This window comes from Streptomyces sp. S4.7 (assembly GCF_010384365.1).
In the GTDB taxonomy this organism is placed as follows: Bacteria; Actinomycetota; Actinomycetes; order Streptomycetales; family Streptomycetaceae; genus Streptomyces.
In genome coordinates, this window is sequence record NZ_CP048397.1 from 7090535 (window position 1) to 7145591 (window position 55057).

Here is a 55057-nt window from a genome sequence, read left to right on the forward strand (position 1 = left end):
ACCTCGTCGAGCCCGGTCTGGTGCCCATGGGGAACTGGCGGCCCGAGAGCCCCGAGGGCCCGGAGGACCCGTACGCGTCGTCCGGGTTCGCCGGCGTGGGACGCAAGGCGTGATGATACCGGCGGAGGTCCCCGACGAAGCGGCGGAACCGGACGGACTGGAGGACCGGCTCAGGCGGTTCGCGACGATCTGGAGCCGGGCGATCTTCCCGGCGACGGCCACGTCGCTGACCCGGCCCGAGTTCGAACAGCATCTGCTGCCCCTGGCACGCCGGTTGAGGGACGCTCTGCACGACAAGATCTTCGACGCCGCGCCCGCGCACGGCGTCGGTGCCGCGCTGGTGGCCGTGCACTGCACGGACCCCGAGACGCTCGCCGGCTCCCTGGGCGTCGTCGACGCCTATCTGGTGCTCTACTGCGGAGCGTCGGCCGACCCGGCCGACGAACTGGCCGCAGAGGAGTTGCGGGCACGCTGCGCCCGGCTCCAGCACGCGCTCGCCGCCGGGTTCGCCCTGGCGCTGCGCGAACGCACCCTCACCGAGCAGGAGGCCATCGCACGCTCCGCGCTCACGGCGCGCGGCGTCGCCGAGGACGCGCTGCACGCCACGGAGGCCCGGTTCCGCGCGGTGTTCGAGGGCGCGGCGATCGGCATCGGCATCGCCGACCTCGACGGCCATGTGCTGGAGGTCAACAACACCCTCACGCAGATGCTCGGCGGCCTCGAACACCATGTCCGCAGCAGGAACGTCAGCGAGTGGGTGCACCCCGACGACGGACCGCAGGTCTGGCGGATGCACGGCGAGCTGGTTCGCGGTGAACGCGAGAGCTTCCGGACGGAGAAACCGTTCTTCCGTAACGACGGCACCGTCCTGTGGACCAACCTGACGGTCTCGCTGCTCCGGGACGTCGACGGGGAACCGCAGTACCAGCTGGCGCTCCTGGAGGACACCACCGAGCGGCGGCTGCTCAATCTGCGGCTGCGCTACGAGGCGACCCACGACGCCCTCACCGGACTGCCCAACAGGACGCTGTTCTTCGAGCGTCTGGAGAAGGCGCTGACCCCCGCCAGGGAGACGCCGAAGGAGCCGGTGGGAGAGACGGTGAAGGCCACCCCGACGCCGACCCGCTTCGGCCTCTGCTACCTCGATCTCGACGGCTTCAAGGCGATCAACGACAGCCTCGGCCACTCCGCCGGGGACCGTATGCTCGTCGAGGTCGCCGACCGGCTCCAGAGCTGCGCCACGGCGCCCGGCGAGATGGTCGCCAGGCTCGGCGGCGACGAGTTCGTGGCCCTGACCACGGGACCCGACTCCGTACGCGAGGTGAACGACCTCGCGTCACGCATCCTCGGCGCGCTCGCCACCCCGATCAGCCTGGACGGCCGGGAGTTCACCGTCCGGGGCAGCATCGGCATCGTCGAGGGCGAGTCGGGGGAGTTCACCGCGGCCGAGGTGCTGCGCAGCGCCGACATCACGATGTACCGGGCCAAGTCGGCGGGCGGCAACCGGTTCGAGCACGCCGACGCCGAGGCCGACGCCCGCGCCATCACCCGGCACGGCCTCACCACGGCGCTGCCGACCGCGCTGGAGCGCGGCGAGTTCTTCATCGAGTACCAGCCACTGGTGCATCTCGCCGACGGCAAGGTGCACGGCGCCGAGGCGCTGGTGCGCTGGAGGCACCCGACCCACGGGGTGCTCAGCCCCGACCGGTTCATCCCGCTCGCCGAGCACACCGGGCTGATCGTGCCGCTCGGGCGCTGGGTGCTGGAACAGTCCGTACGACAGGCCAGGGCGTGGCAGGAGGAGCTGGCGGCCGGCGCGTTCGCGGGTCCGGTGCGGATCAACGTCAACCTCTCACCGGCCCAGCTGCACCACCCCGGCCTCGTCGCCGACACGGTGGAGGTGCTGGAGCGGGTCGGGCTCGCGCCGGGCTCGCTCTGCCTGGAGGTCACCGAGTCCGCGCTGATCGGCGCGGACGAGGATCTGCTCAAACCGCTGCGGCAGCTCGCCGAGATGGGCGTCGACATCGCGCTCGACGACTTCGGCACCGGCTACTCCAACCTCGCCAATCTGCGCAGGCTGCCGGTGAGCGTGCTCAAGCTGGACCGCTCCTTCACCCAGGGAATGCAGCAGCACCCGGCCGACGCGGTCGACATCAAGATCGTCGAGGGGATCGTCTCGCTCGCGCACAGTCTGGAACTGACCGTGACGGTGGAGGGCGTGGAGACCGGGACGCAGGCCGACCACCTGCGAAGGCTGGGCTGCGACACGGCCCAGGGCTGGTACTACGCGCGTCCGGGCCCGCCCGAGATGCTGCACACCCTGTCGCTGGCCGACGCGGTCTGACACCGTTCGGAGCAGGTGGCCGACCGGCTGCCCGCTCCGCTACGCGCGTCGCGTACCCGGCTACGCGGCAGGGCCGCCGCCGCTCGTATCGCTCCGCTCCCGCGTGCTGAACAGCACTTTCTGGAGTTCGCGGGCCGCGCGCGGGGGCGCGACATCGCTGCGGTGCGCGAGCGCGATCGTACGGCGCAGCCCCGGCGGCGCCAGCGGTGTCACCCGCAGATCGCGTCCCGCCTGCCGCGCCACCATGCTCGGCACCACCGCCACCCCGAGACCGGCGCGCACGAAGCCGAGTACGGCGTCCATCTCACCGCCCTCGACGGTGAACGTCGGCTCGAACCCCTCGGCCCGGCAGGCGGCCACGGTCAGTTCCCGCAGGTCGTAACCGTGCCGGAACATCACCAGCTGCTCACTGCGCAGATCGGAGATCCGCACGGGCCGGCGCGGGCCGGGCGCCGCCGCCGACGAGACCACGACCAGGTCCTCGTGCAGCAGCTCGACCGTCGTCAGAGCCGGTGACGGGGTCGGCAGCGGGAGCACCACCAGGGCGAAGTCCAGGGCGCCGCGCGCCAGTTCGCGTACGAGGTCGTGCGAACCGCTCTCCTCGATGAGCAGCTCGATGCCGGGGTGCCGGTCGTGGAACTCGCGCAGCACCCCGGGCAGCAGCCCCGTACAGAGGCTCGGCGGTGCCCCGAGCCGTACCCGGCCGCGCCGCAGCTGGACCAGCTCCTGGACCTCGTGGCGCGCGGTCTCCGCGTCGGCGAGGATCCGCCGGGCCGTCGGCAGCAGGGCCTCGCCCGCGTCGGTGAGCGCGACATTGCCCCGCGCCCGGCCGAACAGCTCGGCACCCAGCTCCTTCTCCAGGGCCCTGATCTGCTGGGAGAGCGAGGGCTGGGAGACATGCACCCGCTCGGCGGCCCTGGTGAAGTGCAGGGTCTCCGCGACGGCGACGAAGTAGACGAGCTGCTGGAACTGCATCCGGCCATCATAGGCACCACGATAGGCACAGCCTATGGATATGAGCCGAACCATGTCTTGGACCTCTCGGTGCCCCCGCCCCTACCGTGCGTGTCATGGCACTGGCAACGCGTACGGACAAACGGGCGGACCGGAAGGCGGGCGGCGGACCGGCCGGCGGGCCCCCCGGCAAGCGGCCCTCGGTGCTCGGCACCCTCTGGGGCTCCACGGTCGGCAAGAAGGCCGTCATGGCCGTCAGCGGCCTGATCCTGCTCGGCTACCTCGTCGCGCATCTGCTGGGCAACCTGAAGATCTTCTTCGGCCCCGGTGAGTTCAACGCGTACGGACACTGGCTGCGGACCATGGGCGCGCCCGTCCTGCACCACGAATGGGCCCTGTGGATCGTGCGCGTCGTGCTGCTCGCCGCCGTCGTCCTGCACGGCGTCTGCGCGTACCAGCTCAGCCGCCGCGACATCGCCGCCCGCCCCACCGCCTACGTGCACAAGCGCCGCCGCGCCAGCTACGCCACGCGCACCATGCGCTGGGGCGGGATCATCCTGGCGCTGTTCATCGTCTGGCACCTGCTGGACCTCACGACGCTCACCGTCAACGAGAACGCCCAGCCGGGCCACCCGTACGAGAACGTCGTCGCCACCTTCTCCACCTGGTACGGCAACGTCATCTACATCACCGCGATGCTCGCCGTCGGCATGCACGTCCGGCACGGCTTCTGGAGCGCCGCACAGACCCTCGGCATGGGCAGCGCCACCCGTGACCGCGTACTGAAGATCATGGCCAACGGCCTCGCGCTGGTGCTGACCGTCGGCTTCATCTCCCTGCCCGTAGGCGTCATGACCGGAGTGGTGAGCTGACATGGACGACCTCCTCCCGTCCACGTACACCGACTACACGACCGGCGAACCCCTCGCCGACACCAAGGCCCCGGACGGGCCCGTCGCCGAACGCTGGGACACCCGGCGCTTCGAGGCCAAACTGGTCAACCCGGCCAACCGCCGCAAGCACACCGTCATCGTCGTCGGTACGGGACTCGCAGGCGGCGCCGCCGGCGCGACGCTCGCCGAACAGGGCTACCACGTCGTCCAGTTCTGCTACCAGGACTCCCCGCGCCGCGCCCACTCCATCGCCGCCCAGGGCGGCATCAACGCCGCCAAGAACTACCGCAACGACGGCGACTCCATCCACCGCCTCTTCTACGACACCGTCAAGGGCGGCGACTTCAGGGCCCGCGAGTCCAACGTCCACCGGCTCGCCCAGATCTCCGTCGAGATCATCGACCAGTGCGTCGCCCAGGGCGTGCCCTTCGCCCGCGAGTACGGCGGCCTCCTCGACACCCGTTCCTTCGGCGGCGTCCAGGTCTCCCGCACCTTCTACGCCCGCGGCCAGACCGGTCAGCAACTGCTGCTCGGCGCCTACCAGGCACTGTCCCGGCAGATCGCCGCGGGCACCGTCGAGATGCACCCGCGGACCGAGATGCTCGACCTGATCGTCGTCGACGGCCGGGCCCGCGGCATCGTCGCCCGCGACCTGATCTCCGGCAAGGTCTCGACCTACTTCGCCGACGCCGTCGTCCTCGCGTCCGGCGGCTACGGCAACGTCTTCTACCTGTCGACCAACGCCAAGAACAGCAACGCCACCGCCGTCTGGCGCGCCCACCGGCGCGGCGCGCACTTCGCCAACCCCTGCTTCACCCAGATCCACCCCACCTGCATCCCGCGCTCCGGCGACCACCAGTCCAAGCTCACCCTCATGAGCGAGTCGCTGCGCAACGACGGCCGCATCTGGGTACCGAAGGCACACGGCGACACCCGCCCGCCCGCCGAGATCCCCGAGGACGAGCGCGACTACTACCTGGAGCGGATCTACCCCTCCTTCGGCAACCTCGTCCCGCGCGACATCGCCTCCCGCGCCGCGAAGAACGTGTGCGACGAGGGCCGTGGCGTCGGCCCCGGCGGCCAGGGCGTCTACCTCGACTTCGCCGACGCGATCCGCCGGCTCGGCCGCAAGGCGGTCGAGGAGAAGTACGGCAACCTCTTCGAGATGTACGAGCGCATCACCGCCGAGGACCCGTACCAGGTGCCGATGCGCATCTACCCCGCGATCCACTACACGATGGGCGGACTCTGGGTCGACTACGACCTCCAGACCACCGTGCCCGGACTGTTCGCGATCGGCGAGGCCAACTTCTCCGACCACGGCGCCAACCGGCTCGGCGCGTCCGCCCTGATGCAGGGCCTCGCCGACGGTTACTTCGTGCTGCCCTCGACCATCAACGACTACCTGGCCCGCAACCCGCACCAGGACGAGATCGGCGACGCACACCCGGTGGTCGCCGAGGCCGTCGCCGAGACCGAGGACCGGCTGCGGCTGCTGCTCGCCGTCGACGGCGACCGCACCCCCGACTCATTCCACCGCGAGATCGGCGAACTGCTCTGGGAACACTGCGGAATGGCCCGCAGCGAGATCGGACTGCGCAAGGCGCTCGACCGCATCCCGCAGATCCGCGAGGAGTTCTGGCGCCGCATCAAGGTGCCGGGCACCGGCGAGGAGCTCAACCAGTCGCTGGAGAAGGCCAACCGCATCGTCGACTACCTGGAACTCGCCGAGCTGATGTGCCTCGACGCGCTGCACCGCGCCGAGTCCTGCGGCGGCCACTTCCGCGAGGAGTCCCAGACCGACGGCGGCGAGGCCGAACGGCACGACGACGCCTTCTCGTACGCGGCGGCCTGGGAGTTCACCGCCACCGGCGCCGCGCCCGTTTTGCACAAGGAAGACCTCGTCTTCGAGTACGTCCACCCCACCCAGCGGAGCTACGCATGAGGCTCACCCTGCGCGTCTGGCGGCAGAGCGCCGCCGACGCCACCGGCGCCATGGTCACGTACGACATCGACGGCATCTCCGAGGACATGTCGTTCCTGGAGATGCTCGACACGCTCAACGAGCGGCTGATCCTCGAAGGCGACGACCCCGTCGCCTTCGACCACGACTGCCGCGAAGGCATCTGCGGCGCCTGCGGCGTCGTCATCAACGGCGACGCCCACGGCCCGGAACGCACCACCACCTGCCAGCTCCACATGCGCCACTTCACCGACGGCGACACGATCGACGTCGAGCCGTGGCGGGCCGGGGCGTTCCCCGTCGTCAAGGACCTGGTCGTGGACCGGTCGGCCTTCGACCGGATCATCGGCGCCGGTGGCTACATCAGCGCCCCCACCGGCTCGGCCCCCGAGGCCCACGCCACCCCCGTGCCCAAGGCGGACGCCGACTTCGCGTTCGAGCACGCCGAGTGCATCGGCTGCGGCGCGTGCGTGGCCGCGTGCCCCAACGGCTCGGCGATGCTCTTCACCTCGGCCAAGGTGAATCACCTCAACGTGCTGCCCCAGGGCGCGCCGGAGCGCGAGAGCCGCGTCCTGGACATGGTCGCGACCATGGACGAGGAGGGCTTCGGCGGCTGCACCCTGGCCGGCGAGTGTGCGACGGCCTGCCCCAAGGGCATCCCGCTCCCGTCGATCACGGCGATGAACAAGGAGTGGCTGCGGGCGACCCGCAAGGTCGCGCGGTAGGCCGAGCCCTTCGGGGCGTACGCACTGCGCCGGGCACGCCTCAACTCCCGGTGCCCGCACCGAGACCCGCGATCCGTGCCAGGCGGGTGAACGAGTTCAGGAGGGCGTCGCGGTCGTACGTACTGGTCGTCACCAGTACCTCGTCGGCGGCGCTCTCCCTGATCACCGACTCCAGGGCCTCGGCGACCTGTTCCTCGGTGCCCTGGACATGGCCGCGCAGCCCCGACTCGTAGAACTCCCGCTCCTTCGCGGTCATCGTCAGCGACTCGATCCGCTCGGCCGGCGCGAGGGGCGGGAAGACACCACCGGCGCGGGAGTGGGCCATCGACCACGCTTCGGGTATCAGCAGCCGCCGCGCCTCGTCCTCGCTCGCGGCGACCGCCACCGTTCCCGCGACGACCACGTGCGGCCGGTCCGACCAGACGGACGGGCGGAAGCCGTCCCGGTAGCGCTCCACGGCCCGCAGCATGCGCTCGCGGCCGCGCAGGTCGCCCACGACCATGGGCAGGCCGGCCGCCGCCGCGACGTCCGCGCCCTCGCCCACGGCCAGGACGAACGGCTCGGGCCGCAGGCCCTCGGCGGGCAGGGCGTGGACCTGCGGGTAGAGCCCCTGGTCGCCGGTGAACCAGCCGAGCAGTTCCTCGATCTGTCCGGCGAAGTCCTCGGGGTTCCGGACGGCTCGCTTGTCCTTGCCGAGCGCCCGGCGGATGCCGTCCGTGAAGCCGACCGAGCGGCCGATGCCCATGTCGATCCGGCCGGGGAACAGCGACTCCAGCACCCCGAACTGCTCGGCCACGACGAACGGCCGGTGGTTGGGCAGCATCACCCCGCCCGTACCGACGCGGATCGTGGAGGTCGCGGCGGCGACGGCCGCCGCGAGGACCGTGGGCGCCGAGCCCGCGACACCGGGCACGCTGTGGTGCTCGGAGACCCAGAACCGGTGGTAGCCGAGCGCTTCCAGCCGCCGCGCGAGACGCACGGTGTCACGCAGTGCCTCAGGGGCGTCCCGGCCCTCACGGGTGCGGGAGCGGTCGAGTACGGAGAACGGGGTGTTCGCGATCACTGAGCTCACGTCTGGTTCAACAGCGGCGCGGCGCCAGGATTCCCAGGCCCTTCTCTAGGCTGGGCGTGTGACGGAGAACAGGCGTGTGACGGGCGACAGGCGTACGGCGGACAACAGGCGTGTGACGGGCGACAGCAGGCCACTGGCCGTATTCGATCTGGACGGGACGCTCGCCGAGACCGCGCACCGCCAGCACTTCCTGGAGCGCAGGCCGAAGGACTGGAACGGCTTCTTCGACGCGGCGGGTCAGGACACGCCGCTGTCCGAGGGGGTGGCACTGGCCCTCAGGAGCGCAGAGGAGTGCGAGGTGGTGTATCTGACCGGCCGCCCCGAGCGCTGCCGCGCCGACACGCTGACCTGGCTGCGGGCGAACGGACTGCCGGACGGCCGGGTGTTCATGCGCCGCAACGACGACCGGAGGCCCGCCCGCACCACCAAGGTGCAACGGTTGCGCGCGCTGGCCGCGAAGCGCGAGATCCGGGTCCTCGTGGACGACGACGAACTGGTGTGCGACGCCGTGGAGCGTGCCGGGTTCCGGGTCGTACGTGCCCGCTGGGCGAGCACGTCACAGGCCATGAAGGACGGGCAGGAGCGCGAGGGGCGCACCTGAGACGCCCCCGTCGCCGGGAAGCGCGGACGACTCACTGTCGGGGCGGTACGGCGCCCGGCTCAGCCCGCCGTGTCGCCGTCCTCCAGGCGGAAGCCGACCTTGAGCCCGACCTGGTAGTGCTCGATCCGACCGTCGACGATATGGCCGCGGACCTGCGTCACCTCGAACCAGTCCAGCCCGCGGAGGGTCTGGGACGCCCGGCCGATTCCGTTGCGGATCGCCTCGTCGACGCCCGCCTCGGAGGTGCCGTAGATCTCGGTGACCCGGTAGGTGTGGTTGGTCATGGGGTCGATCTCCTCTCCGCGCCGGTCGCGGTGTCACTCCACCGTGCCCCACCACGCGGCGGCGCGCGCGGCAGGAGAGGGCGCCGCGGAGAACGCACCGATGCCCCGGGCGCGGGCACGGGGGCTTGACCGGTCACCTGGTCCATACCAAAATCGCGCCAATGCCCGTGCGAGCACCAGTTGCTCCCCCCACGTCGGGTTTCACTCTTATCTGCCGCATGCCAGAAGGTGACCTACGTGAAAAACCGCTTCCTTGTCGGTTCCGCCGTGTTCGCGTCCTCCGTAGCACTCGTGGGATGCGGGATGCTCCCCGGCGGCGACGACAAGGTCATCACCATCTGGCTCATGAAGGACAGCGTCTCCGCCGCGTACCTGGACCGGTTCACCGAGGCGTACGAGAAGGAGAACCCCTCGGTCGAGCTGGAGGTCCAGATCCAGGAGTGGACCGGGATCGGCAAGAAGGTGATGGCCGCGCTGGAGTCCGACGACTCGCCGGACATCATCGAGGTCGGCAACACCCAGGTCGCGCAGTACGCGGAGAGCAACGGCCTGCGGGACCTCACGCTGGAGTCCGTACGGGACCTGGGGAGCGAGGACTGGCTGCCGGGCCTCGCCGAGCCGGGAAGCATCAACGGCTCGCAGTTCGGCATACCTTGGTACGCGGCCAACCGCGTCGTCATCTACAACAAGGACCTCTTCGCGGAGGCAGGCATCGAGGAACTGCCCAAGACCCGCGCCGAGTGGCTGGACATCACGGCCCAGCTCGACCAGGGGGACCAGCAGGGCATCTATCTGGCCGGTCAGGACTGGTACACCCTCTCCGGCTTCATCTGGGACGAGAACGGTGAACTGGCGGTCGAGTCGGGCGGTGAGTGGGAAGGCAGGCTCGACACCCCCGAGGCGATCAGGGGCATGAAGTTCTACAAGGAGCTACAGGCGCTCGGCGACGGCCCGAAGGACTCCGACGAGGTCAAGCCGGAGCAGGAGGGCGAGTTCGCGAAGGGCGACATCGCGCAGATCATCGACACCCCCAACTCCGCGGTCCAGATCGAGGAGAAGAACCCGGACCTCAAGGGCAAGCTCGGCTTCTTCCCGGTCCCCGGCAAGAGCGCCGAGGCACCCGGCGCCGTCTTCACCGGCGGCTCCGACCTCATCGTCCCCAAGAACTCCTCGCACCGGTCGGCGGCGGTCGAGGTGGTCAAGGCGCTCGCGGGCGAGAAGTGGCAGACGGATCTCGCCAAGACGATGAGCTACGTGCCGAACAAGACGACGCTCGCGGACGTCATCGAGGGCCAGGAGGCCACGGCCGCGATGGCGGTCGGCGCGGCCGAGGGCCGCGCGACGCCCAACTCGCCGAAGTGGGCCAACGTCGAGCTGGACAATCCGATCAAGCCGTACATGACGGCCGTTCTCCAGGGTGAGGACCCGAAGACCGCCGCGGCGGCGGCGGACGCGAGGATCTCGGCGGCGCTGCGGTAGCGCGCGCGGCGGCGGCCGGGGACGAACAGGATCGGCGGGCCGGAACTGCGGATCGGCGGGCCACCGGTCTGCGGGGGCAGGCGCTTTACCAACGTCTTACCCGCCGGTTCCGGCCATTCAGCCGTCCCACATCCCCGCTCCGCCGGGCTGTCATGTCGAATCCAGCCGGACACGGAAGAAACAAGGTGCCGGGTCGCCCGGGTCCTGTCCGGTGGACAGGACCGAGCGGCGTCCCCCGTACCGCTCGTTCCTCCGTCCGGCACAGGAGACAGTCATGTCCGCCTCACCCGCCGTCGTCCCCGCCACCCTTCCCACCCAGCTCCCTCTCCCCGCGGCCGTCCCCGACCAGCGCTACCTCGTCTCCCTCGCCCGTGACCAGGAGGACGTACGCGCCGCCCAGCGCCTGCGCCACACGGTCTTCGCCGGTGAGATGGGCGCCCTGCTCGACGGACCCGAACCCGGCCTCGACGGCGACGACTTCGACGCCCACTGCGACCACCTGCTGGTGCGCGACGCCGCGACCGGCGAGGTCGTGGGCACGTACCGGCTGCTGCCGCCGCAGGGCGCCCGTGCCGCCGGACGGCTCTACTCCGAGAGCGAGTTCGACCTCCGGCGGCTCGACCACATACGCGACGACCTCGTGGAGGTCGGCCGCTCCTGCGTCCACCCCCTGCACCGCAACGGCGCCGTCATCGCCCTGATCTGGGCCGGGCTCGCCCGCTACATGACCCGCACCGGCCACAACTGGATGGCCGGCTGCTGCTCCCTCCCGCTGGGCGACGGCGGCTCCCTCGCCTCGGCGACCTGGAACACCGTCAGGGACCGCAACCTCGCACCGGAGGAGTACTGGGTCACCCCGCACCGCCTCTGGACCCCGGACAGCGCCACCGTCCCGGCCGCACGCGCCGAACTCCCCGCGCTGCTCCGCGGCTATCTGCGGCTCGGTGCCTGGGTCTGCGGCGCGCCCGCGCACGATCCGGAGTTCGGCGTCGCCGACCTGTACGTCCTGCTGTCGCTGCGCCGCACCAACCCCCGCTATCTGCGGCACTTCCTCTCGCTCGCCCCGGCGCGATGAGCGCCTGGCTGCCCACGGCGCCCTGCACGCCGCAGCTCTGCGGCCCCCGGGCGGACGCCCCGCGCCGGGGCACGTTCGCCGCGTCCGCGCGGCTGCTGGCCGGTCTCGTCGCCGTGGCCGTCGGGATCCTGCTCGTCCCGCCGGTCGCCCTGCTCGGTGCCGGGCGACGCGACCGGCTGACCAGGGGGTGGACGCGTACGGTGATCCGGGCCTTCGGGCTGCGCATCCGGACCGGCGGCGAATCTCCCGCGCCGATGTCCGGCACGCCGCTGCCTGACGTGCGGGTGTCCGGTGCGCCGGTGTCCGGCACGCAGGTCTGCGCTGCGCCGTTGCCGGACACGCCGGGCGGGGTGCTCGTCGTCGCCAACCACATCTCCTGGCTGGACATCCCGCTCGTCGCGACCCTGTTCCCGGGGCGGGTGCTGGCCAAGAGCGACATCCGGCGCTGGCCCGTCCTCGGCGCCGTCGCGGCGCGCGGCGGCACGCTCTTCGTGGAGCGCGACCGGCTCCGCGCGCTGCCGGACACCGTACGAGACGTCCGTGACGCCCTGCGCGCCGGATCCCGCGTGATCGTCTTCCCCGAGGGCAGCACCTGGTGCGGCAGGGACCAGGGACGTTTCACCGCGGCCATGTTCCAGGCCGCGCTGGACGCCGGGGTACCCGTGCGTCCCGTACGGATCGGCTACCGCCCGCTGGGTCCCGCCGCCTTCGTCGGCGACGACCCGCTCGCCCTCTCACTGTGGCGGATCGTGCTGGCCCGCGGACTCACGGCGGAGATCGAGGTACTGCCCCTGATCCCCGCCGCGCGCCACACGGACCGCCGCTCGCTGGCCCGCGCCGCTCAGAGCGCCGTCGCCAGCGACAGCGCGAACCGCCCGGACTCGTCGGTCCACCAGTTCGTCAACTCCATCCCCGCACCGGCCAGTTCGGTGCGGACCCGGTCCTGAGTGAACTTCGCCGACACTTCCGTACGCATCTCCTCGCCCGCCTCGAAGGTGACCACCAGATCCAGCTCGGGGACCTTCACGGTCAGGTCCCGGCGCGCTCTCAGCCGCATCTCGATCCACTGCTGATCACGGTCCCAGCGCGCCACATGGTCGAAGTCCGCCGGGTCGAAGTCGGCGCCCAACTCGCGGTCGACGACCGCCAAGACGTTTTTGTTGAAGGCGGCCGTCACACCTGACGCATCGTCATAGGCCCTGACCAGTACGGACTCCTCCTTCACCAGGTCCGTCCCGAGGAGCAGCGCGTCACCGGGCGCGAGCAGCGTCCGCACGGCCGCGAGGAACTCGGCGCGCTCCCCGGGGAGCAGATTGCCGATCGTCCCGCCGAGGAACGCGATCAGCAGCGGCCCCGGCATCGCCGGCAGCTCCATGTCCTTGGTGAAGTCGGCGATCAGCGCGTGCACCTGGAGGTCCGGGCGCTCGGCGAGCAGCGAATCCGCGGCGCCGGTCAGCGCGCTCTCGCTCACGTCCACCGGTACGTAACCGCGCAGCAGCGGCAGCGCGTCGAGCAGGTGCCGGGTCTTCTCCGAGGACCCCGAGCCCAGTTCGACCAGGGTGCGTGCCCCCGTCGCCGTCGCGATCTCGGACGCGCGGGCGAGGAGGATCTCCCGCTCGGCGCGGGTCGGGTAGTACTCGTCGAGCGCGGTGATCTCCTCGAACAGCTCACTGCCCCTGGCGTCGTAGAACCACTTGGGCGGCAGGGACTTGGGGCTCCGGGTCAGCCCGTGCAGCACGTCGGCGCGCAGCGCGGCGTCGGTGGCGTCCTCGGGCAGGGTGCGGGTCAGCAGGTACGGGCTCACGCGGGTGGCTCCTTGAGGGGGGTGAGCAGGACGTCGGCGCGGGTCGCCGCAAGCAGGGTGTGGTCGGGGACCTCGCGCCAGCGCGGATCGTCGTCGTAGGGCTCGGAGGCGACGACGGTGCCCCGGCCGGGCTCGGTGAGATACCAGAGCGTGTCGCCCCAGGCGGTCGCGGTGATCGTCGCACCGTCGGTGAGCAGCAGGTTCAGCCGGGAGCCGGGCGCCGCCCCGGCCACCTCCAGGACCGTGTCGGACAGCGCCTGGCCCATTCCGTCACCGTCCCGCAGCCGGTGCAGCACCAGCGCCCACACGAGCGCCGAGTCGGTGCGTGCGTCAAGTGACAGCAGTTCGGCGGAGGACAGGGAGGCGGCCGACGGCGCCAGGCTCGACGGCCAGCCGCGCGCCGCGCCGTTGTGGCTGAACAGCCAGGGCCCGGAGGCGAACGGCGCCGCCGCGGCCTCGCCGTCCGAACCCGATTCGGTGGCGTCCCGAACGGCCGCGAGCACCGCACCACTGCGGACCACCCTGGCCAGGTCGACCACGCTCTGATCGCCCCAGATGGGTCCGGTACGGCGGTAGCGCGCGGGCACCGGGTCGCCGTCCGCGTACCAACCGACCCCGAAACCATCGGCGTTGACCGTTCCGTACCTCTGTCTCCGCGGCTCCCAGGACTGCCGGTACAGCGCGTACTCGGGACTGATCAGCACCTCGCGCAGCCCCACCGGCGCCCCCACGTAGGCGATATGACGGCACATCACACAACTCCGGCGGAACGCGCGGTACGGAAACCGGCGAAGATCTGTCGGCGTACCGGCAGGTCCCAGTTGCGGAACGTGCCGCGGCACGCCACCTGGTCCACGGCGAACGAGCCACCGCGCAACACCTTGTGCGCACCGCCGAAGAACACCTCGGAGTACTCGCGGTAGGGGAAGGCGACGAAACCCGGATAGGGCAGGAAGTCGCTCGATGTCCACTCCCACACGTCGCCGATCAACTGCCGTACGCCCAGCGGCGACGCGCCCAGCGGATAGCTTCCCGCCGGCGCCGGCCGCAGATGGCGCTGGCCGAGGTTGGCGTGCTCGGGTGTCGGGTCCCCGTCGCCCCACGGATGGCGTCGGGAGCGGCCGGTTGCCGGGTCGTGCCGGGCCGCCTTCTCCCACTCCTCCTCCGTCGGCAGCCGCCGCCCCGCCCAACGGGCGTACGCGTCCGCCTCGTACCAGCTGACGTGCAGCACCGGCTCGTCGGCGGGGACGGGCTCGACCACCCCGAACCTGCGGCGCAGCCACTGCCCGGCCTCGCGCCGCCAGAACAGTGGTGCGGCGATGGAGTGTTCCCGGATCTGCGCCCAGCCCTCCGGGGCCCACCAGCGCTCGTCCGTGTAGCCGCCGTCCTCGATGAAACGCAGGTAGTCGCCGTTGGTCACCGGCACCGTGTCCAGGTGGAACGCGGGCACCAGCCGGTGGTGCGCGGGCCGCTCGTTGTCCAGCGCCCACGGTTGGGCCGAGGTGCCCATCGTGAACTGCCCGGCCGGCACGAGGATCTCACCCGGCAGATCCGCCGCGTCGACCGGATCCGGGGCCGGGGGTTCGGGCGCCGTGAGCGCGGCGGGACCCCGGCGCAGCTGATGGGTGATCAGCATCGTCTCGTCGTGCTGCTGTTCGTGCTGCGCGATCATGCCGAAGGCGAATCCGGCGTCCAGCAGCGGACCGCCCCGCAGGGGGCTGCTGCCGAGGATGTCCATGACCCGGCCGCGGATGTCGGAGGCGTACGCGCGCGCCTCGGTCGGGGCGAGCAGCGGAAGCGTCGGACGCAGCGCCCTCGGATGCTCGAAGGCGTCGTAGACGGAGTCGATCTCGGGCCGGACAGCCTCACGGCCGCCGACCGTACGGAGCAGCCACTGCTCCTCCTGATTGCCGATGTGGGCCAGGTCCCAGACCAGCGGTGACATCAACGGCGAGTGCTGCGCGGTCAGTTCGGGCTCGTCCACGCAGGAGGTGAGGAGCGCGGTGCGTTCGCGCGCGGTGGTCAGCGCGTCGACGGCCCGCCGTCGCAGCGCGTCCACGTCCTCGACGAGGGATATCCCGCCGTCGGACCTGTCGGTGGTCCTGTCCGCGGTCTCGGCCGGTGTTCCGGCGTGCTCGGTCATGTGCGGAGCTCCTTCCCGGTCACGGGGACGTCCAGGTCGTCGGCGGGGCAGCGGCCCGGTACGACGTACCGCTCGTCGAAGGCCGCGACGGCCTCCTGTACGGCCTCGGTGGCACCCGTACGGGGCAGCGCCTCCCGCGCGGCGGCGAAACACTCCACGGCCGCCGCGTGCAGCTCGGGGTCGGCGAGTCCGTCGCGGGCCGCGGTGACCCAGAGCGGATTGCCCGGCGCGGGCAGGGTGCCGGCCGTCTCGGCGAGCGACTTGACGGTGCGGTACACCCTCTCGGCGGCCTCGGCGTCGTCGAACAGCGCGGTGGTCACCGCCAGCGGCACCATCCAGCCGTCGTCACCCGGCTGGGCGTCGATCATCCGCAGCTCCAGGTGGCCGCGTGGACGTACCGGCGGGAACAGGGTGGTGATGTGGTAGTCGAGGTCGGCGCGCACCGGCGGGCGCGGCAGACCCGACCGGATCCAGTCACGGAAGGTCAGGCCCTCGGGCACGTCCCAGGGGCCGTCCGCCGTCCGGACACACATCACGGGCGCGTCCAGCGCGTACGCCGCCCAGGCGCGACGCGGTTCGCGCCGCATGTCGGGCGACTTGGTGCGCGCCGGGTCCAGGTCCGTCCACAGCGCCTGCCTGGTGGATCGCCAGCCGGTGACACGGCGGGCCTGGACGGGTGAGTTGGCGAACGCGGCCACCAGCACCGCGCCCAGCAGATGGGCGAGCTGCCAGCGCCTGCCGTAGCCGAGCGGGCCCGGCTCCTCGGTGCCCGCGTCGAGGCAGACCTGGATGGAGGCGGAGGAACGCATCATGGCGCGGCCCGAGGGGCCGATCCGGTCGAGGTAGGTCTCCATCGCGTCGTACCGCGGCTCCTGGAGGAGCCTGCCCGGTGAGTGCCACGGATCCTGTCCGAGGCCGGTGAGCGTGAGACCGGCCGTACGCAGTGCGCGGCGTACGGCGGCGAGGTCCGCCGCGGTGGAGTCGACACACTCCATCAGGGAGGTCGCGGGGGCCGAGCTGAGCTCCAGCTGGCCACCCGGTTCGAACGTCAGCGCCGATCGCAGGGGGAGGTCCCGCAGGCCGCCGAAGGCCTTGTCGAGACGCGCGGTCCGAACGGGCAGTTCGGGGTCGTACAGATCGTGAACGAGCCATTCCAGTTCAACACCGACGATGCGGGGCGGCCCTGTCTTGAAACATATGCCGCGCAGCAGCGCCTCGGCGTCGTCCTCGTTGAGAGACGGGCCCTCAGCTGCGATTTCCTCCGACGACATGGTCGGCTCCTCCTGTCGAAGACCGTGACCGGTCCCCGTCCCGGGGTCCGGGGCGGAGCGCTTTGTCCAACCTAAGGCCACTCCCGCCGCTCCGCACAAGAGTGCCCCTCCGGGTCGAAAACATGGTTGCTTCGGGCGTGTTTCCTGACGCACGATGCCTGTCATGAGCGCACGGCTGCGGGGGATCGCGAAGCACACCGAGGAGATCGTCGAGGCGGGCGGATACCACGCCGAGGACGGGCGCCGGGTGCCGCTCGCCGCGCTGCTGGAGGCCGCCGCCGAAGGCACCCGGCTGTACGGCCCGGAGCCCGTGCCGGTGACCCCGGACACCTCCCGTACGACATCCATCGAGGTCACGGGCGAGAGCAGCCTCCAGGCCGCCCGCCGGATGACATCCTCCTCGGCGGGCCCCGTGGCCGTCCTGAACTTCGCCTCCGCGCGCAACCCGGGCGGCGGCTACCTGAACGGAGCACAGGCCCAGGAAGAGGCACTGTGCCGGGCCTCCGCCCTCTACGTCACCCTGCTGAGGGCCCCCGACTACTACGCGCACCACCGGGCCGAGCGCAGCCCCTTCTACAGCGACCGCGTGATCCACTCGCCCGGCGTACCGGTCTTCCGCGACGACCGGGGCCGGCTGCTGGACACACCGTTCACCGTCGGTTTCCTCACCTCGCCCGCCCCGAACGCCGGGATCGTCGCGCGCGACCACCCGCAGGAGAGCCATCGTGTTCCGGCCGCCCTCGCCTCCCGCGCCGAACGGGTCCTGGAGGTGGCGGTGGCGGGCGGCTACCGGCGGCTGGTGCTCGGGGCGTGGGGCTGCGGGGTCTTCCGCAACGACCCGGCGAGGGTGGCCGGCGCGTTCCGGGCGCTGCTGGTCGGGCCGTCGCGGGAGGGGGCCGAGACGGGCGCGGGGGAGCCGGCGGGCGCGGGCGCGGGCCGGTTCGCCGGGCACTTCGACGAGGTCGTGTTCGCGGTGCTGGACCGGACGGCCGATTCGGCCACCCTGGCCGCCTTCCGCCGGACGTTCGCCGACGTCTCCCCGGGAACCGGCCCCGTCGCCCCGTCGGACACCGGCCCCGGCTCCCGTTCCGGCACGGTGGCTCAGCGCCAGCCGTAACGCTCCCGCAGCCGCCCCACGACCCGGTTGAACCGTCCCCGGTCCAGTGCGCACGCCTCACGCCGCATGCCCGCGTCGTGGATCCGCAGCACCCGGTCCAGATCGACCCACGACTCACGCCCTTGCCGGTCCCACGGTCCCACCCCGATCGGCACCCACTCATGGTCGCGGTCGTGCCGCTTGCTGGAGAGCTGCACGGCGAGCAGCGTCCCGGCCGGTTCGCGGGCCACCACGAGCACCGGCCGGTCCTTGCCGCGCCCGTCGTTCTCCTCGTACGGCACCCAGGTCCAGACGATCTCGCCGGGGTCGGGGTCGCCGTCCCTGTCGGGGGCGTACGAGGTGCGTACGGGCCCGACGTCACGGGGTTCGGCCTCGGTGGTGGCCGAGGGACCGCTCCGGCCGGGGAGTTCGGCCTCGGGGGAGTGACCGGCGGCGCCGGATTCGGTGAAGGGCTTCATCCGACCGAAGGTAGAGCGTCGGCGCCGCCGACCGCCGAGCGGGGCGGCCCGGAACCGTTTTCGGACGCGCGCCCCGCCCCGCTCGCGCCCGGTGTCAGACCCAGCCCTCCAGCGCGGCCATGAACGCGTCGAAATCGTCACGGTGCGCGGTGTGCCCCGCGCCCTTGACCGTACGGACCTCGAAACCCCGCGCCCGCAGTTCCACGACGTCGGCGGGCGAGACCATCGGGCTCGGATCGGCGGTCGTCACCAGCGAGGGGACCACCGGCCGGGCGGGCCGCAGGCCCGCGCCGAAGGCCGGGGCGATGCCGTACGCCGTCCCCTCGTCCCACACGGCGAGGCTCGCCACCTCAAGGTCCACGTCCACGTCCTCCCACCGCGGGTTGAGCGCGGATATCTCCTCGCGCGAGAGCGTCTTGCCCGCCGCCAGCCGCGCGGGCCCCTCGCTCCCTGCGGCGCCCGCCGCCGGACCCGGCAGATGCCACGCCGGGTCGCAGTAGACCGCGCGTCGCGGCGCCAGGCGCTCCACCGCGAGCGCGAGGGCCATCCCGCCCAGCGAGTGACCGATCGCCACCTCCGCGCCGGTGGGCAACGTCTCCACGAGGTCGTCGGCGAAGTCCCCCGGCCCGTAAGGGCCTCGGCCGCTCGCGCCGTGACCGCGCAGATCGACGGCGATCACGCGCAGTCCGCGCGCGGCCAGCTCGGGGCCCACCCGCCGCCAGGTGCGGTGGTCGGCCATGATGCCGTGGACCAGGAGCGCGACGCGGTCGCCGTCGCCCCAGGTGTGGGTGTGCAGTCGCAAGACAATCCCTTTCTTGAAAAGGTGAGTTGAGGGACGCGTTTCAGGTGCGACGACCGAGCGGGACGACAGGCCGCGAAGTCTCCCGGCGAGCCGTCTGGAAAGATGCCGAGGGCGATGAGCCAGTTACCTGAACAGTCCTCCCCGCAGTCCTCCCCGCGGCGGTCCGAACCGCCCGCCGAACGCCCCGGCCGCACCACCGGCCCTCCCGTCCCCACCAGCGCCGACGTCGCCCGCCTGGCCGGAGTCTCCCGGGCCACCGTCTCGTACGTCCTCAACAACACCTCCGCCGTACGGATCAGCGAGCCGACCCGCCGCAAGGTCCGCGAGGCCGCCGAGGAGCTCGCGTACGTCCCCCACGCCGCCGCGCGCAGCCTGCGCGCGGGACACACCAGAATTGTGCTGCTCCCCACCGCGCGCGTCCCCGTCGGCCCCCTCTACAGCCGCTTCCTCGACGAACTCCAGTGGGCGCTGCGGCGGTTGGACTACACCGTCGTCCAGTACGGCAGCCTCGGCCTCGACGGAGACGAGGCGGCGCGTGCCTGGGCCGAACTGCGCCCCGTCGCCGTCGTCTCCCTCGGCGAGATCGCGCTCACCCCCCAAGGGGTGGAGATACTCAAGCGCTCCGGCGCGAAAGCCGTCATCACGCTCGGCCCGCGGCGGGTCGAGGGCGCGCACGCCCTGGTCATGGACCAGCGCGAGATCGGCGGCTGCGCCGTTGAGCACCTGCTGGAGCGCGGACGCCGCCGGATCGGGGTGGTGATGCCGGAGGAGCCGGGTCTCGACCTCTTCTCGGAGCCCAGGCTCGTCGGCGCGCGGGCCGCCGTCACGGCGTCGTCCACCGTCGCGCACGTCGAACCTCTGCCGCTGTCCTACACGGAGGAGTCGGCGGCCAGGCTCGCCGCCCGCTGGGACGGCCTCGGGCTGGACGCGGTCTACGCCTACAACGACGAGTACGCGATGCTCCTGATGCGGGCGCTCCAGGACGCCGGAGTCACCGTCCCCGGCGACACGGCGGTGCTCGGCGCCGACGACCTGCTGCTCGGCAGGCTGCTGCGGCCCCGGCTCTCCACCGTGCGGATCGACCTCGTCACCGGGCAGCGGCTGGCGGCCCTGGTCGACCGCGTGGTGCGCGATCCCGGCGGGGAACCGGAACGGCACGATCTGATGGGGGCGCGGGCGGTACGGCGCGAGTCGACCTGACGCGGCCCCGGACGACATGCGCGGCCTCCGGCCGTTGTCTAGCGTCACCAGCATGAGCACTCATTGGCACCCCTATCCGCGGCGCTTCGAGATCCTGCTGGTGCCGGAGCACGTCGACGGCCGCACGGGCCCGCCGGACGCGGCGACCGCCCTGCGCTCGGCCGTCGTGGAGGCGACGGGGGAGACCGGTGAGTCCGGCTACCCGCATTACGAGGGCGGCGGCATGGTCGCGGACATCGACCCCGAGACCCGCACCGTCGAAGGTCTGCTGATCGACGGGTACGAGGTGGACTACGGGCTGTCGGCGCGGGTCGTCGACGCCACCGCCGGCCCGGACACACCCGGTGTCGCGGAGCCCCGCACCAACTGACCGGCCGGCCTGCCCGCCGCCCTTTTCCGACGTCCTCGGACTCCCCCCGACTCTCCGCGCGCCTCCCATGAAAGAGTGCGCGAGCGAACAGCCGACCGAAGGGGAGAGAGCCGATGAGCGATCCGATGACCATCCGCGACGTCTACGTCGTCGACGCCGTCCGCACGCCGATCGGAAAGTTCGGCGGCGCGCTCTCCTCCGTACGGCCGGACGATCTCGCCGCCCATGTCGTACGGGCGCTCGTGGACCGAACGCCGGAACTCGACCCGGCCAGGATCGACGACGTGGTGCTCGGCGCGGCCAACGGCGCCGGAGAGGACAACCGCGACGTCGCGCGCATGGCCGCGCTGCTCGCCGGGCTGCCCGTGACCGTCCCCGGCGTCACCGTCAACCGGCTCTGCGGCTCGGGCCTCGAAGCGGTCATCCAGGCGGCGCGCGCCGTCGCGCTCGGCGACGCGTCGATCGTCGTCGCGGGAGGCGTGGAGTCCATGTCGCGCGCTCCCTGGGTGCTCCAGAAGCCCGAGCGCGCCTTCCCCGCCGGGCACCAGCAACTGCACTCCACGACGCTCGGCTGGCGCATGACCAACCCGGCGATGGCCGCCGAATGGACGGTCCCGCTCGGCGAGGGCGCCGAACTGATCGCCGACAAGCACGCGATCACCAGGGCGGCACAGGACGCGTTCGCGCTGGAGAGCCACCGCAAGGCGGCCCGTGCGTGGAGCGAGGGACTGTACGAGGCCGAGGTCGTGCCGTACGCGGGAGTGGAACTCGCTCGCGACGAATGCGTCCGCGACAACACGTCCCTCGAAGCCCTCGGCAGGCTCAGGCCCAGCTTCCGTAAGGAGGGCGAGGGGACGGTCACGGCGGGCAACGCCTCACCGCTGAACGACGGCGCCGCCGCCCTGCTCCTCGTCGACGAGGCGGGCCTGCGCGCGACGGGGCGCGAACCCCTCGCCCGGATCAGGACCTCCGCCGTCACCGGCATCGAGCCGCAGCTGTTCGGTCTCGGCCCGGTCGAGGCGGTCCGCCGCGCGCTGGCGAAGGCGGGCCGGGACTTCGCCGACCTCACCACGTTCGAACTCAACGAGGCTTTCGCCGCCCAGTCGTTGGGCTGCCTCGCCGAGTGGCCGGAGCTGGACCCCGCCGTCGTGAACCCGCGCGGCGGCGCGATCGCCATCGGTCACCCGCTGGGTGCCTCGGGTGCGCGGCTGGCCGGTTCCGTCGCCCACCAACTGGCGGCGGCGGGCTCGGGGACCGGTCTCGCCGCCCTCTGCATCGGTGTCGGCCAGGGCCTCGCGCTCGTTCTGGAACGCTGACGCGCGGACCCTGCGCCCCGGCGTCACGCGCTCGCGGCGCTCCCGGACCCGGTGCCGTCACCCGGCGCCGGGGTCTGCGCCTTGGCGGCGGCCTCCGCCTCGGCGACCGACTTGCGGACCTCTTCCATGTCCAGCGCGCGGGCCTGCCCGATCACGTCCTCCAGGGCCGTCTCGGGCAGCGCGCCGGGCTGGGCGAACACCGCGACGTTGTCCCTGACGATCATCAGCGTCGGGATGGAACTGATCTCGAACGCCGCGGCCAGCTCCTGCTGCGCCTCCGTGTCGACCTTGGCGAAGACCAGGTCGTCGTGGCGCTCGGACGCCTGCTCGTACACCGGGGCGAACTGACGGCACGGACCGCACCAGGAAGCCCAGAAGTCGATCAGGATGAAGTCGTTCTCCGACACCGTCCGGTCGAAGTTCTCCTTGGTGAGTTCCACAGTGGCCATGACCTGATACCTCTTCCTGTTCTCTCCGGATGAAGTCGCCTCGCACAACGGTGCGTGCCACCGCCGTATTCCTGGCCCATTCCCGAAGATCGTGTGGCCATGCGCCGGGCGTCGCACCAGACTGGCCCCATGACGGAAGCGATTGAGTACGACGTGGTGGTGCTGGGCGCGGGACCGGTCGGGGAGAACGTCGCCGACCGGGTCAGGGCCGCCGGTCTGAGCGCGGCGGTCGTCGAGAGCGAACTGGTCGGCGGCGAGTGCTCCTACTGGGCGTGCATGCCCAGCAAGGCCCTGCTGCGTCCGGTGATCGCCCGTGCGGAGGCACGCAGGGTGCCCGGTCTGAGCCCGTCCGTACAGGGGCCGCTCGATGTGCCGGCCGTCCTCGCGCACCGCGACGAGCACACCTCGCACTGGAAGGACGACGGCCAGGTCCACTGGCTCGACTCGATCGGCGCGGTGCTCCACCGGGGTCACGGCCGGCTCGACGGTGAGAAGCGGGTGACCGTGACCGACCCCGAGGGCGGCGTCCAAGTACTCACCGCCCGCCACGCGGTCGCCGTCTGCACCGGCACCAGCGCGGTCCTGCCGGACCTGCCGGGCCTGGCGGGCGCCAAGCCCTGGACGAGCCGCGAGGCGACCGGCTCCCGGACCGTGCCGGACCGGCTCGTGGTCGTGGGCGGGGGAGTGGTGGGCGTCGAGATGGCCACGGCCTACCAGGGCTTCGGCTCGGACGTCACGCTGCTCGTACGGGGCGACGGTCTGCTGCCCCGTATGGAGCCCTTCGTCGGGGAACTCGTCACCGACTCACTGACGGAAGCGGGCGCCTCCGTACGTACGGGCGTCTCCGCCGCCTCCGTCGAGCGCGACGGCGGCAGCGGACCGGTCACGGTGGTCCTCGACAACGGCGAGCGGATCGAGGCGGACGAGATCCTCTTCGCGACCGGCCGGGCGCCCCGCACCTCGGACATCGGGCTCGACACCGTGGGGCTGAAGGCGGGCTGGCTGACGGTCGACGACAGCTGCCGGGTCGAGGGCAGCGACTGGCTCTACGCGGTCGGCGACGTCAACCACCGCGCGCTCCTCACCCACCAGGGCAAGTACCAGGCCCGCATCGCGGGCGCCGCCATCGGGGCCAGGGCCCAGCGCGTCCCCCTGCTGGAGGACGACCGCTGGGGAGCCCACGCGGCGACGGCCGACCACGTCGCGGTCCCCCAGGTCGTCTTCACCGAGCCGGAGGCCGCCTCGGTCGGCCTCAGCCTCAAGGAGGCCGAGGAGGCGGGCCACCGGGTCCGCGCGGTCGACTACGACATCGCCAATGTCGCGGGCGCGAGCCTGTACGCGGAGGGCTACCGGGGCCGCGCCCGGATGATCGTGGACCTGGACAGCGAGATCCTGCGGGGAGTGACCTTCGTGGGCCCCGGCGTCGGCGAACTGCTCCACTCGGCCACGGTGGCGGTCGCCGGGGAGGTCCCGATCGCCCGCCTGTGGCACGCGGTCCCGTCCTACCCCACGATCAGCGAGGTCTGGCTGCGGCTGCTGGAGGCGTACCGGGACGCCTGAGGGCGTCCGCGCCGCCCGCCGTCGACGGGGCGCCGTAGGCCGCGCCGTACCGGCCTACGGACGCGGACCACACGCGCGACCGCTCACTCCGTCCGCAGGACCACCCCCAGCGCCGCGTCCCGCACGTCCGGTGACGGGTGGAGAGGAGCGCGCGCAGGGCCCCGCGCCATTCGGTGGGCCAGCCGAGGCGGTTGCCTGTCGCGGAGACCAGGGCGACCGACAGGAGGCCCGTGGCCGGGTCGCCGGTGGTGGTCAGCCCGGTCGCGGCGGCCAGGACCGTCGCGGGGTCGGAAGGGAGAGGACCGGAACCGAAACGGCCGCGCAGCTGGTGCGCCGTGGCCGCCGCGAGGGCGGGGCGGTCGGTCGCGTTGGCCGCCAAGTTCCGCAGCCGCGCGGTGTTCCGCAGCCGCGCGGTGAGTTCGGGGAGACCGGCGTCCGGGTCCACGAGGGCGCGCAGCACGTCCGCGCGGGCCCCGGCGAGTGACGGCTCGTCGGCGAGCAGCGCCGCCACCGCCTCCAGCACCGGATGTATCTCGCGGACCGGCCGGTCCGGCAGGGACCGCAGGAGCGCGAGCGCCCGCTGCCGGGCGGGGAGGTCGCGGTCCTCCGGAGCGTCCGGCTCGCCCGCGGCGATCGCGGGGAGCAGCACCGCCAGTGCGTCGTGCAGCGGACTTCCCGGCGCCGCCCCGCCGACGGGATGCGGCAGGCCGGAGGCGGCCAGCCGGCCGATCGCCGTCACGGCGGCCCGCCAGACGGTGCGCGTCCCTGCTCCCTCGGCGAGGTCGGTGACCCGCTCGGACAGGCCGTCCACCACATCGGGGGCGTACCGCGCCCACAGGGGGAGCACACGCAGCCCGGCCGTCGCCGCCTCCGGGTCCGCCGAGCGGCACACGTCGCGTGGCAGCAGGCCGAGCACCGGCAGCACGTCGTCGGCGTCCTTGTTCTCGACACCGGCCGTCGCCAGGTCGAGGAAGTCGCTCCGGCGGTGCGGCGGCAGCGCCTTGAGCAGCACGGCGAAGTGCGGGCGGCCGATCCAGTGGCGGCCGAGCGCGGGCAGCGAGGGAGGGGCGGCCCGCACGATCCGCCGCAGGACGGACGCCGACGGCAGTGGCGGGTACGACGGCCCGACCCCGTCCGCCGGGATCAGCAGCCGTACGGTGCGCTCCGCGTCGACGGCCACGAATTCGTTCAGCCGCGGGACCAGGGCCGCGGGCAGTACATCGGGCCGGTGCCGCTCCAGCAGCGACAGCACCCGCTCGGCGCGGGCGGAGACGGCCGCGCCCACGCCTTCCGCGTACCGGTGCCAGGAGGTGTCGCGCTCGGCGCGCGGGCGGGCCGCGAGGTCACGCTCGGCGTGGTCGGAGCACCTCGTCGGGGAAGTTGAGGCCGATCCTGGTCCAGGAGTCGAGGGCGTAGGAGAGTTCGGGCAGGACCGCCGCCACGAACTCCGCCGAGCAGACGGGCAGCAGCTTGGCCGCCGTGTGATCACCCCACTGCTCGCGCAGCCTCGGGACCAGGCGCTCGGCCAGGGCCGTACGTCCGCTCGCCAGTACGACCTCGCCCAGCCGCTGCCGCGTGTCGGCGGAGGCGTCCTCGTACGCCGCCTCGATCGCCGCGGCCGGGAGCGGCAGCGTGCGGGCGGCCCGCATCGCGTACGCCCGGACCACCGGGTCCCGGTCGGTCAGCCGCCCGGCCAGGAAGTCGATGTGCCGCCCGACCAGGGCGGCGAACGCCGCGAGCCGTCGCCCGTAGGTGCCGCGCCCCGCCAACTCCGCCACCAGGGAAGGCAGTTCGTCGACCGGATCGAGCGAACGGGCGCTGTGGGCAAGGTGCTTGAGACGGTCCGGGTACGACAGTGGTTCGAGTGCGACAAGCAGGCGGTCGACCGTGAGTGACATGACCGTGATGGTGCCGCCGCCCCGCCGGGCCCCACCCGGTACGGCCCGGACTACGCGTTTGTACCGACGTACTCCCGCAGATGCCGCGCCGTGACCGTGTCCGAGTGCGCCACCAGATCGGCCGGCGTACCGGTGAAGACGACCTGCCCGCCGTCGTGGCCGCCGCCCGGCCCGAGGTCGACCAGCCAGTCCGCGTGGGCCATCACCGCCTGGTGGTGCTCGATCACGATCACCGTGTTGCCCGCTTCCACCAGCCGGTCGAGCAGCGCGAGCAGCTTGTCCACGTCCGCCATGTGCAGCCCGGTCGTCGGCTCGTCCAGGATGTAGACGGACGACTTCTCCGCCATCTGGATCGCCAGCTTCAGCCGCTGCCGCTCACCGCCCGACAGGGTGTTCAGGGGCTGTCCGAGCCGCAGATAGCTCAGCCCCACGTCGTTGAGCCGGCCGAGGATCGCGTGAGCCTGCCCGCCGGGGAAGTAGTCGTACGCCTCCGCGACCGACATGGAGAGCACCTCGCTGATGTTCTTGCCGTTCAGCCGGTAGGTGAGCACCTGCGGAGTGAACCGCTTGCCCTCGCACTCCTCACAGACCGAGGCGACGCCCGCCATCATCGCGAGGTCGGTGTAGACGAGCCCGAGCCCGTTGCAGTTGGGGCAGGCACCCTCCGAATTCGCGCTGAAAAGCGCCGCCTTGACCCCGTTGGCCTTGGCGAAGGCGGTACGGATGGGGCTCAACAGACCTGTGTACGTCGCCGGGTTGCTCCGCCGCGAACCCCGGATCGGCGACTGGTCCGCCACCACCACGCCGTCCCTGTTGGAGAGGTAGCCGTGGATCAGTGAGGACTTCCCCGACCCCGCGACCCCGGTGATCACGCTCAGCACACCGGTCGGGATGCCGACGCTCACATTCTTGAGGTTGTGCAGATCGGCGCCCTCGATCGACAGCTGTCCGTCCGGCTCACGCACCGACTCCCGCAGCCGCGCCCGGTGTTCGAGATGCCGCCCGGTCAGCGTGCCCGAGGCGCGCAGGCCCGCCACGTCCCCCGTGTAGCAGATCTGTCCGCCCGCCGTACCGGCGCCGGGACCCAGATCCACCACATGATCGGCTATCGCGATGACCTCGGGCTTGTGCTCCACCACCAGCACCGTGTTGCCCTTGTCCCGCAGCCGCAGCAGCAGATCGTTCATCCGCCGGATGTCGTGCGGGTGCAGCCCGATCGTCGGCTCGTCGAAGATGTACGTGGCGTCGGTGAGGCTGGAGCCGAGATGCCGCACCATCTTCACGCGCTGCGCCTCACCGCCGGAGAGCGAGGACGAGACGCGGTCCAGGCTCAGATAGCCGAGACCGATCTCGACGAGCGACTCCAGGAGATCCCGCAGATTGCCGAGCAGCGGTGCCACGCCCGCGTCGTCGATCTTCCGTACGTACTCGGCCAGATCACTGATCTGCATCGCCGAACACTCCGCGATGTTCACGCCGTTGACCTGCGAGGAGAGCGCGGCGGCGCTCAGCCGGCTGCCACCGCAGGACGGGCACTCGGCGAAGACCACGGCCCGGTCCACGAACGCCCTGACCGGCGCCTGCATGGAATCGCGGTCCTTGACCAGGATCGTCCGGTTGACCTTGGTGACGAGCCCCTCGTACGTCATGTTGTTGGAGCCGACCTTGACCTTGGTCGCGGTCCTGTGGAGGAAGACCTCCCACTCCTCGGGGGTGAAGTCCTTGAGCTTCTTGTCCGGGTCGTAGAAGCCGGAGGCGACCATGATCTGCCAGTACCAGGCGTCGACCTGGAAGCCGGGGACGGTGATCGCGCCCTCGTTCAGGGAGAGTTCACGGTTCACGAGCTGGTCGATGTCGATCTTCGAGACCTGGCCGATCCCCTCGCACTCCGCGCACATGCCTTCGGCCGCGTTGAAGCTGAAGGCGGTCGAGGTCCCGATGTGCGGGGTGCCGAGCCGGCTGAAGATGATCCGCAGCATGGTGTACGCGTCGGTCGCAGTACCCACCGTGGAACGGGAGTTGGCGCCCATCCGCTCCTGGTCGACCACGATCGCGGCGCTCAGGTTGTGCAGCGAGTCGACGTCGGGCCGGCCCATGCTCGGCATGAACGACTGGATGAACGCCGTGTACGTCTCGTTGATGAGGCGCTGCGACTCGGCGGCGATCGTACCGAAGACCAGCGAGGACTTGCCGGATCCCGAGACGCCGGTGAAGACCGTGAGCCGGCGCTTGGGGATGTCGAGCGAGACCTCCCTCAGGTTGTTCTCGCGGGCCCCGCGGACCTGGATCACGTTGTGACTGTCGGCGGCTGGGATGTTCACGGAGTGCTCCTGGTGATTCTCGGCGAGCAGCTAGCGTACACCGTACTCAGTGAGGGTCGCACATATTTTCGATCGGTTGGTGATGTGACTCCCGGGGGCGTGGTTCTCGGTCGCGCGAGTGGTGGGCGCTACAGCCAGCCGTTGCGGCGGAAGCTCCGGTGAAGGACGTAGCAGGCCGTCGCCATGAGAGCGACGACGGCCGGATAGCCGTACGTCCATCCCAGACCGGGCATGTGCTCGAAGTTCATCCCGTAGATCCCGCAGACCGTCGTCGGCACGGCGACGATCGCCGCCCACGCGGTGATCTTGCGCATGTCCTCGTTCTGCGCGACGGTCACCTGCGCGAGATGCGCCTGGAGGATGGAGTCCAGCAGATTGTCGAACGCGGCGATCTGATCGGTCAGCCGGGCCAGATGGTCGGCGACGTCGCGGAAGTACGGCCGTGCGTCGGCCGTGACACCCGGCAGCGCCCGGTTGGCCAGCGCGCCGAGCGGCCGGTCCAGCGGCGCCACGGCCCGCTTCAGCTCCAGCAGTTCGCGCTTGAGCTGGTAGATGCGCCCGGCGTCACCCCGGCCCGCCCGGCCCGCCGATTCGTTGAAGACCTCGCTCTCGACACGGTCGACGTCGTCCTGGACGGCGTCGGCGACGGCGAGACAGTCGTCGACCACCTGGTCCGCGATCGCGTGCAGCACGGACGACGTACCCATGGCCAGCCGCTCGGGCGAGGCCTCCAGCCGCTCCCTGAGGGGTCCGAGCGAACCGTGCCTGCCGTGCCTGATCGTGATCACGAAGTCCTGCCCCGTGAAGACCATCAACTCGCCCGTGTCCACCACTTCACTGGTCGCGGTGAGCACTTCGTCCTCCACGTAACGGCAGGTCTTGAAGACCGCGAACAGCGCCCCGTCGTAACTCTCGACCTTCGGCCGCTGATGCGCGTGCACGGCGTCCTCGACGGCGAGCGGATGGAGCCCGAACAGGTCGGCGAGGCCCTTGAACTCGGCTTCGTCCGGCTCGTGCAGACCGATCCAGACGAAGCCCCTGCCGGACCTGCGGACCCGTCGCACGGCTTCATCGGCCGGGCAGTCGCCCGGCTGCCGTATGCCGTCCTCGTAGACCACGCAGTTCACGACGGCGCTGCCGAGCGGTGACCGGGCCGGATGGCTGAGGTCGACGGTGCTGCGGTAGCCGCGCCGCACCGCCCGGCGGGGGCGACGGATCATGGGCAGGGGCTCCGTTCGAAGGATCGGCGGCCAGTCTGCCACCACCCCTCGGGGGCCGTCCCGGCTCCCTGCGAAGACGCTACGTACCGCCGGTCCGAGAGGTCTCCGGTGGTGCCTCCGTGATGTCGAGGAAGACATGGTCGGCCTCCGGCCAGGTCCCGGCCACGGAACGCTTGATACGTACGCAGATCAGCTCGATCTCCTCGCTGTCGAGCCCCGGCACCAGATCGATCCGCGCCGCGATGAGCGCCGAGTCCATGCCGAGCCGCATGGTCAGCAGCTGGGCGACGTTGTCGATCTCGGGCTGGGCGTCGAGGAGCGAGGCGATCCGGCCGCGCAGTTCGGGATCGACGGACTCACCGACGAGCTGGACGCGCGCCTCGGAGCCGAGCCGGTACGCCACGTACACCAGCAGCAGACCGATGCCGAAGGACGCGCCCGCCTCCCACACCACCTCGCCGGTGACCAGATGCAGCACCATGCCCGCCATCGCGAGCAGCACACCGAGCACGGCGGTCGCGTCCTCGGCGACGACGGTCCGTACGGCGGGGTCCTTGGCGCTGCCCTTCTGCTTGCGCAGCTGATGCAGGGCGCGCAGCAGCGAACTGCCCTCGGCCACCAGGGCCACGCCGAGGACGATCAGGCCGGCCGTATAGCCGCTGGGGCTCTCCCCGTCGTCCGTGACCAGGGCGTTGTAGCCCTGGTAGAAGGAGAAACAGCCGCCCATGACGAAGATCCCCACGGCCGCCAGGAGCGACCAGAAGTAGCGCTCCTTGCCGTATCCGAAGGGGTGACGGCGGTCTGCCGGGCGCCGGCTGCGGTGCAGGGCGGTGAGCAGGAAGACCTCGTTGACGCTGTCGGCCACGGAGTGCGCGGCTTCCGAGAGAAGCGCGGGCGACCCCGAGATGAGACCGCCGATCGCCTTCGCGACGGCGATGACGATGTTCGCGGCGAGGGCCACGAGGATGGTGATCCGGGTATTTCCGTCGGACTTCTGTGTGTCGGGCTTCTTCTCGTCGAGTGTCTCCGTGTCGGACTCTTTCGCGTCGGACTTCTTCGCTTCGGGCGTCCTCGTGTCCGGCTTCTTCCTGTCCGGCTTCTTCGAGTCGAGTTCTTTCTGGTTCAAGTCGGCCTTCCGCTCTCGGGCGTGGCCGGACCCCACATGTCGGCCGCTCCGCCGCGTGTACCCCGCGGGCACCGGCCGAATCGACGCCACGAGACGCCGTGCGGCGCCGTACGGCGTGGGCAGGACCGATCCGGCCATCGGCACGGCGATCCGGTGCGTCCGGGGCCGCAGACCCGGCCGTCTCGCGTTCCGGGCGACATGCGGGCCGGGTGCTCTGCTGGCACAGTCGTCAGGGAGCGGAGGGGAGCCGGGGCATCCACCGACACGACCCGAGTGAGGCGAGCGGTCATGGCACCGAGGCATCCTGTGTTCGGGGCGCCGTGCTGGGCGAGCCTGCTTGCCCGCGATCTCGCGGACACGCAGAGCTTCTACGGTGCCGTACTCGGCTGGACCTTCCGCCCCGCCAAGCTCGGCGACCAGTTCGTCGTGGCGGAGTCCGACGGTGTACCCGTCGCGAGCATCGGCGCGCTGGCCCCCGCGCTCCAGGTCGCGGTGGCCTGGACGCCGTACTTCGTGGTGAGCGACGTGGACGCGACGGCCGCCCGCATCAGGGAGCGCAGCGCAACGGTCGCCGTGGGCCCCCTGGCCTTCGAGATGGGGCGGGCGGCGCTCGCCGCCGACCGGGACGGTGCCGTCTTCGGCTTCTGGGAGGGTGAGCCGCTGCCCGACGCCACAGCCAAGCTCGGCGGCCCCCCTTTCCGCCTGGAACTGCGGACCTATGACGCCATCGCTGCGGCGATCTTCTACGGCGAGGTGCTGAAGTGGGCCGAGGACGGGACGGGCACCATCGACGTCAGCTACGAGCAGGACCGCGTCGTGCTCCGTACGGGGCGGGGCGCGGGGCACGTCGTGGCGCGAATAGGCAGCGGTGGCATCGAGGCGGCGGCGGACCCCCATCTGCGCCCGCGGTGGCATGTGTCGTTCGCCGTGGACGGTGTGAAGGCGATCAGGGCGGCGGCCGAGACCGCCGAGGCGATGGGCGGCGCCGTGGTCGCGGCGGAGAAGACCGCGTACAAGGACGGGGAGCAGGTGACGCTGCGGGATCCCGACGGCGGTCTCTTCACCCTGACGGACCGCTGAGCGCGAGCGCTCCGGGCGACGGGCCGCGAGACGGAGGCCGGCCCGCCCGGGTTTTCGGCCCGCGATCGGGTATGCGGCCCGGCGGGCGACCCGGCGCTCCGCGGTCGGTGAGCCGCCGTCCGGCGACCGGCGCGCCACCGCGACCGGGGCCCGGCGACCACCGACGTGACCATGACGACGTGCCGAACACCAGGCGACGAAGGGAATGACCGTGAACGAGCGACATCCGGAGGGCAACGAGGGGAACGGCGCGGCCGTCCCGAGGGACCTCCCCGACCAGCACGCCCACCCCGGTGACGATCCGCTGGACGTGGATGTGGAGGGCATGGGCTCGTCCGATGAGCCCGACGACGCCCCGGACCCGGCAAAAGCCCCGGAGGAGCCCGACCAGTCGCTGCCCGACGCGGACGAGGCCGGAGCGGGCAGGCGCGGCGAACCCAACACCGGCGGGGTGCATCCCGAGCAGCCCGTCCCCGACGAGCCGTCGGGCTGACCGGCCCGGCGCCCACTTCCCAGCGGAGGAAACCACGGTGAAGAGCACGCGAGAGCCCGCGGCGGCACACGGCATCGACGCGGAAGTGACGGTGGAACTCAGCGGTTGCGAGACGGAGGACGCGCACGCCGTGTTCGGCGCGCTGCGCACCGTCTTCGCCTCCGACCGCGCGCCCGACGACAGGCCGCAGGAGGTGACGGGCGCCCGTCCGACGGTGTGGAGTTCGACCTTCGACGTGTCGGAGGTACGGCGGAAGGCCGGCCCGACCCGGCTGAGCGGGCCGGTGACCGCGGACGTCCAGGGCGGCTACTGGGCGGTCGCGAAACTCCAGGAGGAACTGACCGGCGCGTTCGCCGTACAGGTGCTGGGTACGGCCGCGGGTGACCAGGAACAGGAGGTCCAGCTACGGCTGGACACACGCCATCGGTGAGACGCCGCCCGTGAGACGCCGTCAGTGAGACGGCGCCCGCGAGACGCCCCGTGAACGCTGCCGGTGGGACGCCGTCCGCGAGACGCGGTCAGTGAGATGTCCGTTCGCGGGAAGAGGAGGCTGAGAAGTGACGAGTGTGACGTTCTCTCTGGTGGCGCTGGACTGTCAGAACCCGGCGGCCCTCGCCGAGTTCTACCAAGGCGTGCTCGGCGGGGAGATCAGCCACGACTACGAGGACTGGTGGGTGCTGCGCGAACCGGGCGGTGCCCGGATCGCCTTCCAGCGGGCCCCCGGCCACCGCGCCCCGGACTGGCCGCGCGCGGACTCCGACTCGCGGCAGGCGCACCTCGACTTCGAGGTGGCCGATATGGCGGCCGCGCAGGAGAAGGTGCTGGCGCTCGGCGCCACCGCTCTCGATCTCGATGACGACGGGGGTAAACGTGGCTTCCGGGTGTACGCGGATCCGGCCGGTCATCCCTTCTGCCTCTGCCGGACCGCCTGACCGACCGGGGACCCGCTTCGACCAGCGCGTTTTCCGTCCTGTCCGCCCCCGGAGCACTGTCTCGCGCCGTGCCCCGGGAGCAGCCGCGAGGAGCCGACGAGTTGCGCATTCGGCTCCGTCGGGTCAGTCTTTTCAGTGACCCAGAAGTGGCTGACGCTCACGCTTCGTATTCGGGGGTCGTTGCAACAACGAGGTGAAGCAAGTGGGCCCCTGTGTGTGAGGAGCCTGGACCATGACGATTCCACTCGGCCGCTACTACGAGGTGGAATTGCACGCCTCTCCGGAGCGCGTATCGCAGATCCGGCGCATTGTCGCCGCACACCTTCGACACTGGAATCTCGACCCGCAAGTCGACCCGGTCTGCTCGGGCATCGACGAACTGCTGACCAATGTCCACCGTCATGTCGGTGAGGGCAGCAAGTGCGCGGTCGAACTCCGCTGGACCGGCCGGTATCTCACGGCCGCCGTCTCGGACAACGGACCCGAGCTGCCCCGGCTGTCCTCGGCCGGTGGCGGCGGACTCGCCCGCCTCGCCTCACTGAGCGACAGCTGGGGTACCTGTGGGACGGTGGAAGGCAAGGTCGTCTGGTTCACCAGGAGCGTGGAGGCGCCGCAGAACGTCCTGCGGCTGCCCACCCTCCCGGTGGGCGGGACCGACGCGGCGGCGAAGGAGCCGGTTCCGGCACTGACGCCGGTACCGGCGTTCGCACCGTTCCTGGCCACGGCCTGACGACGGCGCCGTATCCCGTATCTCGGGGCAGGGCGGCTCCGGGCCCGGCCCGGAGCCGTATCGCGGCCCTCGCGGGCGCGTTCCGGCCGTCGTCCCGGATCAGCTTCCGGGGCCGTGTTTCGGACGGCCTCGCGGCCCACGCTCCGGTTTGTACTTTTCGGTCCGGTGACCTCGGGTACGCGCTCGGACGAGAGCCCGTGTCCAGGTGGCGCGGAGACAAGGAGTCAGAGATGGAAACCGACCAGGGCACGCGGACGTTCCGCGGCCGATCGGCCGAGCGCGAGGGGCAGTTGCGTACGTGCCTCCCGGCGCGCGTCACGATCCGCGACGGCGAACCGAGAGACGCCGGCCAGGGAAAGCAGGAGACGGTGGATCAGGAGTGGAATGTGGTTCGGGGAGAGGACTGAATGACTGCGAGGCTGCACATCGATCAGACAGGTACGGCGGACGAGAGCCGGGCGGGCTCCGGTTGCGACGTGTGGGAATGGCTGCGGGACGCGGCCTGCGCGCACGCAGATCCCGAACTCTTCTTCCCGGTGGGGGATTCCGGTCCCGCCGCCGAACAGGCGGAGCGCGCCAAGGAGGTGTGCCACAGCTGCCCGGTGGAGAGGCAGTGCCTCGAATGGGCGCTCAACACCGGTCGTACATCCGGGGTTTGGGGCGGCACGGATGACGAGGAACGCCGCCGGCTGCGGCGCAACGGCCGACGTCGGGTGCCCGCGCCGCGCGGCAGGCAGTCGCAGGCGTCGGGGCCGGGCGGCACGCGCCGTCCTCGCAGCCACTGAGAGGCGCGCCCGACCGTTCGACGTCCGACCGTTCGACGTCCGACGGCACAACGTCCGGTGGCGCAAGGCCCCTTGAAGGAGGCGTGAGTTCGATGAGCAGCACCCGAGGAGCCCGCTCGGCGGACTCCGCTCCGGCGGGCGGGGAAAGCGTCCGGGCGGGCGGCCGGACCGTACGTGTCCACCGGCCGGACAAGGTCCTCTTCCCCGCCGCGGGCGGCGGCGTCGACCTCACGAAGGCGGATCTGGCCGAGTACTACCGCTCCGTCGCCCGGTACATGCTGCCTGAACTCAGAGGCAGACCACTGATGTTGGAGCGGCATCCGGACGGACTCGACGGACCCCGCTTCATGCAGAAGAACATTCCCGGCAACTACCCCGACTGGGCGCGGCGGGCCGAGATGGCGAAGAAGGGCGGGACCGTCACGCACCCGGTGTGCGACGACACCGCGACGCTCGTCCACCTCGCCGACCAGGCGAGCATCACCTTCCACCGCTGGCTGTCACGGGAGGACCGCCCGGACTTCCCGGACCGGCTGGTGTTCGATCTCGACCCGGCCGAGGACGACTTCGAGCCCGTACGCGACGCCGCGCTGCTGCTCGGCGAACTGCTCGGCGAGGTGGGACTGCCGGCCACGCTGATGACGACCGGGTCCAAGGGGCTGCACGTGATCGTCAGGCTGGACGGAGCCGAGGGATACGACGAGGTACGGGGCTTCGCCACCGACGTGGCGCGCGTACTGGCGGCCCGTGCGCCGGACCGGCTGACCACGGAGCAGCGCACGGACGCCCGTGGCGGCCGGCTCTATCTGGACGTCCAGCGCAACGCGTACGCGCAGACGGCGGTCGCGCCCTTCTCGGTACGCCCGAGAGAGGGCGCTCCGGTCGCGACACCCATCAGCTGGGACCAGTTGGAGGACCCCGAGGTCAACGCGCGGCGCTGGACGGTCACGAACGTACTGGAGCAGGCGCGCACCCGCCCCTGGTCCGGAGTTCCGGCCAGGGGCAGGGCGCTCGGCCCGGCGCGGCGGAGGCTGGACGCCCTGTCCCCGTAGCGGCCGTGTCCGGACTCAGACGCTGTCGGGGAACTCTCCCGCCAGCGCGGCGGCCATCCGCAGGTGCGGACCGGCGTCGGTGGCCCGCCCCTGCCGCTCCAGCGTGCGTCCCAGCATCAGGCGCGCGTACTGCTCGACGGGGTCGCGCTCCAGAACGGCGAGCAGCTCCGTCTCGGCCTTCCGGAGCCGGGCGGAGTGGTAGTACGCCCGGGCGAGCAGCAGCCGCGGCGCGACCTGCTCGGGGACCTCCGCCACGAGCCCTTCGAGGATGCCGGCCGCCGTGACGTACTCCTGCGCCTCGAAGAACTGCTGGGCGCGTCCCCAGCGCTCGGCGGCGGTTCCGAAGTCGTAGTACGTGCTGGTGTCCACTGCTCTCCTCCTGGCTCTCGTGCTGTTCACCGGCCCACAACAGCGCCGGGCGCCCGAACATTCCGATGGTTGAAACTTTGACATTCTCCTCGACCGTTATCCCGTGGATGCTGCCGTGAGGTACCGGTCGGGATTAAGTTGTGCGCCATGAGCAATCTTGATCGTCAGGCGACGCTCTCCGTCTGCGGCGGCCGCGGCTTCGTCGTCGCCGAGCCGGTGCGTGAACTCCTCAGCCCCCGTCACGTCAAGCTCGGCGAGTCCACCGAGGTACGCCGACTGCTGCCCAACCTCGGGCGCCGCATGGTCGGCGCGTGGGCCTTCGTCGATCACTACGGCCCCGACGACATCGCCGACGAGCCCGGCATGCAGGTGCCGCCCCATCCGCACATGGGACTCCAGACGGTCAGCTGGCTCCACGACGGCGAGGTCCTGCACCGCGACAGCCTGGGCAGCCTCCAGACCGTACGCCCCCGGGAGCTGGGCCTCATGACCTCGGGCCGGGCGATCAGCCACTCCGAGGAGAGCCCCCGCCCCCACGCCCGGCTCCTGCACGGCGCCCAACTGTGGGTCGCGCTCCCCGACGCCCACCGCGGCGTGGACCCGCACTTCCAGTACCACGCGGACCTCCCCGAGGTCACGGCCCCGGGCCTGACGGCCACCGTCATCCTCGGCACCCTGGACGGCGCCACCTCCCCGGGCACGACGTACTCGCCCTTGGTCGGCGCCGACCTGACGCTCACCCCGGGCACGGACGCACGGCTGCCCCTCGACCCGGACTTCGAGTACGCGGTGCTGGCGATGTCCGGCGAGGCGCGGGTCGACGGCGTCCCGGTCCCGGCGGGCTCGATGCTCTACCTCGGCCGCGGCCGCACGGAACTCCTCCTCCGCACGGACTCACCGGCGGGCCTGATGCTGCTGGGCGGCGAGCCGTTCGAGGAGGAGATCGTGATGTGGTGGAACTTCATCGGGCGTTCACATGAGGAGATTGAGGTGGCACGCAAGGACTGGATGGAGGGCCCCCGCTTCGGCGAAGTGACGGGTTACGACGGCACCCGCCTCCCCGCCCCGGAACTCCCGCCGGTAGCCCTGAAGCCACGCGGCCGGGTGCGCTGACCTGGCCTGATTGATTCTGTGACGGCATGCCGCGTGGCCTTCGCTGAGCCCCCTCGCCGGACCGGCGAGGGGGCTCGGCTGTGCCTGCTGGTGGGCGCTCCCTCGGATTGGGCGGCGGTCACAGGTGTTGGCGGTGGCCTGCCCGTCGGCTACCCCCTGCCACCGGAGACCGGCTGGTGGAAAGCGATGGACGAGGAGACCTCAGCGGAGTTCGCGGCCGAGACCGGTGAACGCACGCTGGGCATCGTCGAACTCGCGGTACGTGCCGGGTGCCGGCGGCAGGGGGTGGCAGCCAGGATGCACTCCCATCTCCGGCACGGCCTCGGCGTCGAGCGCGTCACGTTGGCGATGCGACCCGATCCGGAAGCGGCACCCGCGCACGCCGCTTACGCCGCATGGGGCTACCACCAGGTCGGCCACTGGCAGCCGGCAGACGATGAGCCCGTATCCCACATCATGCTGCTGACCCTGCCGGTCGCCGCACACCGGGTCGGCCGGTGACCGGGAACATGGTCAGGCTGCGGGAGTTGCCCCGGCGCCATCCCCGCGGGGGCCAGACGGACCCGCGTACGCCGGATCGGGGGAACCTGCCCGCCGGGCAGGGTGAGCCGCACAGGCTGCCCGGCGCGGGCGGCGCGGGCGGCGCGGGCAGGAGGATCCTGTGTCGCATCCTGCCCACGGCCCCGTCGACATCTGCCGGCCGCGGCGGGAATGTGCCGTGTGGGCGGCGGATGGTGCGCGGTACGGGATCCAGCGCCTGGGGCACGGGTGACACCACCGTCGGGGCCACCTGATGGGCAAGGGGGGTTCGAGACCGGGGCGTCGTCGTCGGGGGAGTGCCGGCGACGTCCCGCGGCGGGCGGGGCTGCTGCGGGAGCGGGGGTTCCGGCTGTACTGGAGTGCGCAGAGCGTGTCGCTGGTCGGGGACGAGATCTCGTTCCTGGCGGTGCCGCTGGCCGCCGTGTTGTTGCTGGACGCGGGCGCGGCCGAGATGGGCTGACGGCGGCGGAGCTGCTGCCCTCGTTGCTGCTGTCGATCCCCGGCGGGGCGTGGGCGGACCGGCGGACGAACCGGCGCGGAGCAATGATCGTCGCGGACATCGGGCGGTTCGCCGCCGTCGTCTCCCTGCCGCTGGCGTACGCGTTCGGCGCGCTGACGATGGCTCACCTGTATGTGGCGGCGTTCGCCGTCGGGTCACTGACCGTGCTGTTCCGGGTCTGCAATCACCACGTGTACGCGTCCGTGGTCGCCGCGGAGAGGTATGTGGACGGCAACGCCCTGCTCTCCGGGAGCAGGTCGGTGGCCGCGCTCGCCGGACCGAGCACGGGCGGAGCGCTGGTGCAGGCACTGTCGGCGCCGTTCGCCCTGCTGATGGACGCCCTGACCTATCTGGTGTCGGCGGTCTGTCTGGGACGTATCAGGTCGCAGGAGGCGCCGCCCGCCTCTCGCGGTGAGGGCGGCCTGGCGGGCGGACTGCGGTGGGTGACGGCGCACCGCACCCCGGCCCTGCTGCTGGCGGGAGTCGCCACGCTGAGCCTGTGCCAGACCCTCACGACGACGCTTTTCGTTCTTTACGGGACCACCGAGTTGTCACTGAGCCCCGGAGCGATCGGCGCGGTGTTTGCCGTGTTCGGGCTCGGCGGCCTGGCCGGCGCGTACGCCGCCCCGCGCGTGGTGCGGCGGATCGGCATCGGCCCGGCCATCGTGACCGGCTTCCTGTGCTTCAGCCTGCCCCTGCTGCTGGTGCCGCTGGCCGACGGCCCGGCTGCGTGGGTGATCGCAGCGCTGGCCGCCGCCTACCTCGGCGCCGGCTGCGGAGTCGCGGTCCTGGACATCTCCGCCAACAGCTACCTGATCGCCGTCATCCCGCCCACGCTGCGCTCCCGCGTCATGGGCGTGGTGCAGACGGCCAACTTCGGGGTGCGCCCGATCGGCGCGGTGCTGGCCGGCACGCTGGGCACCGCGCTCGGCCTGCGGACCACCCTGTGGATCGGCACGGCGGGTGCCGTGCTGAGCGTGCTGTGGGTTCTCGCGTCCCGGCTGCATCGCGTCCGGGAACTGCCCGAACTCCCCGCGCACCAGGCGCGAGCGGAAGACGTTGAACGTGCTCTCTGGCAGGCCGTGCGAGACCATGGCCCTCCTCTCCGCACCTCCGTGCCGTACGACGAGCCGAGGGGCATGGTCTGCGCGGGTGAATCACATAGAATCGAATGCATGTTTGATTCATCGGAGGAGCGACTCAAGGCGCTCCGATTCCTGCGCAACGTCCAGGTCAGGCACCTGGATCAGACGGACCGGTGGATCGCGGACGAGGAGCGGCGGGCCGCGGAGCAGGCCCGGCGACGGCCGCCTCCGCCCCCGCCCGACTGGGCACTCGAACGCGGGAAGCGCGCTCTTCCCGTGCTGGTCCACACCGCGCAATGCTGGGAGCCCTTCTTCATGCAGGCGATCACCCGGGAGCAGGCGCTCGAGGCGCTCACGCGTGGCGGGGTGCCGCCCTGTGCGCGATGCGAGCCGGACAAGGCGCTCGGTGTGCTGGACTGAAACGGGCTACGCGGAGCGGGGCTTACGGCCTGCGGTCTTCTTCTCCCCCTTCTTGGCCGGGGCCTTCTTGGCGGTGGTCTTCTTGCGGGCCGGCATGTCGTGCACGGTGGCGTCCTCGCCGCTCTCTCCGCGGGACTTCTTCGCCTGCTGTACGGACTGCTCCAGCGCGGACATCAGGTCCACCACCCGGCCGCCCTGCTTCGCCTCGGCCTTCGGCGCGGCCGGGGTCTTGCCCTCGGCCTTCGCCTCGATCAGCTTCTCGACGGCGTCCGTGTAGGTGTCGCGGAATCCGGACAGGCCGTCCAGCTCCATCGTGTCCATCAGGGCGAGTGCGCCCTCGATCTCGCTCTCGTCCAGCTCGACCGGCGCGGGTGCGAGTTCGGAGGGGTCGCGGACCTCGTCGGGCCAGTGCATCTGGTGCAGCACCATCGCGTTCTCCTTTACGGACAGCAGCCCGAGACGCTCGCGGCCGCGGAGCGCGTACTTGGCGATGGCCGCCTTCGAGGACCGCTCCAGGGCCTTCCGCAGGAGGGTGTACGGCTTGGCGGCGACCTCGCCGGCGGCCTCCAGGTAGTAGGTGTCTCCCAGGCGGATCTGGTCGATGGTGTCGCGGTCGACGAAGGCGACGACATCGATGGCTTTCGCGGTCGGCAGCGGCATGTCCGCCAGCTCGTCGTCCGAGATGGGGATGATCTTGTCCTTGGCCACTTCGTAGCCCTTGCCGATCTCGTCCGACGTGACTTCCTCGCCGTCGATCTCGCAGATCTTCCGGTTCCGTACGAGCCCCATGTCTTCCAGGTGGACCCGGCGGAAGTGGATGCTGTGGTCCTCCATCGCGGGGAGCAGCCGGATCGGGATCGTGACCAGGCCGAACGAGATGGCACCGCTCCATACAGCTGACGGCATGCGACCCTCCGTGGCCGGACGGCGGCCAGGCCGCCAGTAGGGAGAACGAGGCGGGCGAACCGCCGCCCGTACTCCGATCCTCACCCCGCCCTGCCCGGCTCGCACCACGAGCCGGACGCACCCGGCCAAGGTCTCGGACTCGGCAGAGCCGTGGCCGCCGAGTCCGACCACCGCCGTCGAACCGTGCCGCGACATCTGCCGGGTGGTCCGTGGCCGGACGCTACGGAGGGGAAGGTCCGTCCCCCGCCCGCGTCAGCGAGCCGTGAATCCCGAGGGGTTCCCGTTGGGGACGCCAAACAAAATCGCCCACGTCAACGGGATAGATGAGCTGTCAACGTCTTCGTTACACTCCCTCGATGAACGCAAAGCCTCGCTGGCTGACCTCGGAGCAGAAGGTCGCCTGGGACAGTTTCATCCGTATGCAGGAAACGCTCATCGGACGACTCTCCCGCCTGGTCCAGGCCGACTCCCATATGTCCGCCTCCGACTACATCGTGCTGGCGAGTCTCACCGAAAGAGGCGGCGGGCGGATGCGCTTCCTGGACCTCGCCAAGCTGGTGGAGTGGGAGAAGAGCCGCATGTCCCACCAGGTCCGGAGGATGGCGACGCGCGGACTGGTGGCCAGGGAAGAATGTCCCGATGACGGACGCGGAGCGTTCATCGTCGCCACCCCGGCCGGCTACAAGGCGATCGAAGACGCCGCGCCCGTGCACGTCGAACACGTCCGCCGACTGTTCATCGACGCCCTGACCCAGGAAGAACTCGACACGCTCGCCCGGATCTCGGACCGCGTTCTCGCGCACATGAAGAAGCAGTCTGACTGACCGATCAGAGATTCGACGAGTTCATGGCATGGCCGGGTGAAGTCCGCCCCGGCGTCGGCTCAGTGAGGGCGTTCTGACGTGCGGGCTGCCAGCCAAGTCTCCTCACGGTTCCCAGGCCTGTACGGGGAGGTTGGGGAGCTAGTTGACTAATCAACCGTCACCGTAGGGTGATCTCGCCGACTCGTCAATCGCCGGCTTCGCGGAGGTGCCGCAGCGGGAATGCTCGCGATCGGCGGCACGTGCCCGAAGCTGCTAACGGGTCGCCGGCGGCTACGCGTCCGCCCACCAGGGCGTCGGCCTGCTGCACTGCTCCCCACGCCCTGTGCAGCTGATGAGGGGCCCCGAGTTCCAGGAGCCGTCGAACGTGCGGCACGCAGATGGAATGCAGGACGCCGCACGGCTTGACGACGAACGTGCGGACTGCGGCGTACCTGCCGGGTGGGGTCGCCAGTCCGCAACGATCTTTCCCTCGAAAGGCGGCGACTGGTCGGCCAACTGCTGGCTGCTCCTTAGCAGTTGCCCTAAGTGGCCATCGCGGACACTCCACCGGCCAGGCGGCTCGGGCCGTGGCCGAGCGCCGCGACGGCTTTGCGCCCACCCCGAACCTGCCGCCACGCGGCACGGAACTGCGCCTCACCTCCCGCCCCCCACCTGCGCGGCCACGCCTCGGCCCCGGTGCCGACATGCCCGTCTCGCCGCGTCATATGGCCTCCGCGCAGGGATAGTTGACGCGTCAAAGAGTGGCGCTTAATGTGGATGACGCGTCAACCAAATGGTTCGAGGTCGTCGGCCGGTCGGCCCGTATCTGGCTCGCCGTCAGCATCAAGATTTCGGTGCGCCGCCCGAGGCCCGTGGACGCGAGACTCCAGCAAGGGAATCCCATGAGCACTGAGACCAAGGCCGGACTCGACGCGCTGCTGACGCCCGAGGAGAGCGTTCTGGTGCTGATCGACCACCAGCCGTTCCAGTTCGCCAACCTGCACAGCCATGAGCCGACGATGGTCGTCAACAACGTCGTCGGACTCGCCAAGGCCGCCAAGGTGTTCGACGTTCCGACGATTCTGACGACCGTTCTGGAGGAGCGCGGCGGCTTTCTCCTCCAGGGTCTTCAGGATGTGTTCCCGGAGCAGAAGCCGATCAACAGGACCTTCATCAACGCCTGGCAGGACGAGCGCGTCGTGGACGCCGTCAAGGCGACCGGACGCAAGAAACTGATCCTCGCGGGTCTGTGGACGGAGATCTGTCTGGCGATGCCGGCGATACAGGCGGCGGGCGAGGGCTTCGAGGTCTTCGCCGTCACTGATGCCTCGGGCGGTGTCTCGAAGGAAGCCCACGACATGGCCGTGCGGCGCATGGTCCAGGCGGGCGTGGTTCCGATCACGTGGATGGCCGTGTTGGGCGAGTGGCAGCGCGACTGGGCCCGTGAGAAGACCGTGCAGGGTGCCGCCGAGGTCCAGGCGCAGCACGGTGGCGCAAGCGGTGTGGCCTTCACCTGGGAGATGCAGCTCCTGGCCATGCCCACCGGAAGCGAGGCGTGACATCGCGACCGCGCCGCGGCTCCCATCCGCATCGGGTACTGCCTGTCGCTGACGGGTTCCCTCGCGGACGACAGCCGGTCGGCCCGTCGCGCCCATGAGATCCGGCGGTTCTCCGCTCTCGACACAGGGGTGGAATCCCCGGCCGGAAAGAGTGGCGCTCGCGTACGCCGGCGCCGAGTCTCGCGCGCGCAGTCCCATTCTCGGCGCTAGGGCCAACAGGGGCGCGCCGGCGAAGCCGGTGTGGACCTCCCGCGCCACTACGCGGTGCCACTCGCCTGCGCTCAGATGCAGGTGGCCGCACGGACCGTCGAAGCGACTGGCGGTAACCGTCTTCCGGAGAGCTCGGCCAACCGCAGGCAGCCGTATGGCAGCGGGTCGCCGGACAATCGGGCGACCCGCTGTCGGTTCGCACGGGCATTGAGGGTTCCTGCCTGCGACATGAGTAAGTTGATGCATCAACCGGGTTGGGTTGGTGTGCAACGAGATCCACGCGGGGACTTGAGGGAGGACAACATGGCAGTGGAAGTGAGCGACGCTCCCGGAGCCAAGCGGTACGAGGCCCGGGTTGACGGAAAGGCCGATGTCGCGGCCGTCGCGGAGTACATCCGCACCATGGAACTGGTCGCGTTCGTACACACCGAGGTCTCGCCGGAGTACGAGGGCACGGGAGTCGGGTCGGCGCTGGTCCGCACCGCTCTCGACGAGGCGCGGGCCGCGAACCTGCGGGTGCTGGCCACTTGCCCGTTCTTCGCGGGGTGGATCGCCCGGCACCCCGATTACCAGGACCTGCTGTACCAGTCCCGCAGCAGAGTCAGCGACTGAACAGCCAGGCATGGCAGCGACGGAGGCCGGCATGAGCAGCGGTACGGAGAAGAAGGCGTACACGAGCCAGTCGATCACCGTGACCTTCGAGGCCGGGCGATGCTTGCACGCCGCCGAATGCGTCCGCGGCCTTCCTGAGGGCCTTCGACCCTGGCCGGCGCCCGTGGATCCGGCCCGACAGTGCCGGGGCCGGGCGCGTGGCCGAGGTGGTGCGTCGCTGTCCCTCGGGTGCGCTGCAGTACGAACTCGTGGACGGCGGGGCAAAGACGCCGGGCTAGCCGGCGCGGATCCTGCGCAACGCTGATCGCGCACGGCGAGTTGAGCGCGGACACGTCGGTATGGCCGCCTGCCGAGGCCAGGGGGGCCTCCCGTACGGCGGATGTCCCTCGCAGCGCAGCTCTCCGAGTACGGCATCCGCTGCCGCTGCGGGCCCCGGCGAGTCTCGGCAACAGGATCGAAGGAACGCCATGACCGAGCAGGCTCGGCGCAACACCGAAATCGTGCTTACCGCCATGCGTCAGCTCTTCAAGGAGAAGGACGTCACCGCGCGCGATCGATACTGGGCTGACCCTTACGTGCAGCGCAGTCCCCAGATGCCCAGCGGTCTGGACACGCTCCGTGCCGCGGTGCCGGGCCTGGCGGGATTCTCGTGGGAGCCGCAGCGGATCGCCGCGCAGGGCGACCTCGTGTTCACCCGCCGTCCGTCCCCGGCCGGGGACCCGGTCCGGCGGTTCCTCATGCTGCCGGCGAGAGGATGAGATCCTGCCATCATCATCGAACGTCAAGGGCTCGTCACGCCCCGCCCCACGGCGGGCCGGCGTCGCGCATCCGAAGCCACGCCGACCGGCGACGGGCAGCTTCACGTCGCCGTGCACTTCGCTCGCGGCCCCGCGAGATCCGCGACCCCGTCTTGTTTCAACGGCCTCGGCGGCCTCGGCGGCCTCGGCACGGTCGCACTCGGCGCCACCGTCGCGCTATGGGCCGTGACGCCTCTCCCCTTGCGACAGGAGGACCTGCCTCATGAAGACTCCCGTGCCCGACTACCTGGACGAAGTGCTCGACAGCCTGCGTGACGACACCAGCGGCGGCAACGCCGACTACATCCCCGAGCTCGCCGAAGCTGATCCGGAACGTTTCGGCATGGCGCTGACCACGACACTCGGTCGCACTTACGCTGCCGGCGACGCCGACACGGAGTTCACCATCCAGTCGATCTCCAAGCCGTTCGCCTACGCGGCCGCCATCATCGATCGTGGCCTCGACCGCGTCCTGGACGCCGTTGGGGTCGAGCCGTCCGGCGAGGCCTTCAACGAGCTCTCCCTCGAAGGGGACACCCACCGGCCCAAGAATCCAATGATCAACGCCGGAGCCATCACCGCGCATTCGCTCCTGGCCGGCGCGGAGGCAGGCCAGGACGACCGGGTCGACCGTGCCGTGACGTTCTTCTCCCGCCTCGCGGGCCGGGATCTGCAGGTCGACGAGCGGGTGTGCGCTTCGGAGCTCGGCTCCGCGCACCGCAACCTCGCCCTCGCCTACATGCTGCGCACCTACGGCATTCTCGACGGGGACGTGCCCTCCGTCGTAGAGGGATATACGCGCCAGTGCTCCATCCTGGTCAGCGTGCGGGACCTCTCCGTGATGGCCGCGACGCTCGCCACCGGAGGTATCCAGCCCGTCACCGGCGAGCGGGTGATGGACCCCGGCGTCGCCCAGCACGTCATGGCCGTGATGGCCGCGGCCGGGATGTACGACGCGGCGGGCGACTGGCTCACCCGCGTGGGCATCCCCGCGAAGAGCGGCGTCGCCGGGGGCATCGTCGGCGTCCTGCCCGACCGGGTGGGAATCGGAACCTTCTCCCCGCGCCTGGACTCCCACGGCAACAGCCAGAGAGGACGCCGTGCCTTCGAGCGGCTCTCCCGGGACATGGGGATGCACCTGTTCGCCTCCGACCAGGGCAGGCTCGACGCCGTCGACGTGAGCGAGTCACGGGGCGCGGTCACCTTCGCCCTGCGGGGCAACGTCCAACTCACCGCCGCCTCCGAGCTCTTGGACCTGATGGCCGACTCGGACGGCACGGCCGACGTGGTTCTGGACGTCACCAGGGTGCATTCCTTCTCCGATCTCGGCCGTCGCATGTCGCTCGAAGGTCTGCGTCGACTGCGGCTGGACGGACGCGAGGTCGCCGTCCGGGACCCCTCGGGCGTGCTGCCGGACCCTGATCTGGGAGACGGCAGCTACCCGGATGCCCTCTGACCGCCCCACCCCGCTCTGGCTACGCAAGAAGAAGCGCCCGATGCCGATGCCGATGGCGGTCGGTCGGGCTCCGGCTAACGTTTGATGCCTACGCCTGCCAGCAGGCTGATCTGCGCGTCCGTGATCTCGGCCGCGTGCGCGGCGGGCTCGGCCGGACGCCAGCGGTGGCAGCAGCAGATGCCGGGGTCGACCAGGTCGAGCCCGTCGAAGAAACGGCGGACTTCGCCGTGTGAACGGAACTGCACCGGAGACCCGGACTTCGTGTAGACCTCCGCGACCTTGTTCCAGGTGACGGGGTCGAAGTCGGGCGTGCAGTGGTTCATCGCGAGGGCGCTGCCCGCCGGGAGTGGGTCGAGGAGCCGGCGGACGATGGCGTACGGGTCGTGGGGGTCGGTGATGAAGTGCATGAGCGCGTTGAGGGACAGGGCGATGGGCTGGTCGAAGTCCAGCACCCCCGCGTCCTCCACGGCTTCCATCAGCGCGTCGGGGTCGGTAACGCTGGCCTGGACGTAGGCCGTGCGTCCCTGTGTCGTGCTGCGCATGAGGCGTTCGGCGTACTTCAGGACGAGCGGGTCGTTGTCCGCGTACACGACGCGGGCGTCGCGTGCGACGGACTGGGCGATCTGGTGCAGGTTGGGCTCGGTCGGGATGCCCGTGCCGATGTCGAGCCACTGGCGGATGCCGTACTCCTGCGCCAGGACCCGGGTGGCCCGGTGCATGAACGCGCGGTTCTCGCGCGCGGTCATGTAGATGCCGGGGTGAGCCTGGGCGGCGACCAGGGCCGCCTCCTTGTCTATCTCGAAGTGGTCCTTGCCGCCGAGGAAGTAGTCGTACATCCGGGCCGAGTGCGCCTTGCTCGTGTCGAGATCCTGGCCGGCGTGCCTGGTGCTCATGTTCTCCCCTTCATGCCTGTGTCTGTCGGCCCGCAGGCCAGGGACGGAGACGGTGCCGTCGTCCCTTCTGCTCACCGTCGGATCACCCGGCGGTCAAGTGGTCGGCCAAGCCCTCTTTGACTCCGCGGACGAACGCGGTGATCTCCTCCGGCGTGTAGATCAGCGCCGGGCCGGCCGGGTCGGCGGACTGCCGTACGGCCACGCGGCCATCGGCGAGTTGTTTCGTCTCGACACACTGGCCGCCGTTCGGCCCGCTCCAGGGACGTTCCCAGCCCTGTTCCCCGAGACTGTGTGCCGGCATGCCGTTGTAGACGCCCTCGTCGGTCATCGTCATGAGTACTCCTTGCGCATGCGGTTCAGGAGCGCTTTGCTGTCCGCCGACGACGTCAGCAGCGCCATGCGGGAATGTGCCTCGAGATGGGAGACGACGTCCGCGCGCTGGTCCAGGTAGACCGAGGCGCACAGGAGTTCGCTGTAGACGATGTCCGGTAGTTCGGGTTCCTCGAACCGGAAATATGTGAACGGGGCACACGCTCCGACATGCGCACCCGTGGTGAAGGGGACGATGTCGAGGCTGACGTGCGCCAACTCGGAGACGTCCAGGAGTCGGCCAAGCTGCTCTCGCATCACGTGGGGGCCGCCCACCACCCGGTGCAGGACGGCTTCCTCCATGACGACCCACAGTGTGGGGGCGTTCTCCCGGTCCAGCAGGCTCTGACGGCGCAGACGCAGCTCCACGCGGCGTGCTATCTCCTCCTCGCTGCCGTTCGGCAACCCGCCGCGCAGCACGGCATGCGCGTAGTCGGGAGTCTGAAGAAGACCGGTGACGTACTGGGGTTCGTACGTGCGTAAGGTCCGGGCGCCGGCCTCCAGGCTGACGTAGGCGGTGAACCAGGTGGGGACGGCATCGCGATAGGAGTGCCACCAGCCGGGTTTGTTGGCCTGCTCGGCCAGGTCGACGAACTCGTCGATCTCCTGGCGGTCCGAGCCGAAGGTCTCCAGGAGCTTCTCCGCGTAGAGAGGCTTCAGGGCGACCTCGGCCTTCTCCAGCCGGCGGATCGTCAGGGTGGTCACGCGCAGAGCCTTTGCCGCGTCCTCCAGCGAGGCGCCGGCACCGAGCCGCTTCTCCTGCAGCCGGCGGCCGAGGATCATGCGCAGGACTGTCGGTGCGCTGGTGCTGGAACGGGCTTCGCTCACGCCCAACCTCCTGAGGAACCGTCAATAGCGCCATTCTGACAGCGACTTGATGTCGACGCCAGGGTGATACCGGCACCGCTGAAATTATCAGGGAGTCGGTTGCAGCCTGAGCGCCAGCACGCGCATAGTGGACGTGTGAGCGGTCAAGTCACAGCAGTGACGCGCAGATCCGGTCCGGAGAGGGCGTGTGATGTCATGCCGTCGTCCGCCTCCGCCACTGGGCGATTGTCTCGGCGTACACCTCTTCACCGCTCGAGTTGCGTCCGGCAATCCCCCACCCCCCACCCCCCACCGCGCCCCGCCTCCGGAAGGCGCTGGAAGGCGACAACCGTGACTCTGTCCTCGCCCTCAGCCCCGGCCTCGACCCCTTCCTTAGCCGGGACCGTGTCGCGCCGGGAGTACTGGTTCGGCCTGCCCGCCCTGCCCACCAGTGCGAGATCCGCCAGGGACACCGTGCGCGACCGGCTCCGTGCGTGGAAGCTGCCCGGCGACACATGCTGCGACGCGGTGCTGCTGGTCTCCGAGCTGACGACGAACGCCGTACTCCACACCAGCAGCGGTCATGTCCTGTGCGGCCTCATACTGACCGGTGACGAGCGGCGCCTGCGCATCGAACTCCACGACGAGGGTGACACCCCGGTCCGCCCGCCCGAGACCCGCGCCGGCCCCGGAGAGGAGAGCGGACGAGGGCTGTTGCTCGTTCAGCAGCTCTCGTACAGCTGGGGATCCGCGCGCTCGACCTGGGCCGGAGGCAAGGTCGTCTGGGTGGAGCTGCTGGCCCACGGCTGACGCGGTGGGCGGCACCGGCCCACGGCTGATGCCGCGGGCGACACCGGCACACGGCGTCGGTCCGGCAGCGACAGCCCCGGCGGGCAGGGAAGGGACTGGCTGCCCACCGGACCAGTGGCTCCGTCCAACAGCAGCGATCGCACGGCACCGCCGACTTCCTTTCGCGCGGTGGGACCCCTCCTCCTCGATTCCATCTGCAGAAGGCGCCCATGACTCCCCACGATGAAGCCGCTCCTCCCGTCGTGCTGTACGTATGTGCCGACCGGGCCCGGGGCGCGCCAGGGGGAGCCACGCAGCGCGCGCAGACAGAAGGCCGGGCATACGCCCAGGAGCGGGGACTGGCGATCGCCGAAGTAGTCACGGATACGTACGGTGAGCCCGACCCGGCCCGGCGCAGCGGGTGGCAGCGGGTGAGAGAGCTGGCCCAGACGGGGCACGTCACCGCTGTACTCGTCCGCTGGCCCAGCACCATCGCCCCGGAGCCCGCGCACGAACTCCGGCACCGCGAGGTCGCCTGGCTCCACGACCTGGGCGTGCATGTCCGGTACACCTGGGCACCCCTGTCGTCAAAGGGGCTGTGAGACCCGGTACGGCATCGACTCCGGGCGCCGGTCCATGGAGCAGAGGTTCGTGACCGGGAGAGTCCGCAAAGGCGCGCCCGTTGTCTGAACTGTCGCGCGGCGGGAAGACGAACCGCACACAGGGTTTGTATGCGACAGGAGAAGCGACGTGGAGATCTCAGGCATCATCACCGCGATCATCATCGGCATCGTCATCGGCGTCCTGGGGCGGCTCGTTGTCCCTGGGCGCCAGCGCATCGGTGTGCTCTGGACCATCATGGTCGGCATCGTGGCCGCTCTGATCGGTACGGCTCTCGCGTCGGCTCTCGGCGTCGGCGACACGGACGGTCCCGACTGGATCGAATGGCTCATTCAGATCGGCCTCGCCGCGGTCGGCGTCGTCGCTCTCGATCGTGCCAAGGCACGCCGCTGAGACCTGCCAAGGCCCCTGCCGAAGGCGACAGACGCCCAGGGGCGTGGGTGCGAGCCGTGACACGGGGAGGAGACCTCGCAAAGGGCCCCCCACCGTCGCGGTCACTGCTCGGACGGCGGCGGTGTCAGGTCAGGAGATATACGGCGTACGCCACGAAGAACCCCGCGCACAGCACGGTGACGGTGGCGATGGCGATGAGTGGGCCCATTGCCCAGCCGGGCTCGGGCTTGACTCGCGGGCCGAGCTCCGAGCCGGTACTGGATTCGCCGGGTGGGGTCTCCCCTGGAGGCACTGATCCTCCTGCCTCCAGGCCGGTTGTCACGCGCGGATCCGGATCGGCGCCGTTATCGGTCATACATGACGATTACCCACTATTCATGCACTTAACAGGTGAAAGCGGCAGTGCTTCCGTCAGGAGGGAAGGTCCGCGGCGCGGGACGTTCACCTGTCGGTGAAGGGCCCGGTCACGTTCGAGTGCGATTCGCCTCCCGGTTCACCGTCCTCCGGCGGTTGCGGTACGGGCCGGGCAGTGTGATCGGGATGGCCTCGGGTGCGCCGGGCCTCTTTCATCTCCGCCTCGTACAGATGTGTCCGCCCGTCGGCGAGTTCCTGCCGCACCCGCGATTCCAACTGGGTGAGCGGCTGGTAGAAGGTGGCGTTGTACGCCTCGATGATCTGGAAGGTCCAGTGGCCGGGGATGACGTTGCGCCCCACCATCTCCCGCTCCACCAAGTCCGCCTGCCGCACGTGGCCCGCCGTTCGCAGCTGCTCCACGGCTCGGCCCAGGGTCAGGTCAGCACCACCGGTCAGCTGGTGGAAGGCGTACAGATGTCCTCTGGCCTGCTCGACGGTCTCCAACGCTTCCGACAGCGTGCCAAGGGCTTCGATGGTGCCGTCGCTCACACCCTCGGGGCGTAGGTGCCGGGGCGCCGGGTGGTCGTCTTCGTCGAAGATCTCGCTCATACGGTGATCCTGCCCCGAGCGACCCCTTTTCCGCGGCGGTCGGCGCGGCTTGTGCCGGAGTGGACATGGTGGAGGCCAGGATCGGGCACAGGAGTAGGGCGCCCCGGCCGGGGCGGCGGCGGGCCGGGCTGGCCCGTTTCGGGAGAGTGAGGCATACGGTGGCACGTGCGGCGCTGTTCGACGTGGACGGAACCCTGACGGATACGAACTACCTGCATGTCACGAGCTGGTGGCAGGCGTTGCGTGGTGCGGGCCACGAGGTGGCGATGTGCGACATCCACCGGGCGATCGGGCTCGGCTCGGGCGACCTCCTCGCCCATCTGCTCGGCGACGACCGGGACCGTGACGGGGACAGCGGGATCAGTGCCGCGCACAGCACGCTGTACGGCACGTACTTCGGCCGGCTGACGGCTTTCGACTCCGCCGGCGACCTGCTGCGGGTCCTGGCCGGTCAGGGCTGGACCAACGTCCTCGCCTCGTCGGCGTCCGGACCGGAGCTCGCGGTCCTGCGCCGTGCGATCGACGCGGACGATGTCATCGCGGGAACGGCGAGTTCGGATGACGTACGGCGGGGCAAACCGGCCCCTGACCCCGTGCGTGCCGCGCTGGACCTCGCCGGGGTTCCCGCGGAGAACGCGGTCTTCGTCGGAGACGCGGTGTGGGACATGCAAGCGGCGTCGAGAGCGGGCGTACGGAGCATCGCGGTCCTGTCCGGCGGCATTCCACGCGACGCGCTCGAAGCCGCCGGGGCGGACGAGGTGTACGAGAACGTCGGCGACCTACTCGCCCGCCTCGACGACAGCCTCTTCGCCCGCACGGACTGAGTCCCGCCGCCGGCACACGACAACGCGGGCGGCCCCGGTGACGCGGGCCTTGCCGTTCGCATTGCGCGCGACGCTCCGCCGAAGCCGCCGGGGTGGCGAGGTGACCGTACCGGTGGGGGTGCCGCTGCCGGGTGGCACTGTCGGGACGGTGGCGCGGACGGTCCCGCCGAGCCCGCCGGTGCCGGTGCGGGTAACCGAGCCCTAAGGGTTGCCGACACCGGAGCGACCGGTGGGACGGTGGCCCAGAACGTCACCGTGTCCGCGCCGTGTGTCGGTGGTCAGATGCCGGGCCGGTAGCGCATCGGGTGGTCCCGGGGCACTTCGACGATGCAGATCATCACACCGTCCGGGTCGGCGGTCCACATCTCGATCAGTCCCCAGGGCTCCTCTTCGGGCGGACGCGCGATGTCGACGCCCCGCGATACGAACTGCTCGTACGTCGCCCGCGCGTCCCCGACCTGCAGCCAGAGTTGGAGCCCGGGGGAGGGCGGGGTGTCGGAGCGGCCCGAGACCTCGAGGAAGCCGCCGCCGAGGAAATAGACGGTGCCGCGCTCGGGCCCGGTGCCGAACTCCCGGTAGACCGACAGGCGAAGCCTCTCGCCGTAGAAGACCCGTGAGCGCTCCGGATCGGTGGGCCGGAGCAGAATCCTGCTGCTCAGTACATGCACCACGCGGTCGCACCCCTTCCGGAGATGACTGGATCCAAGAGAAGGCGCGCCGCGCGGTCTTGATGCCGCGGGGCAGGCGTCGACAGCGTGCCTAACGCTCCGCGGCGGCCCGGGTCACTGTCGGGCAGGCGATGCCCACCACCGACTGACCCGGCGTCAGACCCTGATGAACCTGATCAGAACCTGACGGCACATCAGGCCGCGTCCAGCTCCGCCACCTCGGCGGCGGTGAGTTCGAGATCGGCGGCAGCGGCCGAGTCGGTGACGGTCTCCGGACGGCTGGAGCCCGGAATCGGCACCACCGTGGGCGACTTCGCCAGCAGCCAGGCCAGGCAGACACGCTGTGGGCTCACTCCGTGCGTGTCGGCGACGCTCTTGAACGGGGAGTGCGTGGAGCCGAGTCCACCGGCGTTCTTGATGCCGCCGAACGGACTCCACGGCAGGAACGCGATCCCCAGCTCCTTGCACAGCTCCAGCTCCGGTTCGCTGGAACGGAACGCCGGTGAGAACTGATTCTGTACGGAGGCGAGCCGGCCGCCGAGAAGGTCGTAGGCCAGGCGGATCTGCTCCGGATTCGCGTTGGAGATACCGGCCCGCTGGATCTTGCCCTCGTCGAGCAGGTCCCGCAGGGCGCCGACGGACTCCTCGTACGGCACCGCCGGGTCCGGGCGGTGGAACTGGTACAGCCCGATCGCCTCCACCCCGAGCCGGCCGAGCGACTCCTCACAGGCGCGCCTGAGGTGCTCCGGGGAGCCGTCCACCGTCCAGGAGCCGTCCCCCGGCCGCCGATGGCCGCCCTTGGTGGCGACCAGGACCTCGGAGCCCAGGCTGTGCGAGGCCAGCGCCTTCGCGATCAGGGACTCGTTGTGGCCCACCTCGTCGGCGTGCACGTGGTAGGCGTCCGCCGTGTCGATCAGCGTCACCCCGGCGTCCAGCGCCGCGTGGACGGTGGCCAGGGAACGGGCCTCGTCGGGCCGCCCCTCGATCGACATCGGCATACCGCCGAGGCCGATCGCGCCGACCTCGGCGGTACCAATACGGCGAGTCTTCATGGTGTGTGGTTCTCCCTGCCGTTGTCACGCGCTGCCGGGTCCCCGGCAGGCTCCTCAGGTCGGGCTCCTGCCCGGCGGAGCGTTCCGTACCCGTCGTCGGGCGTACCGGTCCCCGACCCCCGACGGGAAGGGTTTGTTCCATTACCACCGAGCCGGCCGGCGGCGCCACCACCGCCGCAGCAGGAACGGCAGGTCCTACGACCGGCACCGAACCACCTCGGGGCCTGCCGTACGCGAAGTGCCGGTCAGGACCCGCGACATGGCGCCCGACGGCTTCCGTCGGGCGCTCGCCGCTCCTCCGTGCGGGTGCCGTTCTCAACGGCATTGCCCGCCACAGGTGTTGGCGGACCGCCGCAGCCTCAGGCAGCTCGTGCCGATCCTCCCGGGACCTGGAGCTCCGGCTCCGCCCGCAGCCCGGCTACGTCCACACCGCTCTCGGTCAGCACACGCTCGATCTCCGCCGCGGACCCGGCGTCCGTCCCGGTCTCGTCCAACAGCGCCGCCAGCAGGTGGGTCGTGCCGACCGTGGGCGAGTCCTGGGCGGACGCGGTGAGCTGCGTGACGTGCAGGAGACGCCGGTCGAAGTCGGCGGTGCCGTCGACCTCCGGAGGCGCCTCCTCCGCGACCCCGGTGGAGGGAAGCAGCACCCGGGCGACCGCATCCTGTCGCGCACCGTATTGGCGCAGGAGCTCCGCTCCCCGGTTCGCTCCCGTCAAATGGCCGGGGAGCTCACGCCCGGCGACAGCCAACGACCGGTCCAGCGCCAGGATACCCAGCAGCACATCGACGGGTTCCATCTCCGACGCCCCGCGACGCACCGCCCCTCGTCGTGACTCCGACCTCACCACACCCACGACCGCGGACCCGAACCCCGTGCCGCCCCCGAAGGCCCAGGCGGTGAACTTCCGGGTCAGCGGGTTACCGCTCTTCCCGAACGTCCCCGCCTTGCGCAGCACCAGCACCGTACCGGCCTCCGGCGCTTCGTCGCTGCCCCGCAACGCGTCGAGCGCGGTCGCGGCAGCCGGGACGTCCAACTTCTGCACCACCATGGCCTCACGGGCGCGCGTATCAGGCAACTCGACCAGTGCGCACGCCACATGGCGGACGCGCACCGAAACGGTGCCCTCCTGACGTGCGGTCTCCAGCGCCTTGCGCAGGCAGGACCTCAACGCACCGGTCATCGGCGGGAGTTCAATGCCCTCCCGCTCCTCCTCCTTTTTCTTCCGGTTCTTCCAGCGCAGCCTCTTGACCTCCTCCTGCCGGACCTCCCGCCACAAGGCGTCGATCTCCAGCTCGTCGTCAGGGGCTCCCGCCACGCCGTCACCCGCGTCGTCACTGACCCACACGGATGTCCCCCGGCTCCCGATCGAACCCGCGAGCGAGCCCGAGGCCCTCATTCCGGGGGCGATCGCGGAACCCGCGGCCGAGTCACCGGACACGAGCGCGTTCAGCAGGCTCTCCGTACCGACGTCCGCGCGTTCCTCCTTGGCCACCTTGCTCATCGTCTCCAGCAGCAGCTGGACGACGTCCCGCTCGAACTCCGTGGTCGCGCCGGCGTTTCGGTCGGACGTTCGCTGATCCATCGGGCTTACCTCTCTTTGTGGTGGTACTGCTGAGAAGGACGCAAGCCGGCGCTCTGTGCCTCCGCTTCCGCCGACCGATCTTGCTTCGGTGACCCGACCCGACCCGACCCGACCCGACCCGACCCGACCTGCCCGGTGCCGGCGTGGCGTCCGAGCCCGGCGGACCCACGCCTGCTCGCCTCATCAGGGGATCGCAGGGCTGCCGGTCG

59 protein-coding genes and 1 pseudogene (1 of these 60 only partly in view) are annotated in these 55057 nt (G+C 70.9%); 35 read left to right on the forward strand and 25 right to left on the reverse strand.

Annotation, left to right across the window (positions count from 1 at the left end; genetic code table 11):
• Positions 1-113, forward strand: partial view of an SAM-dependent methyltransferase gene (locus SSPS47_RS31115; RefSeq protein ID WP_164253815.1) — the final stretch only. The gene continues 700 nt to the left of window position 1, outside the view; only the last 113 of its 813 coding nucleotides appear in the window; the start codon falls outside the window, past its left edge; it ends in the stop codon at positions 111-113.
• A complete protein-coding gene (locus SSPS47_RS31120; protein WP_164253816.1) occupies positions 113-2344 on the forward strand; it encodes a GGDEF domain-containing phosphodiesterase in 2232 nt (743 codons plus the stop codon). The genes SSPS47_RS31115 and SSPS47_RS31120 overlap by 1 nt, the downstream gene beginning before the upstream one ends.
• 60 nt (positions 2345-2404) lie before the next feature.
• Here SSPS47_RS31120 and SSPS47_RS31125 read toward each other — a convergent pair whose 3' ends face one another.
• Positions 2405-3319: a LysR family transcriptional regulator gene (locus tag SSPS47_RS31125; RefSeq protein ID WP_203557975.1), complete on the reverse strand. Its 915-nt coding sequence runs from the start codon at positions 3317-3319 to the stop codon at positions 2405-2407.
• 182 nt (positions 3320-3501) lie between these two features.
• On the opposite strand from SSPS47_RS31125, the gene SSPS47_RS31130 reads away from it, so the two are divergent.
• From SSPS47_RS31130 to SSPS47_RS31140, 3 genes are read left to right on the forward strand one after another with little or no spacing between them, the layout of a single operon-like run.
• Positions 3502-4170, forward strand: coding sequence for a succinate dehydrogenase cytochrome b subunit (locus SSPS47_RS31130; RefSeq protein WP_239065360.1), 669 nt, complete (start codon positions 3502-3504; stop codon positions 4168-4170).
• 1 nt (position 4171) lies between these two features.
• A complete protein-coding gene (locus SSPS47_RS31135) occupies positions 4172-6136 on the forward strand; it encodes a fumarate reductase/succinate dehydrogenase flavoprotein subunit (RefSeq protein ID WP_164253818.1) in 1965 nt (654 codons plus the stop codon).
• The gene (locus SSPS47_RS31140; protein WP_164253819.1) at positions 6133-6879 is read left to right on the forward strand and encodes a succinate dehydrogenase/fumarate reductase iron-sulfur subunit; all 747 of its coding nucleotides are present in this window, start codon (positions 6133-6135) and stop codon (positions 6877-6879) included. Before SSPS47_RS31135 ends, SSPS47_RS31140 begins: the two co-directional genes overlap by 4 nt.
• 40 nt (positions 6880-6919) lie before the next feature.
• Here SSPS47_RS31140 and SSPS47_RS31145 read toward each other — a convergent pair whose 3' ends face one another.
• A complete protein-coding gene (locus SSPS47_RS31145; protein WP_164253820.1) occupies positions 6920-7951 on the reverse strand; it encodes an MsnO8 family LLM class oxidoreductase in 1032 nt (343 codons plus the stop codon).
• A gap of 76 nt (positions 7952-8027) precedes the next feature.
• On the opposite strand from SSPS47_RS31145, the gene SSPS47_RS31150 reads away from it, so the two are divergent.
• The gene (locus SSPS47_RS31150; protein ID WP_343234930.1) at positions 8028-8552 is read left to right on the forward strand and encodes a hypothetical protein; all 525 of its coding nucleotides are present in this window, start codon (positions 8028-8030) and stop codon (positions 8550-8552) included.
• 59 nt (positions 8553-8611) lie between these two features.
• On the opposite strand, the gene SSPS47_RS31155 is transcribed toward SSPS47_RS31150, so the two are convergent.
• The gene (locus SSPS47_RS31155) at positions 8612-8836 is read right to left on the reverse strand and encodes a dodecin (protein ID WP_147877835.1); all 225 of its coding nucleotides are present in this window, start codon (positions 8834-8836) and stop codon (positions 8612-8614) included.
• A 237-nt stretch (positions 8837-9073) separates the two neighbouring features.
• On the opposite strand from SSPS47_RS31155, the gene SSPS47_RS31160 reads away from it, so the two are divergent.
• From SSPS47_RS31160 to SSPS47_RS31170, 3 genes are all read left to right on the forward strand, one after another.
• Positions 9074-10315, forward strand: a complete 1242-nt coding sequence (locus SSPS47_RS31160; protein ID WP_164253821.1) for an extracellular solute-binding protein — start codon at positions 9074-9076, stop codon at positions 10313-10315.
• Positions 10316-10589: 274 nt separating this feature from the next.
• Entirely contained in the window at positions 10590-11390 is an 801-nt protein-coding gene (locus SSPS47_RS31165) for a GNAT family N-acyltransferase (protein WP_164253822.1), read from the forward strand.
• A complete protein-coding gene (locus SSPS47_RS31170) occupies positions 11387-12337 on the forward strand; it encodes a lysophospholipid acyltransferase family protein (protein ID WP_164253823.1) in 951 nt (316 codons plus the stop codon). Before SSPS47_RS31165 ends, SSPS47_RS31170 begins: the two co-directional genes overlap by 4 nt.
• Here the strand turns inward: SSPS47_RS31170 and egtD are convergent.
• From egtD to egtA, 4 genes are read right to left on the reverse strand one after another with little or no spacing between them, the layout of a single operon-like run.
• Positions 12232-13194, reverse strand: coding sequence for an L-histidine N(alpha)-methyltransferase (gene egtD / locus SSPS47_RS31175; protein ID WP_164253824.1), 963 nt, complete (start codon positions 13192-13194; stop codon positions 12232-12234). The two genes, SSPS47_RS31170 and egtD, sit on opposite strands and share 106 nt — an antisense overlap.
• Complete coding sequence (gene egtC, locus SSPS47_RS31180; RefSeq protein ID WP_164253825.1) at positions 13191-13946, reverse strand: ergothioneine biosynthesis protein EgtC; 756 nt, start codon at positions 13944-13946, stop codon at positions 13191-13193. The genes egtD and egtC overlap by 4 nt, the downstream gene beginning before the upstream one ends.
• Positions 13946-15337, reverse strand: coding sequence for an ergothioneine biosynthesis protein EgtB (gene egtB, locus SSPS47_RS31185; RefSeq protein ID WP_164253826.1), 1392 nt, complete (start codon positions 15335-15337; stop codon positions 13946-13948). The genes egtC and egtB overlap by 1 nt, the downstream gene beginning before the upstream one ends.
• On the reverse strand, positions 15334-16608 hold the full coding sequence (egtA, locus tag SSPS47_RS31190) for an ergothioneine biosynthesis glutamate--cysteine ligase EgtA (protein ID WP_164253827.1): 1275 nt from the start codon (positions 16606-16608) through the stop codon (positions 15334-15336). The genes egtB and egtA overlap by 4 nt, the downstream gene beginning before the upstream one ends.
• Positions 16609-16771: 163 nt before the next feature.
• Here egtA and SSPS47_RS31195 point away from each other — a divergent pair, with 163 nt between their 5' ends.
• Positions 16772-17725: a TIGR02452 family protein gene (locus SSPS47_RS31195; RefSeq protein WP_164253828.1), complete on the forward strand. Its 954-nt coding sequence runs from the start codon at positions 16772-16774 to the stop codon at positions 17723-17725.
• On the opposite strand, the gene SSPS47_RS31200 is transcribed toward SSPS47_RS31195, so the two are convergent.
• Complete coding sequence (locus SSPS47_RS31200; RefSeq protein WP_147877826.1) at positions 17710-18183, reverse strand: type II toxin-antitoxin system PemK/MazF family toxin; 474 nt, start codon at positions 18181-18183, stop codon at positions 17710-17712. The genes SSPS47_RS31195 and SSPS47_RS31200 overlap by 16 nt on opposite strands.
• Positions 18184-18277: 94 nt before the next feature.
• Complete coding sequence (locus SSPS47_RS31205) at positions 18278-18985, reverse strand: alpha/beta hydrolase (protein ID WP_164253829.1); 708 nt, start codon at positions 18983-18985, stop codon at positions 18278-18280.
• Positions 18986-19099: 114 nt separating this feature from the next.
• Here SSPS47_RS31205 and SSPS47_RS31210 point away from each other — a divergent pair, with 114 nt between their 5' ends.
• The 3 genes from SSPS47_RS31210 (at position 19100) to SSPS47_RS31220 (ending at position 21871) form a co-directional block, all read left to right on the forward strand.
• Complete coding sequence (locus tag SSPS47_RS31210) at positions 19100-20185, forward strand: LacI family DNA-binding transcriptional regulator (RefSeq protein ID WP_164253830.1); 1086 nt, start codon at positions 19100-19102, stop codon at positions 20183-20185.
• Between the two features lie 52 nt (positions 20186-20237).
• Complete coding sequence (locus SSPS47_RS31215) at positions 20238-20555, forward strand: hypothetical protein (RefSeq protein ID WP_164253831.1); 318 nt, start codon at positions 20238-20240, stop codon at positions 20553-20555.
• Positions 20556-20680: 125 nt separating this feature from the next.
• Positions 20681-21871 (forward strand): thiolase family protein, encoded by a 1191-nt coding sequence (locus SSPS47_RS31220; protein ID WP_164255225.1) that lies wholly within the window; start codon positions 20681-20683, stop codon positions 21869-21871.
• Positions 21872-21894: 23 nt separating this feature from the next.
• Here SSPS47_RS31220 and trxA read toward each other — a convergent pair whose 3' ends face one another.
• Complete coding sequence (gene trxA / locus SSPS47_RS31225; RefSeq protein WP_164253832.1) at positions 21895-22320, reverse strand: thioredoxin; 426 nt, start codon at positions 22318-22320, stop codon at positions 21895-21897.
• 129 nt (positions 22321-22449) lie between these two features.
• Here trxA and SSPS47_RS31230 point away from each other — a divergent pair, with 129 nt between their 5' ends.
• Positions 22450-23880 (forward strand): NAD(P)/FAD-dependent oxidoreductase, encoded by a 1431-nt coding sequence (locus SSPS47_RS31230; RefSeq protein WP_164253833.1) that lies wholly within the window; start codon positions 22450-22452, stop codon positions 23878-23880.
• Here SSPS47_RS31230 and SSPS47_RS31235 read toward each other — a convergent pair.
• From SSPS47_RS31235 to SSPS47_RS31255, 5 genes are all read right to left on the reverse strand, one after another.
• The gene (locus SSPS47_RS31235; RefSeq protein ID WP_164253834.1) at positions 23834-25165 is read right to left on the reverse strand and encodes a hypothetical protein; all 1332 of its coding nucleotides are present in this window, start codon (positions 25163-25165) and stop codon (positions 23834-23836) included. The genes SSPS47_RS31230 and SSPS47_RS31235 overlap by 47 nt on opposite strands.
• Before the next feature lie 58 nt (positions 25166-25223).
• Complete coding sequence (locus tag SSPS47_RS31240) at positions 25224-25778, reverse strand: hypothetical protein (RefSeq protein WP_164253835.1); 555 nt, start codon at positions 25776-25778, stop codon at positions 25224-25226.
• 50 nt (positions 25779-25828) lie between these two features.
• Positions 25829-28099, reverse strand: coding sequence for an excinuclease ABC subunit UvrA (locus SSPS47_RS31245; protein WP_164253836.1), 2271 nt, complete (start codon positions 28097-28099; stop codon positions 25829-25831).
• 128 nt (positions 28100-28227) lie between these two features.
• Complete coding sequence (locus SSPS47_RS31250; RefSeq protein ID WP_164253837.1) at positions 28228-29319, reverse strand: magnesium and cobalt transport protein CorA; 1092 nt, start codon at positions 29317-29319, stop codon at positions 28228-28230.
• Positions 29320-29398: 79 nt separating this feature from the next.
• Entirely contained in the window at positions 29399-30292 is an 894-nt protein-coding gene (locus SSPS47_RS31255) for a cation diffusion facilitator family transporter (protein ID WP_239065361.1), read from the reverse strand.
• Positions 30293-30733: 441 nt separating this feature from the next.
• Here SSPS47_RS31255 and SSPS47_RS31260 point away from each other — a divergent pair, with 441 nt between their 5' ends.
• The 8 genes from SSPS47_RS31260 (at position 30734) to ligD (ending at position 35517) form a co-directional block, all read left to right on the forward strand.
• Complete coding sequence (locus tag SSPS47_RS31260; protein WP_164253839.1) at positions 30734-31525, forward strand: VOC family protein; 792 nt, start codon at positions 30734-30736, stop codon at positions 31523-31525.
• Between the two features lie 211 nt (positions 31526-31736).
• Positions 31737-32018, forward strand: a complete 282-nt coding sequence (locus SSPS47_RS31265) for a hypothetical protein (RefSeq protein WP_147877817.1) — start codon at positions 31737-31739, stop codon at positions 32016-32018.
• Between the two features lie 37 nt (positions 32019-32055).
• Positions 32056-32448 (forward strand): hypothetical protein, encoded by a 393-nt coding sequence (locus SSPS47_RS31270; protein WP_164253841.1) that lies wholly within the window; start codon positions 32056-32058, stop codon positions 32446-32448.
• 127 nt (positions 32449-32575) lie between these two features.
• Positions 32576-32950, forward strand: a complete 375-nt coding sequence (locus SSPS47_RS31275) for a VOC family protein (RefSeq protein WP_164253842.1) — start codon at positions 32576-32578, stop codon at positions 32948-32950.
• 232 nt (positions 32951-33182) lie between these two features.
• Complete coding sequence (locus tag SSPS47_RS31280; protein WP_147877814.1) at positions 33183-33680, forward strand: ATP-binding protein; 498 nt, start codon at positions 33183-33185, stop codon at positions 33678-33680.
• A gap of 230 nt (positions 33681-33910) precedes the next feature.
• Entirely contained in the window at positions 33911-34087 is a 177-nt protein-coding gene (locus SSPS47_RS31285) for a hypothetical protein (protein WP_164253843.1), read from the forward strand.
• Positions 34088-34156: 69 nt separating this feature from the next.
• The gene (locus SSPS47_RS31290) at positions 34157-34465 is read left to right on the forward strand and encodes a WhiB family transcriptional regulator (RefSeq protein ID WP_275405199.1); all 309 of its coding nucleotides are present in this window, start codon (positions 34157-34159) and stop codon (positions 34463-34465) included.
• A gap of 92 nt (positions 34466-34557) precedes the next feature.
• Positions 34558-35517, forward strand: a complete 960-nt coding sequence (gene ligD / locus SSPS47_RS31295) for a non-homologous end-joining DNA ligase (protein WP_164253845.1) — start codon at positions 34558-34560, stop codon at positions 35515-35517.
• Between the two features lie 15 nt (positions 35518-35532).
• Here ligD and SSPS47_RS31300 read toward each other — a convergent pair whose 3' ends face one another.
• Positions 35533-35886, reverse strand: a complete 354-nt coding sequence (locus SSPS47_RS31300) for a tetratricopeptide repeat protein (protein WP_239065129.1) — start codon at positions 35884-35886, stop codon at positions 35533-35535.
• Between the two features lie 147 nt (positions 35887-36033).
• On the opposite strand from SSPS47_RS31300, the gene SSPS47_RS31305 reads away from it, so the two are divergent.
• The 3 genes from SSPS47_RS31305 (at position 36034) to SSPS47_RS31315 (ending at position 39543) form a co-directional block, all read left to right on the forward strand.
• Positions 36034-36999: a pirin family protein gene (locus tag SSPS47_RS31305; protein ID WP_164253847.1), complete on the forward strand. Its 966-nt coding sequence runs from the start codon at positions 36034-36036 to the stop codon at positions 36997-36999.
• A gap of 186 nt (positions 37000-37185) precedes the next feature.
• Positions 37186-37500, forward strand: coding sequence for a hypothetical protein (locus SSPS47_RS31310; RefSeq protein ID WP_239065130.1), 315 nt, complete (start codon positions 37186-37188; stop codon positions 37498-37500).
• Positions 37501-38022: 522 nt separating this feature from the next.
• Entirely contained in the window at positions 38023-39543 is a 1521-nt protein-coding gene (locus SSPS47_RS31315; RefSeq protein ID WP_239065131.1) for an MFS transporter, read from the forward strand.
• Between the two features lie 6 nt (positions 39544-39549).
• Here the strand turns inward: SSPS47_RS31315 and SSPS47_RS31320 are convergent, their stop codons facing one another.
• Entirely contained in the window at positions 39550-40449 is a 900-nt protein-coding gene (locus SSPS47_RS31320; protein WP_164253848.1) for a Ku protein, read from the reverse strand.
• A gap of 356 nt (positions 40450-40805) precedes the next feature.
• Here SSPS47_RS31320 and SSPS47_RS31325 point away from each other — a divergent pair, with 356 nt between their 5' ends.
• The 6 genes and pseudogenes from SSPS47_RS31325 (at position 40806) to SSPS47_RS31350 (ending at position 45886) form a co-directional block, all read left to right on the forward strand.
• Positions 40806-41273, forward strand: coding sequence for a MarR family transcriptional regulator (locus SSPS47_RS31325; RefSeq protein ID WP_164253849.1), 468 nt, complete (start codon positions 40806-40808; stop codon positions 41271-41273).
• Between the two features lie 881 nt (positions 41274-42154).
• Positions 42155-42811, forward strand: a complete 657-nt coding sequence (locus tag SSPS47_RS31330) for a hydrolase (RefSeq protein ID WP_164253850.1) — start codon at positions 42155-42157, stop codon at positions 42809-42811.
• A gap of 513 nt (positions 42812-43324) precedes the next feature.
• Positions 43325-43633, forward strand: coding sequence for a GNAT family N-acetyltransferase (locus SSPS47_RS31335; protein WP_164253851.1), 309 nt, complete (start codon positions 43325-43327; stop codon positions 43631-43633).
• Positions 43634-43664: 31 nt separating this feature from the next.
• Positions 43665-43905 (forward strand): annotated as a pseudogene (locus tag SSPS47_RS31340) ((4Fe-4S)-binding protein); the annotation flags it as partial.
• 195 nt (positions 43906-44100) lie between these two features.
• On the forward strand, positions 44101-44391 hold the full coding sequence (locus tag SSPS47_RS31345) for a hypothetical protein (protein WP_239065132.1): 291 nt from the start codon (positions 44101-44103) through the stop codon (positions 44389-44391).
• Positions 44392-44653: 262 nt separating this feature from the next.
• Positions 44654-45886 (forward strand): glutaminase, encoded by a 1233-nt coding sequence (locus SSPS47_RS31350; protein ID WP_164253852.1) that lies wholly within the window; start codon positions 44654-44656, stop codon positions 45884-45886.
• Between the two features lie 74 nt (positions 45887-45960).
• Here SSPS47_RS31350 and SSPS47_RS31355 read toward each other — a convergent pair whose 3' ends face one another.
• The 3 genes from SSPS47_RS31355 to SSPS47_RS31365 form a co-directional block, all read right to left on the reverse strand.
• Complete coding sequence (locus SSPS47_RS31355; RefSeq protein ID WP_164253853.1) at positions 45961-46779, reverse strand: SAM-dependent methyltransferase; 819 nt, start codon at positions 46777-46779, stop codon at positions 45961-45963.
• Between the two features lie 82 nt (positions 46780-46861).
• Positions 46862-47113 carry a DUF397 domain-containing protein gene (locus tag SSPS47_RS31360; RefSeq protein ID WP_147874900.1) on the reverse strand — a complete coding sequence of 84 codons (252 nt, stop codon included), beginning with the start codon at positions 47111-47113 and terminating at the stop codon, positions 46862-46864.
• Positions 47110-47976, reverse strand: coding sequence for a helix-turn-helix transcriptional regulator (locus SSPS47_RS31365; RefSeq protein WP_164253854.1), 867 nt, complete (start codon positions 47974-47976; stop codon positions 47110-47112). The genes SSPS47_RS31360 and SSPS47_RS31365 overlap by 4 nt, the downstream gene beginning before the upstream one ends.
• 384 nt (positions 47977-48360) lie before the next feature.
• Here SSPS47_RS31365 and SSPS47_RS34985 point away from each other — a divergent pair, with 384 nt between their 5' ends.
• From SSPS47_RS34985 to SSPS47_RS31380, 3 genes are all read left to right on the forward strand, one after another.
• A complete protein-coding gene (locus SSPS47_RS34985) occupies positions 48361-48765 on the forward strand; it encodes an ATP-binding protein (RefSeq protein ID WP_239065133.1) in 405 nt (134 codons plus the stop codon).
• Positions 48766-48974: 209 nt separating this feature from the next.
• Positions 48975-49346, forward strand: coding sequence for a hypothetical protein (locus SSPS47_RS31375; RefSeq protein ID WP_239065134.1), 372 nt, complete (start codon positions 48975-48977; stop codon positions 49344-49346).
• 148 nt (positions 49347-49494) lie between these two features.
• Complete coding sequence (locus SSPS47_RS31380) at positions 49495-49758, forward strand: GlsB/YeaQ/YmgE family stress response membrane protein (RefSeq protein ID WP_164253856.1); 264 nt, start codon at positions 49495-49497, stop codon at positions 49756-49758.
• Positions 49759-49882: 124 nt separating this feature from the next.
• Here the strand turns inward: SSPS47_RS31380 and SSPS47_RS31385 are convergent, their stop codons facing one another.
• Positions 49883-50113, reverse strand: a complete 231-nt coding sequence (locus SSPS47_RS31385; RefSeq protein ID WP_164253857.1) for a DUF6480 family protein — start codon at positions 50111-50113, stop codon at positions 49883-49885.
• A gap of 86 nt (positions 50114-50199) precedes the next feature.
• Entirely contained in the window at positions 50200-50721 is a 522-nt protein-coding gene (locus tag SSPS47_RS31390; protein WP_239065135.1) for a hypothetical protein, read from the reverse strand.
• A gap of 158 nt (positions 50722-50879) precedes the next feature.
• Here SSPS47_RS31390 and SSPS47_RS31395 point away from each other — a divergent pair, with 158 nt between their 5' ends.
• Positions 50880-51545, forward strand: a complete 666-nt coding sequence (locus SSPS47_RS31395) for an HAD family hydrolase (RefSeq protein ID WP_164253858.1) — start codon at positions 50880-50882, stop codon at positions 51543-51545.
• Between the two features lie 278 nt (positions 51546-51823).
• Here the strand turns inward: SSPS47_RS31395 and SSPS47_RS31400 are convergent, their stop codons facing one another.
• The 3 genes from SSPS47_RS31400 to SSPS47_RS31410 all read right to left on the reverse strand — a co-directional run bounded on the left by SSPS47_RS31400 (position 51824) and on the right by SSPS47_RS31410 (position 54848).
• The gene (locus SSPS47_RS31400) at positions 51824-52216 is read right to left on the reverse strand and encodes a VOC family protein (protein ID WP_164253859.1); all 393 of its coding nucleotides are present in this window, start codon (positions 52214-52216) and stop codon (positions 51824-51826) included.
• Positions 52217-52407: 191 nt separating this feature from the next.
• Positions 52408-53265 (reverse strand): aldo/keto reductase, encoded by an 858-nt coding sequence (locus SSPS47_RS31405; protein ID WP_164253860.1) that lies wholly within the window; start codon positions 53263-53265, stop codon positions 52408-52410.
• Positions 53266-53624: 359 nt separating this feature from the next.
• Complete coding sequence (locus SSPS47_RS31410; RefSeq protein WP_164253861.1) at positions 53625-54848, reverse strand: Clp protease N-terminal domain-containing protein; 1224 nt, start codon at positions 54846-54848, stop codon at positions 53625-53627.
• Positions 54849-55057: the final 209 nt, after the last annotated feature.

Excerpts from the sequence above, each read along its gene's own strand:
- SSPS47_RS31120 (WP_164253816.1), top strand. The coding sequence starts at position 113 with ATGATACCGGCGGAGGTCCCCGACGAAGCGGCGGAACCGGACGGACTG.
- SSPS47_RS31125 (WP_203557975.1), bottom strand. The coding sequence starts at position 3,319 with ATGCAGTTCCAGCAGCTCGTCTACTTCGTCGCCGTCGCGGAGACCCTG.
- SSPS47_RS31135 (WP_164253818.1), top strand. The coding sequence starts at position 4,172 with ATGGACGACCTCCTCCCGTCCACGTACACCGACTACACGACCGGCGAA.
- SSPS47_RS31140 (WP_164253819.1), top strand. The coding sequence starts at position 6,133 with ATGAGGCTCACCCTGCGCGTCTGGCGGCAGAGCGCCGCCGACGCCACC.
- SSPS47_RS31155 (WP_147877835.1), bottom strand. The coding sequence starts at position 8,836 with ATGACCAACCACACCTACCGGGTCACCGAGATCTACGGCACCTCCGAG.
- SSPS47_RS31165 (WP_164253822.1), top strand. The coding sequence starts at position 10,590 with ATGTCCGCCTCACCCGCCGTCGTCCCCGCCACCCTTCCCACCCAGCTC.
- SSPS47_RS31170 (WP_164253823.1), top strand. The coding sequence starts at position 11,387 with ATGAGCGCCTGGCTGCCCACGGCGCCCTGCACGCCGCAGCTCTGCGGC.
- egtC (WP_164253825.1), bottom strand. The coding sequence starts at position 13,946 with ATGTGCCGTCATATCGCCTACGTGGGGGCGCCGGTGGGGCTGCGCGAG.
- egtB (WP_164253826.1), bottom strand. The coding sequence starts at position 15,337 with ATGACCGAGCACGCCGGAACACCGGCCGAGACCGCGGACAGGACCACC.
- egtA (WP_164253827.1), bottom strand. The coding sequence starts at position 16,608 with ATGTCGTCGGAGGAAATCGCAGCTGAGGGCCCGTCTCTCAACGAGGAC.
- SSPS47_RS31195 (WP_164253828.1), top strand. The coding sequence starts at position 16,772 with ATGAGCGCACGGCTGCGGGGGATCGCGAAGCACACCGAGGAGATCGTC.
- SSPS47_RS31200 (WP_147877826.1), bottom strand. The coding sequence starts at position 18,183 with ATGAAGCCCTTCACCGAATCCGGCGCCGCCGGTCACTCCCCCGAGGCC.
- SSPS47_RS31210 (WP_164253830.1), top strand. The coding sequence starts at position 19,100 with ATGAGCCAGTTACCTGAACAGTCCTCCCCGCAGTCCTCCCCGCGGCGG.
- SSPS47_RS31215 (WP_164253831.1), top strand. The coding sequence starts at position 20,238 with ATGAGCACTCATTGGCACCCCTATCCGCGGCGCTTCGAGATCCTGCTG.
- SSPS47_RS31220 (WP_164255225.1), top strand. The coding sequence starts at position 20,681 with ATGACCATCCGCGACGTCTACGTCGTCGACGCCGTCCGCACGCCGATC.
- trxA (WP_164253832.1), bottom strand. The coding sequence starts at position 22,320 with ATGGCCACTGTGGAACTCACCAAGGAGAACTTCGACCGGACGGTGTCG.
- SSPS47_RS31230 (WP_164253833.1), top strand. The coding sequence starts at position 22,450 with ATGACGGAAGCGATTGAGTACGACGTGGTGGTGCTGGGCGCGGGACCG.
- SSPS47_RS31240 (WP_164253835.1), bottom strand. The coding sequence starts at position 25,778 with ATGTCACTCACGGTCGACCGCCTGCTTGTCGCACTCGAACCACTGTCG.
- SSPS47_RS31250 (WP_164253837.1), bottom strand. The coding sequence starts at position 29,319 with ATGATCCGTCGCCCCCGCCGGGCGGTGCGGCGCGGCTACCGCAGCACC.
- SSPS47_RS31260 (WP_164253839.1), top strand. The coding sequence starts at position 30,734 with ATGGCACCGAGGCATCCTGTGTTCGGGGCGCCGTGCTGGGCGAGCCTG.
- SSPS47_RS31280 (WP_147877814.1), top strand. The coding sequence starts at position 33,183 with ATGACGATTCCACTCGGCCGCTACTACGAGGTGGAATTGCACGCCTCT.
- SSPS47_RS31285 (WP_164253843.1), top strand. The coding sequence starts at position 33,911 with ATGGAAACCGACCAGGGCACGCGGACGTTCCGCGGCCGATCGGCCGAG.
- ligD (WP_164253845.1), top strand. The coding sequence starts at position 34,558 with ATGAGCAGCACCCGAGGAGCCCGCTCGGCGGACTCCGCTCCGGCGGGC.
- SSPS47_RS31305 (WP_164253847.1), top strand. The coding sequence starts at position 36,034 with ATGAGCAATCTTGATCGTCAGGCGACGCTCTCCGTCTGCGGCGGCCGC.
- SSPS47_RS31310 (WP_239065130.1), top strand. The coding sequence starts at position 37,186 with ATGGACGAGGAGACCTCAGCGGAGTTCGCGGCCGAGACCGGTGAACGC.
- SSPS47_RS31320 (WP_164253848.1), bottom strand. The coding sequence starts at position 40,449 with ATGCCGTCAGCTGTATGGAGCGGTGCCATCTCGTTCGGCCTGGTCACG.
- SSPS47_RS31325 (WP_164253849.1), top strand. The coding sequence starts at position 40,806 with ATGAACGCAAAGCCTCGCTGGCTGACCTCGGAGCAGAAGGTCGCCTGG.
- SSPS47_RS31330 (WP_164253850.1), top strand. The coding sequence starts at position 42,155 with ATGAGCACTGAGACCAAGGCCGGACTCGACGCGCTGCTGACGCCCGAG.
- SSPS47_RS31335 (WP_164253851.1), top strand. The coding sequence starts at position 43,325 with ATGGCAGTGGAAGTGAGCGACGCTCCCGGAGCCAAGCGGTACGAGGCC.
- SSPS47_RS31345 (WP_239065132.1), top strand. The coding sequence starts at position 44,101 with ATGACCGAGCAGGCTCGGCGCAACACCGAAATCGTGCTTACCGCCATG.
- SSPS47_RS31350 (WP_164253852.1), top strand. The coding sequence starts at position 44,654 with ATGAAGACTCCCGTGCCCGACTACCTGGACGAAGTGCTCGACAGCCTG.
- SSPS47_RS31355 (WP_164253853.1), bottom strand. The coding sequence starts at position 46,779 with ATGAGCACCAGGCACGCCGGCCAGGATCTCGACACGAGCAAGGCGCAC.
- SSPS47_RS31360 (WP_147874900.1), bottom strand. The coding sequence starts at position 47,113 with ATGACGATGACCGACGAGGGCGTCTACAACGGCATGCCGGCACACAGT.
- SSPS47_RS31375 (WP_239065134.1), top strand. The coding sequence starts at position 48,975 with ATGACTCCCCACGATGAAGCCGCTCCTCCCGTCGTGCTGTACGTATGT.
- SSPS47_RS31385 (WP_164253857.1), bottom strand. The coding sequence starts at position 50,113 with ATGACCGATAACGGCGCCGATCCGGATCCGCGCGTGACAACCGGCCTG.
- SSPS47_RS31390 (WP_239065135.1), bottom strand. The coding sequence starts at position 50,721 with ATGAGCGAGATCTTCGACGAAGACGACCACCCGGCGCCCCGGCACCTA.
- SSPS47_RS31405 (WP_164253860.1), bottom strand. The coding sequence starts at position 53,265 with ATGAAGACTCGCCGTATTGGTACCGCCGAGGTCGGCGCGATCGGCCTC.
- SSPS47_RS31410 (WP_164253861.1), bottom strand. The coding sequence starts at position 54,848 with ATGGATCAGCGAACGTCCGACCGAAACGCCGGCGCGACCACGGAGTTC.